Here is a 56,094-nt window from a genome sequence, read left to right on the forward strand (position 1 = left end):
TGCCCGCGTCGCCGACGACGGAGATGTCGGGTTCGGCGTCCAGCAGGTCGGTCAGGCCGCGTCGTACGACCTCGTGGTCATCCAGCAGGAAGACCCGGATCGGGTTCTGCTCGGTGAAGATGCGCGCCTCGGTCATGTCGGTCCTTTGTTCCCCGGTTGATGACGGACATGCCGGCGGTCCGTCCCGCCGATCCTCGCGCGTCCGGGGCCGGACGCACCAGGGCCGACCGGCCCCACCGCGCGCCTACGCCGAAGGCGCGCCGTCGCCCGCCGTCGAGGTGAGGCGGACACCGGTGACCAGTTCGGGGCGGATGCGGATCGCTTGGTCCATCGTCCCGGTCACCCAGGGCGTCAGCATCGTGCGGTAGCGGGCGAGGTCGGCGGGATCGGTGACCGGGAGCGCGTAACCCGTGACGACGACGCTCCAGCCGAGGTGCGTCTCGGGGTCGATGGAGTCGGCCTCGTACGCCACCACGACACCCCGGTCGTCCGCCTCGTGGGCGCGCGTGGTCAGGGCAGTGCCTTCCTGGGTGCGAATCACGATGTCACCGTTGTCCAGCAGGTGATTCACGGGCCGGATCGTCGGCAGCGCGTGCCGGGTGAAGACGATCCTGCCGAGCGACACCCCGCCCAGCAGCCGGAGCGCCTCGGCAGGGTCGAGCTCGACGGCGCGGCGTGTCGGCGCGCTCGCGGCGGGGGTCAGGCTGGTCGACATGATGGTCTTCCGTGCGGGTCGGAGGCTCACGGTGGGCGCTGTCAGCCCGGCCGGCTGCCGGGACGAAGAGGAACCCCCATCGAACGGTGCCGCGGCGGATCGCGGTAGGGCCGTTCGGCCCCATCTCACGGGTTCCCGTCTCCCTCGACGTCGCGTGACCCGCCCTCCGCTCCTCGCCGCGGGACACATGGGCCGATCGGCCCCCACCCAGGACCTGTGCGGCCCCTGCCGTCGGGCCGCCGGCGCCCCGACCCTGGCATCAGACCCCCAAACAGGAGGAGCCCCACCATGTCCCGCACCGTCATCGTCGGTTTCGACGGCTCGTCCGAGAGCCGGGCCGCTGCCGAGTGGGCAGCCCGCGAGGCGAAGCTGCGTGAGCTGCCGCTGAAGCTGGTCCACGTCTGGGAGCCCGTCCCGGAGCCCATGGCGCAGGCCCCGCTGCTCGGTGCCGAGACACAGCAGCACTGGAGCGAGCGGATCCCGCGCGAGGCGGCCGACGGTCTCAGGCTGCGGCACCCCGGGGTGGACATCACCGTCGAGCAGCGCCCCGGCCGGCCCGCGGAGGTACTTGCCGACGTCGCCGGGGGCGCCGAACTGCTGGTCCTGGGCTCCCGCGGGCTCAGTGGCGTCGGCGGCTTCCTGGTGAGCTCCGTCGGACAGGCCACCCTGGCGCACTCCGAGCGTCCCGTCGTCTTCGTCCGGGCCGGTGAACAGGCCGCCGACGAGCACGAGCCGGACCCGTCCGGCATCCCGTCCGCCGCCGGCGCATACCGACCCGTCGTCCTCGGGTTCGACCCCGTCAGCCCCGACGCGTCGGTCGTCGAGTTCGCCTTCGAGGCGGCGGTCCGCCGTGGGACCGGTCTGCGTGTCGTCCACGGCTGGGTACCGGCGCCGTACTACGCCTACGCGCTGCCCGCGGACCCGGACTTGTTCACCGTTCTGGCCAAGCAGCAGGCAGCCGCGCTGAGCGAGGCGCTTCGACCCTGGCGGGAGAGGTACCCGGCGGTCGACATCGTGGAGGAGTGCCGGACCGGCAGGGCCGCCGACGCCCTGGTCGACGCCTCCCGCGAGGCGTCCCTGGTGGTCGTCGGCCGGCGTGTCCGCCGCTCCCCGCTCGGTGCGCACATCGGCCCCGTCACCCACTCCGTACTGCACCACGCCACCGCCCCCGTCGCCGTCGTCTCGCACGGCTGACGTCCTCCGGCACGACCGACCACACAGAACGACAGGCCCGCAAGGAGAACACGATGAAAGCAGCGGTCGTACGAGCCCTCGGTGAGCCCCTCGTCATCGAGGACCGCCCCGACCCGGAGCCCGGCCCCGGCCAGGTCCGCATCCGGCTGGAGGCCTCCGGCCTGTGCCACACCGACATCCACGCCGCCCACGGCGACTGGCCGGTCAAGCCCAGCCCGCCGTTCGTCCCGGGCCACGAGGGCGTCGGCCGCGTCGAGGCGCTCGGCGACGGCGTCACCCACCTCCGGATCGGACAGCGGGTGGCCGTGCCCTGGCTCGGCCAGGCCTGCGGACGCTGCCAGTACTGCCTGTCCGGCTGGGAGACACTGTGCGAGCGGCAGGTCAACACCGGCTACGGCTGCGACGGAGGCTACGCCGAGAAGATGATCGCCTCGGCCGACTTCGCCCAGCCGGTGCCCGACGGCATCGACCCGCGCGACGCCGCACCGCTGACCTGCGCGGGCGTGACCACGTACAAGGCCCTGAAGGTCGCCGAGGTGCGACCCGCGCAACTGGTCGCGATCTCCGGGATCGGCGGACTCGGTCACCTCGCCGTGCAGTACGCCAAGATCGCCGGTGCCACCGTGGCCGCGATCGACGTCACCGACGCCAAGCTCGAACTGGCCAGGGAACTCGGCGCGGACATCCTGATCGACGCCCGCAAGGAGGACCCGGCCGAGGTCCTGCAGCGGCACGGGGGCGCGCACACCGTGCTGGCCTGCGCCGTCAACGACGCCGCGTTCGAGGCGGCGTACGGTGGACTGCGTCGCGGCGGCAAGCTCGTCATGGTCGCCCTCCCGGCCCACGGCACCGTCCGGCTGCCGATCTTCGACACCGTGCTCAAGGGCATCAGCGTCATCGGTTCCATCGTGGGAACCCGGCAGGACCTCGCCGAGGTGTTCCAGCTGCATGCGGCCGGCCGCACTCGGGTGATCTCCGTTTCCCGGGAGCTGGAGACGGTCAACGAGTCCTTCCAGGACGTCCTGCACGGCGACGTCGACGCCCGGATCGTCTTCGAGTTCCCGCAGGGAGGCTGACAGAGATGGAGCTGCCTCTGGTCGTCGGCGTCGACGGCTCCGAGCCGAGTATGCGTGCCGTGGACTGGGCGGCCGACGAGGCCGCCCTGCGCGGGGTACCGCTGCGGGTGGTGTACGCCTCGCTGTGGGAGCGGTACGAGGGCGCCGCCCTCGCCGAGGGGCTCGGCCGGACCTCGGAGCAGATCCTCGCCGACAGAATCGTCGAGGCCGCGGCCAAGCGTGCCCACCGCCGTGCGGTGGACCTGAAGATCTCCACCGAGGTGCTCGCCGAGGACCCGGTCACCGCGCTGCTGAACGAGGGCCAGTACGCCTCCGCGCTGGTGGTGGGCAGCTGCGGCCGCAGCGGGATCGCGGAGCTGCTGCTCGGCTCGGTCAGCCTCGCGGTCGCCGCCCGCGCGGGCTGCCCGGTGATCGTTCTGCGGGGCAGTCAGGACAACCGCGCGACGCCCGGGATGCGCGGACGGATCGTGCTCGGTGTCGGAGAGCCCGCCGAAGGCGCACAGAATTCGGCGGCGGTGCGCTTCGCCTTCCAGGAGGCCGAGGAACGACGGGTCGTACTGGAGGCCGTACGGGCCTGGCGCTGCCCCGCGCACGAGACCACCGACCACCCGATGCTCGCCCAGGAGCCTGCCCGGCTGCACGAGCGGCGCGCCGCCGACGAACTGGACGCGGCACTGCGCGACGTCGTGGCGGACCACCCTGCCGTCCGTCTGGAGCGGCGCACCGTCGAAGGCACCGCCCGTTCGGTGCTGCTCGGCGCCTCGACCGGAGCCGACCTGCTCGTCGTCGGAGCCCGGCGCCGCCGTGGGCACCTCGGGCTCCAGCTCGGCCGAGTCGCCCACACGGTCCTGCACCACTCCGCCTGCCCCGTCGCCGTCGTACCGCAGCCGGCGTGACCACCTGGGCGACTTCCTGTCGCCCGTAACGCCTCCACCGCTCGATGACTCGAGGAAGCCACCATGCCGAAGGCCGAACACCAGGAGAGCACCGTGCTGACCGACGACGAACTGCACACCCTGGACGCCCACTGGCGGGCCGCGAACTATCTGGCGGCGGGCCAGATCTACCTGCTGGCGAACCCACTGCTCACCGAGCCGCTGCGGCCCGAGCACATCAAGCCCCGGCTGCTCGGGCACTGGGGCACCTCGCCCGGACTCAACCTCGTCCATACCCATCTCAACCGGGTGATCAAGGCCCGCGGCCTCGACGCCCTGTGCGTGTGGGGCCCGGGCCACGGCGGCCCCTCCGTACTTGCCAACTCGTGGCTGGAGGGCAGCTACACCCAGATGTACCCGGATGTCACCCGGGACGCGGCGGGCATGGAGAGGCTGTTCCGGCAGTTCTCCTTCCCCGGCGGTGTGCCCAGCCATGTCGCCCCCGAGGTCCCGGGCTCCATCCACGAGGGAGGTGAGCTGGGCTATTCGCTGGCGCACGCGTACGGGGCCGCGTTCGACAACCCCAACCTGCTGGTGGCATGCGTGATCGGCGACGGCGAGGCGGAGACCGGGCCGCTGGCCGCGTCCTGGCACTCCAACAAGTTCCTCGACCCCGTGCACGACGGCGCGGTCCTGCCGATCCTCCACCTCAACGGCTACAAGATCGCGAACCCGACCCTGCTGTCCCGGCTCCCCGAGGCCGAACTCGACGAACTGCTGCGCGGTTACGGCCATGAGCCGATCCACGTCAGCGGGGACGACCCCCTGCAGGTGCACCGCGACATGGCCAGGGCACTCGACGACGCCCTGGACCGCATCGACCTGATGCAGAGCACGGCCCGCGAACGGGGCATCACCCAGCGCACCCACTGGCCCGTGATCGTGCTGCGCACCCCCAAGGGCTGGACCGGACCCGCCGAGGTCGACGGCGAACCCGTCGAGGGCACCTGGCGCTCCCACCAGGTACCGCTCGCCGGAGTCCGCGACAACGCCGAGCACCTGCGGCAGCTCGAGGCCTGGCTGCGCTCGTACCGGCCCGAGGAACTCTTCGACGAACGGGGCCGGCCGCGCGAGCGGGTCCTCGGCTGCGTCCCGGAGGGCACCAGTCGTCTCGGCGCCACCCCGTACGCCAACGGCGGCCTCATGATCCGCGAGCTGCCCATCCCCTCCCTCGACGCCTTCGCCGTCCCCGTCGAGAAGCCGGGCACGACCCTGCACGAGCCGACGCGGATCCTGGGCGGCCTCCTCGAAGAGATCATGAAGGCCACCTCCGCCCGCCGTGACTTCCGGCTGGTCGGCCCCGACGAGACCGCCTCCAACCGGCTGGACGCGGTGTTCAACGCCAGCGGCAAGGCATGGCAGGCACAGATGCTGCCGGTGGACGAACACCTGGACCGGCACGGCAGGGTGATGGAGATCCTCTCCGAACACCTCTGCCAGGGCTGGCTGGAGGGCTATCTCCTCACCGGCCGGCACGGACTCTTCTCCTGCTACGAGGCGTTCGTGCACATCGTCGACTCGATGGTCAACCAGCACATCAAGTGGCTGCGGACATCGAGGGAGTTGACCTGGCGCGCCCCCATCGCCTCCCTCAACTACCTGCTGACGTCGCACGTGTGGCGCCAGGACCACAACGGCTTCTCGCACCAGGACCCCGGCTTCGTCGACCACGTCCTCAACAAGTCCCCGGAAGTCGTGCGGGTCTACCTGCCGCCGGACACCAACACGCTGCTCTCGGTGGCCGACCACGCGCTGCGCAGCCGGGACTACGTGAACGTGATCGTCGCGGGCAAGCAACCCTGCTTCGACTGGCTCTCCATGGACGCCGCCCGCGTCCACTGCGCCCGCGGCGCCGGGATCTGGGACTGGGCCGGCACGGAGAACGGCGGCGAACCGGACGTCGTCCTCGCCTGTGCCGGTGACGTGCCCACCCAGGAGGTCCTCGCGGCGTCCGCGCTGCTGCGCCGCCACCTGCCCCAGCTCGCCGTCCGCGTCGTCAACGTCGTCGACATGACCAGGCTCATGCCGCGCGAGGAACACCCGCACGGCATGAGCGACTTCGAGTACGACGGGCTGTTCACCACCGACAAGCCGGTGATCTTCGCCTACCACGGCTACCCGTGGCTGATCCACCGTCTCACCTACCGCCGCACCGGCCACCCCAACCTGCACGTCCGCGGCTACAAGGAGATGGGCACCACCACGACCCCGTTCGACATGGTCGTCCGCAACGACATGGACCGCTACCGGCTGGTGATGGACGTGATCGACCGGGTACCCGGCCTCGGCGTCCGCGCCGCCGCGATCCGCCAGCAGATGGCCGACGCCCGCACCCGCCACCACGCCTGGATCCGCGAACACGGTACGGACCTGCCGGAGGTGGCGGACTGGACCTGGTCCGCCTGAAGCCCCCGTCCACAGAGGAGTTCACCGTCATGACCGTACGCGTCGGCATCAACGGCTTCGGCCGCATAGGCCGCACCTATCTGCGCGCGGCACTGGACCGCGCCGAGGCGGGCACCCAGCACGTCGAGGTGGTCGCGATCAACGACATCGCCCCGCCCGCCACCCTCGCCCACCTGCTGGAATACGACTCGACGTTCGGGCGCATCGGACGCGACGTCACCCACGACGACAGCTCCATCACCGTGGACGGCCGCCGTATCGCCGTCACCGCCGAACGCGACCCCGCCGCCCTGGCCTGGTCCGACCACGGCGCCGACATCGTCGTCGAGTCCACCGGCCGCTTCCGCGACCGCGACTCCGCCGCCCTGCACCTGAAGGCCGGCGCCCACACCGTGCTGCTCTCCGCGCCCGGCAAGAACGCGGACGCCACCATCGTGCTGGGCGTCAACGACGACACCTACGACCGCGAACGCGACCGGATCGTCTCCGCCGCCTCCTGCACCACCAACTGCGTCGCCCCCATGGTCAAGGTGCTGCACGAACGCTTCGGCATCGACCGCGGCGTGATGACCACCATCCACGGCTACACCAACGACCAGTCCCTGCTCGACGGCCCGCACAAGGACCTGCGCCGGGCCCGCTCGGCGGCCCTGAGCATCATCCCGACCAGCACCGGCGCCGCACGCGCCGTCGGCCTGGTGGTGCCGGAACTCGACGGCGCCCTCGACGGCATCGCCGTGCGCGTGCCCGTGGAGGACGGCTCGCTCACCGACCTCGCGGTCGTGCTGAACCGCGAGGCGACCCCGGAGGAGATCAACGCCGCGTTCGAGGAGGCCGCCGAGGGCCCGCTCAACGGGATCCTCCGCGTGTCCAAGGCACCCATCGTCTCCCGGGACGTCATCGGCGACCCCGCCTCCTGCGTCTTCGACCCGGCCCTCACCCAGGCCAACGGCACCCTGGTCAAGGTCTTCGGCTGGTACGACAACGAGTGGGGCTACACCAACCGGCTGTTGGACCTCACCCACCTGGTGGCAGACGACCGATGAACACGACGGCCGGCGGCGAAGCCGTGCCCCGCGCACTGCGGGGCACGGCAGCCGTGGTCTTCGACACCGACGGCGTGATCACCGACTCGGCGCGTGTGCACGCCGCCGCGTGGAAGGCGGCCTTCGACGCGTTCCTGCCGGGCGGCCGCCCCTTCGACGCACGGGACGACTACCTGCGCTACGTCGACGGCAAGTCGCGTCTCGACGGCGCACGGTCTTTCCTCGAGTCCCGGGGGCTCAGGCCGACCGCAGAAGAAATCCGGCAGGTGGCGGCCCGGAAGGAGGCACTGTTCACGGCCGGGCTCCGTGAACGCGGCATCGACGCCTACCCCGGCACCGTCCGACTGCTGCGCACCCTGCGCGCTGCCGGGGTGCCCCTGGCCGCCGCCTCCGCCTCCCGGCACGCCCGCGAACTCCTGGAACACGCGCAGGTACGGGACTTCTTCGACGCGGTCGTCGACGGCTCCGAAGCCGCCCGGCTGAGCCTGCCCGGGAAACCCGACCCGGCCCTCTTCCTGGAGGCGGCCCGCCGACTCGGCGTCCCCGCCGACCGCGCGACCGTCGTCGAGGACGCGCTGGCGGGCGTCGAGGCGGGACGGCGCGGCGGCTTCGGGCTTGTGGTCGGGGTGGACCGGGCGCGTACCCCCGGGACCCGGGCCGCCCTGCTGAAGCACGGTGCGGACCTCGTGGTCGAGGATCTCGGGGAACTGCTCGGCTGAGCCCGCTCCGCGGGGCGCTCCCTCCGGACCGGTACGCAGGCCGCCCCCGTCCGGCACACCGGAAGACCATCCCCGTCCGGCGCACCTGAGACGATCCCAGTCCGGGACCGGCACACCTGAGCGCACCGGTGTCACGTCGGTCCCCGGACCCCTCCGGTCGGTGGCCTTCTCGTCCGCAGAGGTGACGGCACCCCGCCGTCAGCAGATCCGCGGAAGCAGCTCACCCAGCGGCATGTCCACGATGCGCCGGGCGCCGACCAGGGTGTGCAGGGTCACTCGTCCCGGCTCCCCTTCCGGCAGCACCTCGCCGATCCGGACCGCGCTCGCGCCCTCCGGGACGGAGCGCAACGCGGCCAGCGCGTCGTCCGCCGCCGCGGCGGCGACGAAGGCCACCAGACAGCCCTCGTTGGCCACGACCAGCGGATCGAACCCCATGAGGTCGCACGCGGAGGCCACGGCCGTGGGGACCGGCACCGCGCTCTCGTCGATCTCGACGGCGACCGAGGAGTCGCGGGCGATCTCGTTGAGGGCGGCGGCGAGACCACCCCGGGTCGGGTCCCGCAGGACGTGCACATCCGCGCCGAGCGGGACCAACGCCGACACCAGCCGGTGCATCGGCCTGGTGTCCGAGGCGATGTCGCTCTCGAAGCCGAGCCCCTCGCGTGCGCTGAGCACGGTCATGCCGTGCAGCCCGACCGGCCCGGACAGCAGCACCGCGTCCCCGGGGCGGGCGAGCGCGGCCGACGGATGCAGCGAACCGTGCCGCTGCCCGATGCCGGTGGTGTTGATGAACAGCCGGTCGGCGGCGCCACGGCCCACGACCTTGGTGTCCCCGGTGACCACGGGCACCCCGGCGTCCTGGGCCGCCTTGCCCAACGAGGCGAGCACGGCCCGCAGTTCGGAGAGCGGCAGTCCCTCCTCGATGATCAGGGACACCGACAGCGCGAGCGGCCGGGCACCCCGCATGGCCAGGTCGTTGACCGTGCCGTGCACGGCCAGCGAGCCGATGTCACCGCCGGGGAAGAAGAGCGGACTGACCACGAAACTGTCGGTACTGACGACGAGTTCACGGTAGCCGGGCAGCAGCGCCGCGTCCTCCAGCGGGCCGGAGCCACCGTCGACGGCGGGCAGGACGAGCCGCTCGAGCAGCTCCGCGGTGAGCCGGCCACCGGCGCCGTGGCCGAGCAGCACGACCTCGTCCTCGTGGACGGGCGTGGGGCATTCGAAGGTCATGCCGTCCTCCTGCTCTCACTGGTGGTGCTGCGCTCCGTGCTGCCGGTCCTCCTGGTGCGCCCCGCCGAGTAGAAGGCGGCGCAGGTGCCCTCGGACGACACCATGGGCGCGCCGAGGGGATGGCGAGGGGTGCAGCGTGTGCCGTAGGCGGTGCAGTCGGTGGGCAGCCGGGCCCCGGTGAGGACGGCACCGGCTATGCACTCCGGGTCCTCCGCCGGCCGCAGCCCCGCCACGTCGAAGCGGTGCGCGGCATCGAACTTCCGGTAGCCTTCGGCGAGTTCGAGTCCGCTGGCGGGCAGCGCCCCGATACCGCGCCAGGCGCGGTCGGTGACGCGGAAGACCTCGCGCACCGCGTCCTGCGCTTCGGTGTTCCCGGAACGGCGCACGGCCCGCGCGTACTGGTTCTCCACCTCGTACCGGCCCGACTCCAGCTGCCGTACGGCCATCAGGATGCCCTCCAGCAGGTCGAGCGGTTCGAAGCCCGTCACCACGATCGGCACCCGGTGGCGGGCGGCGATCGGCTCGTACTCGCGCCAGCCCATCACCGCGCACACATGCCCGGCCGCCAGGAACGCCTGCACCTCGCAGTCGGGGTCGTCGAGCAACGCCGTCATGGCGGGCGGCACGAGGACATGGCTGACGATCAGGGAGAAGTTCGCCAGACCCAGGCGGGCGGCGTGCAGGACGGCCGTCGCGTTGGCGGGGGCGGTGGTCTCGAACCCCACGGCCAGGAAGACCACTTCCCGGTCCGGATGGTCGGCCGCGATGCGTACGGCGTCCATGGGGGCGTAGACGACCCGGACGTCCGCGCCCCGCGCCCGCAGTGACAGCAGGTCCGTGTCACTGCCCGGCACCCGCAGCATGTCGCCGAAGCTGGTGAGGATCACGCCCGGGCGGGACGCGATGACCATGGCCCGGTCCAGGGTCTCCAACGGGGTCACACAGACCGGACAGCCCGGCCCGTGGATCATCCGCATGCCGGCGGGCAGCAGTTCGTCGATGCCCTGGCGGACGAGGGTGTGTGTCTGACCGCCGCACACCTCCATGATCCGCCAGGGGCGCGTGACGGTGTCCCGCAGTTCGTCCAGCAGGCGCCGGGCGAGCACCGGGTCGCGATACTCGTCGAGGTACTTCATCGTCCCGTTCCCATCCACGTCAGGGGCCGGAGCGGATCCGTCATCGGTGCGAGAGGTCGAGGCGGATGTCGACGACCCCTTCGACGGCCCGTACCGCACGGGCCACGACGGGGACCAGGGTCCGCTCGGCCATGGTGCCGCCCAGCGTGACCACGCCCTCCGACACGCTGACCGTGAGCGGCCGGTCCGTCGGGAGGCGGCCGAGGACGGAGTCCCGGATCTCCTCGGCGATCTCCGCGTCGGGACGCAGGAACACCTTGAGCAGATCACCGCGGCTGACCACGCCCTGCAGCATCCCGACCGCGTCGACGACGGGCAGCCGCTTGACCCGCCGGCGGGCCATGATGCGGGCGGCCTCCGCGAGTGAGGCGTCCGCGTGGACGGTGACCGCCGGCGCGCTCATCAGCTCGCCCGCGGTCAGCGCACCCGCCTTGATCCGCTCCTCGATCGCCCCCTCGTCGTCGGCCGCGCCCCGGAACTCCTCCTTGGGCAGCAGATCGGCCTCCGAGACCACGCCGATGACGCGCCCCTCGCCCTCAAGCACCGGCAGGGCACTGACCTTCCACTGGTCGAACAGCTCGACGATCTCCTTGAAGGGGGCGTCACGTCCGACCGCGACGACGGTGTGCGTCATCACTTCGCTCACGGTGTACGGAGATTCAGGCATCGGAGCCTCCCGAGGTGCGGACGACCGTCAGGTCGAGGAAATGGGTGGAGCAGGAGATGCACGGGTCGTGGTTGCGGATCGCCCGCTCGCACAGGGTGGTCAGTTCCGCGTCGTCGGCGTCGTGTTCGGCGATGGCGTGCTGGGCGAAACGGCGCAGGTCGTCCTCGATGGCGCCCTGGTTCTGCGCGGTGGGCGGCACGAGCAGCGCGTCGGTCACGGTGCCGCTCTCATCGAGTTCGTAACGGTGGTAGAGCAGTCCGCGCGGAGCCTCGGTGGCGCCGTGGCCGATACCGGCGGCCGGCGGCACCTCGGTGTGCGGGCGGCCGGGCGGCTCGTACGCGTCGATGATCCGCAGTGCCTCGTCGACGGCGTACACGATCTCGACCGCCCGTACCAGGATGGACCGATACGGATTGCGGCACACCGCACCCTCGCGCGGGTCACCGAGCCCCGCCTCCACGGCCGCCTCCCGTGCCACCGGCGACAGCTGTCGCCCACTGATCGCGAACCGGGCCAGGGAGCCGGTGAGATGGCGGTGTCCGTCGAGACGTGAGTGCAGTGCGGTGGAGTGGGCGAGGTGCGTCTCCTGGACGCGGTGCGTGAAGTGCCGCACCGGGAAGGAGCCGAAGGTGCCGTCGGAGCGCAGAACGGAAGGGGTTCCGCTCTCGATGGCGTACGTGTGCGGAGCGGCCAGAGCGAGCAGGTCGGCGTCCACCCGGGCGTCCGGGAAGTCGAATCCGGACACCCAGCGCACGGTGTCCCAGGCGTCCTCGCTCGCCCGCCTCAACTCCTCTTGCAGCGGGCGGAGCTCGGAACGCGCCGGAACCCTGTGAAAACCGCCCACCCGCACGTTGACCGGATGCACGGCCCGTCCGCCGAGGAGTTCCAGCAGGGAGTTGCCGGCCTTCTTCAGCCTGAGTCCCCGCTCCACCTCGGCCCGGTGTGTGCGGGCCAGCTCGATCGCGCTCGCCCGGCCCAGGAAGTCCGGCGCGTGCAGCAGGTAGACATGCAGGGCCTGGCTCTCGATCCATTCGCCGCAGTACAACAGCCTGCGCAGCGACTTGATCGCCGGATCGACCGTCACCCCGCAGGCGTCCTCGATCGCCGCGCAGGCACTCATCTGGTAGGCCACCGGGCAGATCCCGCACACCCGGGCGGTGATGTCCGGCGGCTCGGTGTACGAACGGCCGCGCAGGAACGCCTCGAAGAAGCGGGGCGGTTCGTAGATGGCGAGCCGCGCCTCGGTGACCGTGCCGTCGTGGACGCGCAGACGCAGCGAGCCCTCGCCCTCGACCCGGGAGAGCGAACCGACGTGCAGGACACGGGATCCACGGTGCGTCACTTGGCCACCCCCTCTTCCGACGGGCGGGACTCCCTGCCGGCGGCGTCGAAAGCCGGTGCGTTGAAGGTGTGCAGAAAGCGGACCGTGGCCTCCTCGTCCATGCCGTCACGGCGCAGCAGCGGGATCAACGCGGGCAGGTTCACCGAACCGGACGGGCCGAAACAGCCGTAGCAGCCGCGCCCGTACGCCGGGCACAGGGCGCCGCATCCGGCGTGCGTCACCGGGCCGAGGCACGGGGTGCCGTGGGCGACGGTGACGCAGACCGTGCCGCGCCGCTTGCACTCGAAGCACACACTGTGGTCCGGCACGTCGGGCTTGCGTCCGGCGAGGAACGCTGTGATCACCTCGAGCAGCTGACGGCGGTCTATCGGGCAGCCGCGCAGTTCGAAGTCGACGTCCACGTGCGCCGACACGGGCGTGGAGGTGGCGAGTGTGTCGATGTACTCGGGGCGGGCGTAGACCGTGCGCCGGTACTCGTCGACGTCCGCGTAGTTGCGCAGGGCCTGGATGCCGCCGGCGGTCGCGCAGGCGCCGATCGTCACCAGATGGCGCGCGGCGGCCCGGATCGCGTGGACACGCTCGGCGTCCTGCGGGGTGGTCACGGATCCCTCGACGAGCGCCAGGTCGTAGGGTCCCGGCGCCACCGCGCTGGAGGCCTCCAGGAAGTGGGCGATCTCCACCCGGCCCGCCAGCGCGAGGAGTTCGTCCTCGCAGTCCAGCAGGGTCAGCTGACAGCCGTCGCAGGAGGCCAGCTTGAACACGGCGAGTGTGGGTGTCCTCGTTCCGCTGGTCGCGTCCATCTCACAACTCCCTCACCGACAGCAGGGATTCGACCTGGTCCCAGCCCACCACCGGACCGTCGCGGCACAGCAGCAGCGGCCCGAGCTGGCAGTGCCCGCAGTGCCCGGTCGCGCAGCGCATGTTGCGTTCCAGCGAGACCCGGATCCGCGCCCGGGGCACACCCCGGTGGTGGAGTTCCCGGGCGGTGGCGCGGATCATCGGCTCCGGTCCGCACACGAACGCCCAGGTGCCCGCCGGGTCGAATCGGGCCCGGCCCAGCAGCTGGGTGACGACACCGACGTCTCCGTGCCAGTGGACGTCGGGCCGGTCGACGGTCACTCCCGTGTACGCGGACCGCCAGAACTCCCACTCCTTCCGGCCGATCAGGTCGTCGGGGGTACGCGCACCGATGAGCACGTTCACCCTGCCGTACGACTCCGGCTCCGCCAGCGCACGCAGGACGAGGGGTCGCAACGGCGCCAGACCGATGCCACCCGCCACCACGAGGACGTCCCGGCCGTACGCCCGCTCGAGCTCCCAGCCGGTGCCGTACGGTCCGCGCAGACCGATCACATCGCCGACGCGCGCCGCGCACAGCCCCTCGGACACGGCCCCCACCGCGCGGACGGTGTGCGCGAGACCGCCCGTGGCCTGGATGGAACTCATCGAGACGGGGATCTCGCCGCGACCGAAGCAGTGCACCATCGCGAACTGGCCCGGTACGAAGTCGCGAAGCGCCTCGCAGACCGGTTCGAGCCGCAGTGTCACCGTGTCCGAAGTCTCCGGACTGCGGGAGACCACGCGGTGTGGCACCGGTACGGCGGTCATGACCGGCCACTCCTGTCGCTCTTGTCGTTCCGGTCGTAGGTTCCGTACAGGTCGACGAGCCGGGCGCGGGAGGCGTTGAGCCGGTGGGCCAGCACCCGGCCGACCCAGTGGCCCACCGCCCGGCCGAAGTCCGGCTCGTGCTCGCACATCAGCCGGACGGCGACCGCGTCGAACTCGTAGGCCTGCACCGGGGTCATGGTCCGGGCGCTCAGCTGCCAGACGAACGGCTCGAAGAGCCAGGACCAGCCGACGAGATCGCCGACGCCGAGCGTCTCGACCACGGGCGGACGAAACCCCGGGACATACATCTCCAGGGCGACCGTTCCGTTCCGGACGATCCAGAAGCGGTCCGCTCGTCCGCCCTCCTCGAAGATCCTCGCGTCCTGCGGGAAGCGGATCTCCCGGGCGATGCGCACCAGGCGCTCCCGGTGCTCGGCGGGCAGGGCGTGGTTCATGCGCAGGGTGATCGAGGGGTTCATCGCTCCGTCTCCGTCCATCGCTCCGTCCCGTGTGCGGCGGCCGCCGTCTCATGACCGACGGACGTCGCCTCGTGTTCGGCGTGCAGCGCGGCGACCTCCTCCGTGATGTCGATCCCGGCCGGGCACCATGTGATGCACCGTCCGCAGCCGACGCATCCGGAACCGCCGAACTGGTCGTACCAGGTGGAGAGCTTGTGGGTGAGCCACTGCCGGTAGCGGCTCCGCCCCGAGGAACGCACCGGGCCCTCGTGGAGATGGGAGAAGTCCAGATCGAAGCAGGAGTCCCAGCGCTGCCACCGCTCGCTGTGGTCACCGGTGAGGTCGGTGACCTCCTCCGTGGTGGTGCAGAAGCAGGTGGGGCAGACCATGGTGCAGTTGCCGCAGGTCAGACAGCGCTCGGCCACGTCGTCCCAGCGGTCGGCGTCGAGGCTCTCGCCGAGCAGCGCGCGCAGGTCGACCGGGGGAAGCGAGCGGCCCATACGGTCGCGGGCCGCGTCCACCGAGGTCCGTGCGGTCACCTCGGTGGCCAGGTCGGCCGAACGGTGCGGGATGCGGTCCAGCAGTCGGCGGCCCGCCTCGCTGCCCGCACGGGCGAAGAAGCGGTGGCCGTCCTCGTCGACCACCTCGGTCAGGGCGAGGTCGTAGCCGGTGTCCGCCGCCGGGCCGCCGCCCGCCGAGACGCAGAAGCAGGTCGCACCCGGTGCGGTGCACTCGGCGGCGATCAGCAGCGCGCCCCTGCGGCGCCTGCCGTAGCCGGTGTCCGCGTGGCGACCGCCGGTCAGGACGCGGTCCTGGACGGCGATGGCGCGCAGGTCGCAGGGGCGCACGCCGAGGAACGCGTACGACGGTGTCGCCGCCTCTTCCTCCGTGAAGGTCACCTCGCCGTCCGGTGCGCGGTCGGCGCTCCACAGACGTTCGCGCTGGGGGTGCAGACAGTTCTTCCAGGACTGCGGGCCCGCGCTGTGCGCGAAGGCGGCGCCGTCCTCGCAGGGAACCAGACGGTACCGGCCGGCGTCGAGCTCGACGCCCCAGCCGTAGGGGAGCTCTGCCGCGGAGGACAGCTCCGCCAGGACGATAGCGCCGTCGCGGACGGTGGGGCCGATGACGGTCCTGCCGTCGGACCTCAGGACCGTGACAAGCGCATCGAGCCCGTCGCGGTCCAGTACCGCCGTAACCTCGGCGTCGGTGACGGTCATCGCGATCCTCCTGGTCGGAGCAGCAGCGTTTGCGTCCACCTCCAGCGTCGGCCTGTCGGGTGGCCGGTGGCATGGGCCATACGGGCCCTTCGACGGGCCGGTCGGGCAACGGCAAGGGGCAGTTGGTCCCGGGCGGGGTTTCGCCCTGCCGCCCGCGTCCCCACGGGACAGAGCCCCCGCGGCCCGCAGGCTCGGAGCACGGGACCGGGCCCCGGTGACGGGCCGGTGACGGGTGGAGACAACACCGCACAGCCACCCGCACCACCCGCATCCCGACCTCAGGGCAGCCTCTCGCCCAGCTCCCCCTCCACGGCGCTCCCCATGGCTCGCAAAACCTCCAGCGTCCGCAAGGCCTCCTTCTCGTCCACCTCCGTGATCGCGAACCCCACATGCACGATCACGAACGTCCCCACCTCAGCCCTCGGCGTACAGCTGAGGCAGACCTCCCGCCGCACTCCACCGAAGTCGACCGTCCCCATCCGCAGCCCCGCGTCCTCATGGACCTCCAGCACCCGCCCCGGAATCCCCAGACACATCCCGTCTCACCTCTCCCGGGCCAGCCGCGCGGCGGCCACGGCGGCCTGCCCGTAGCTGATCCCGCCGTCTCCGACGGGCACCTGTTCGCCGACCAGTACGCGCAACCCCTGCGCCCGCAGCCGGCGCCTGATCTCAGTCAGCAGCCGCTGGTTGACGAAGCAGCCACCGCCCAGACACACCGTCCGGGGCGCGCCGTCGGCCACGGCCGCTGCGACGAGGTCGGCGGTGGCGAGGGCCAGCGTGAGGTGGAAGGCCGCCGCCAGCCGGACGACGGGCTCTCCGTCCAGTCGGCGCCGCAGCAGGTCGGACAGGGTGGGCGCGGAGTCGTACACCCACAGGCCCTGCGCCCGTACGACCCGGTGGGCGAGCGGAACGGCGTGCTCGTCGCCCGCCGCCGCCTCCAGGAGGACGGCCGCCTCGCCCTCGTACCCGACGGTGCCGGCGATTCCCAGCAGCGAGGCGACCGCGTCGAAGAGCCGTCCGGCGCTGGAGGCGCGCGGGCAGTTGATGTCCCGGGTGATCATGGCCCGTACGGTGGCTGCCTCCGCCGGGTCGAGCCGGTCCGTGAAAGGACTGGTGAGCCATGGGTACGGGCGCGGCGTGCCCAGCACCTCGCCGCCCAGGAGGTGCCCGAGGGCGGTGCGGGACGGGTGACGTACTGCCGCGTCGCCGCCCGGCAGAGGCGCGGTCGAGAACCTGCCCACGCGCCGGTAGCCGGTCAGATCCGCCAACAGGATCTCCCCGCCCCACAGGGTGCCGTCGTCCCCGAGCCCCAGACCGTCGTAGGCGACCCGAGGAACCGGCCCCGCACCCCGTGCTCGGCCGCGCAGGCGGCGACATGTGCGTGATGGTGCTGGACGGGCATGCGGCGCAGTGGCTGCCGCCGCGCCCACTGTGTCGACAGATAGCCGGGGTGCAGGTCGTGCGCCAGAACGGCGGGTTCCACCCCGGTGAGCCTCTTGAGATCGTCGTACGACTTGCGGAATGCCTCGTACGTGGCCTCGTCCGCCAGGTCGCCGGTGTGCGGCCCCAGGTGGGCGCGCCCATCGGCGGCGAGCGTGAAGGTGTGCTTGAGATGGGCGCCCGTTCCGGCGACCGGTGTGTTCTGACGGCGCACCGGGAGAGGGAGCGGGGCGGGGGCGAGGCCGCGCGCCCGGCGCACGGTGATCCGGGTCCGTCCGGTGAACTGGACGACGGAGTCGTCGTAGCGGGCCCGGATGGGCCGGTCATGGGTGAGGAAGCCGTCGGCGATCGCGGCCAGGGTGCGCCGGGCCTCGGAATCGTCGACGGCGATCGGTTCGTCGCTGACGTTGCCACTGGTGACCACGAGCGGCCGGGCCAGGTCGTCCAGGAGCAGGTGGTGCAGCCCGGTGGTGGGGAGGAAGAGGCCGACGCGGGCCAGGCCCGGATGGACCTCGGGGGCGAGACGATGGCCGGTGGGCCGGGGGTGCCGCGCGAGCAGCACCACGGGGCGCTCGGCGGACGTCAGTGCCTCCCGTTCCGCGCCGCTGATCCTCGCCGGCCCGGCCGCCGCCGCCAGGTCGCGCACCATCACGGCGAACGGTTTCGCCGGTCGCCGTTTGCGCCGCCGCAGCTCGGCCACGGCCCGCGGGTCGCCGGCGTCGCACACCAGCTGGTAGCCGCCGAGCCCCTTCAGCGCGACGATCCCGCCGTCGGCGATCGTCTTCACGGCCGCTCGCAGCGCGTCCTCGTCGCGCAGATCGTCCCAGGCGAGGGCGGGGCCGCAGACGGGGCAGGCGATGGGCTCCGCGTGGAAGCGCCGGTCGCCGGGATCGGCGTACTCGGCCGCGCAGTCCGCACACAGCGGGAAGCGCCGCATGGTCGTACGGACCCGGTCGTAGGGCAGGTCCTCGATGATCGTGGCGCGCGGGCCGCAGTCGGTGCAGTTGATGAACGGGTAACGGTGGCGCCGGTCGCCGGGATCGCGCAGCTCGCGCAGGCATGCTTCGCAGATCGCCGCGTCGGGTGGGATCTCCCGGGGTGCGCTCGCCGTGGTGCGCCCCGGTGCGCTGTTCCACACGCGGAACCCGCCACCGCGCGGTACCCGTCGCGGCGTGCCGGCCACGGCCGGGACCGTGCCCGCAGGCAGGTCGGTGCCCGCACTCGCACCCGGGAACGGGGACGAGCCCGAGCCCACGCCTGCGCCTGTGCCAGTGCCCACGCCTGCGCCTGTGCCAGTGCCCACGCCTGCGCCTGTGCCAGTGCCCACGCCTGCGCCTGTGCCAGTGCCCACGCCTGTGCCAGTGCCCACGCTTGTGCCCGTGCCCGTGCCCGCGGACGGTCCCGTGCCGGGGGCCGGGTCGCCCGGCGAGGCCGAGCCGGGGGCCGCGGGCGGGGCCGGGGCCGGGGCCGGGTACGAGGCCGGGGGACCCGTGTGCGAGGCCCCGCGCCCAGGGCTGAGATGGACCCGGCGCACCCGGGCCAGTGCCGGTGCCTCGGCCTGCAGGCGTGCCGCGAATTCCTCTATGACGGCCGGTTCTCCGCATACCTCGCCCTCGACGTGCCCGTTCACATTGGCCACCCAGCCGTCCAGGCCGAGCGTGGCGGCGGTGCGGTACACGAAGGGGCGGAACCCGACGCCCTGGACGGTCCCGTACACCTCGAAACGCCGCACGGTCCGTTCGGTCATGATGACCTCCTGGCGGCAGCGTCGCGATGGCGGACGATCTCGTCCTCGACGGATGCGGCGAGCGGCTCCACGACGGACGCGACGGCGGGGGAAAGGCCGGTGCCGAGCGCGCTGTCCGCGCCCTCGACGGCGTAGACGACCAGACGGCCCGGCAGTCGGCCCAGTACGCGGGCGAGTTCCACGGCCTCGCCGAGCCCGAGCCCATGCGTGCTGGTGGTCGTCGGCCGTTCGAGGAACTCGGCGTCCAGTGCGAGGCGGTGGACGCGGCCCGGCTCGCCGGGGTGCGCGTGGGCCGCGTCGACCACGACCACGAGAGCGGCGCCCTCCCACAGGCCGATGAGCCGCCCTGGGTCGCCGTCGCAGGTGGCGAGAACGGTGCCCGGTGGCAGCGGCCGCTGCTCGGCCCGCTCGCGCAGCCGGGCGACAACCGCACAGCCGACACCGTCGTCGCGCCGGAACTCGTTCCCGACGCCGACCACGGCGATGCGTGTGCGCGTCCTCATACAGCTCACGGTGCGCCGTGGGGCAACCGTCACAAAAGGGCCGAACGGCCTGTCCGGAGGGGCCGATCCTCCTCCTCCTCCTCCGCACCCCCACCCCGTCGCGCTCGCCCCGATGCGATCTGCGAAACGAACAACATGCTGAATTGCACAATCCATCAGTCGGGCCCTCGCCCGTTTCACTGCCCTCCTGACCACCGGCTCGGACCTGGCGGAGGTCCGGCGCGGCCCGTGTCGGGATCTGCTCGCCGGGCTGACCGTCGCGATCGTGGCGCTGCCGCTCGTGCTCGGTTTCGGTGTCTCCTCGGGGCTCGGGGCTCGGGGCTCGGGGCCGAGGCGGGCCTTGCGACCGCCGTGGTCGCCGGTGCCCTCGCCGCGGTGTTCGGCGGGTCGAATGTCCAGGTGTCGGGGCCGACCGGGGCCATGACGGTGGTGCTGGTGCCGATCGTCGCGCGGCACGGGCCGACGGGCGTGCTGACCGTCGGGCTCATGGCGGGCGTCATACTCGTCGCACTGGCCATGCTGAGGGCCGGAAAGTACATGCAGTACGTGCCGGCGCCGGTCGTCGAAGGTTTCACACTCGGCATCGCCTGTGTGATCGCGTTGCAGCAGGTTCCGAGCGCCCTCGGCGTGCCGAAGCCGGAGGGGGGACCGGGCCCTTGTGGTGACGGGCCGCGCTGGCGGAGTTCGCGCAGCCGCCGAACTGGACCGCCGTGGCACTCGCGCTGGCGGTTGCCGTGACCATGCTGCTCGGCGCCCGGTGGCGGCCGACCGTCCTGCTGGCCTCGGGGATCCTCGCGGGCCAGCGACAGGTCCTCGGCTCCGTCGGCGTACTGGAACTGCTCGGCCGCCAGGGTCGTGAGTACACGACGACGCCGGAGGCGATCCGGGGTGCGCGGGACCACCTGGAGGCCGCGGGACTGCTGCGGCCGGTACCCGCCGTCCCCGCGGGGGCGGATTCGGTCGGAAGCCCTGCCGCGGGCGAGGATGGGCCGCATGGCTGAGACACGTGGGCGGAGGAGAACGGCACGATGAGTACGCCGCTGTACCAACTGAAGGCCGAGTTCTTCAAGACACTGGGACACCCCGCCCGCATCCGTGTGCTCGAACTGCTGAGCGAGCGCGAGCATGCCGTCGCCGAAATGCTGCCCGAGGTGGGGATCGAGCCCGCGCATCTGTCGCAGCAACTCGCCGTACTGCGCCGCGCCAACCTCGTCGTCACCCGCAGGGAAGGCTCGAACGTCTACTACTCGCTGACCAGCCGAGATGTGGCCGAACTCCTGAAGGTGGCGCGGACCATCCTGTCCGGCCTGCTGGCGGGACAGGCCGAACTCCTCGCCGATCTCCAGGCGGCGCGGCCGACCGCCGAGCCGCCGCCCTGACGTGAGCGAGACCCGTCTCCTGACCGATGACGCTCGACCGCCGGGCGGACGGAGGTCCGCCGGCGGGGCCCGGGCGTCACCGATCGGCACGGATGGCGGAGATGTACCGAGTGAAGACGTCAGACCGGACCAGCAGACGCGTGCGGAGGACCGCGCCCCCGGGCTCGTCCCCGATCAGGATGATCCGGCTCCAGGCGTACATGAGGCCGGTGTCGACCCGGACGACCTCCCACGCGCTCGGAAGGCCTCCTGAAGTTACTCGGCGTCGGTCCGATCACCGCGGCTCAGATCCTGGTCAGCTGGTCGCACCCGGGCCGGTTCCGTTCCGAGGCCGCCTTCGCGTCCTTCGCCGGTGTCGCCCCGATCCCGGCTCATCCGGCCTGACCAACAAGCACCGGCTCAACAGGGGAGGAGACCGCCAACTGACCCGACCGATGCACACAATCACCCTGATCAGGACGCGGCTGGACCCCGTCACGAAGGCGTACTTCGCCCGCCGAATCAGCGAGGGCAAGAGCCCCCGCGACGCGCAGCGATGCCTGAAGCGCAACGTCTGCCGCCAGATATTCAAGATCCTCGAACGACGAAACCAGCCGAACACGGAAGAGCTGCCTCAAGCCAATTGACCAGACACAGCAGCCTCGGGGGAGACCGACCGGCCCCCCGGGGCCGCCTGCCCCGTCGGCGCCGCTGCTATGCGCAGCCCTGCTGCGGCGGTTGAGCCGGCCCGCGACTGCTGGATCATTCTTCGGCCCGGGACTTGCCGACGGGCTCGGGCCCGCCTCCTCTTGGCTGGAGACGGAGCCCGGACGCATCGCGGAATTGCCCCTGATCACCGAGCCGCCGCACTATGCCCTGCGCATACCAATGTCGCCGGTTCAGTTGTCCCGTACGGCGAGCAGCCGCATGAACACGAACCTGCCCGAGATGTAGGAGTGCGCGGACTCACGGCACACACGCTCATGGAAGAACCGGGTGTACGCGTTCTTTCGTGGCCCTTCCGGCATCTCCTTGAGCAGCTCGGACACATGCTCGGGAAGCCCCTCAAGCGCGTGGATGATTCCGGGCGTGATGTCCTCCTCCTCCAGCACACGCAGCCCCGCGTCCGTCACCTTCTTGCGCAGTTGCGGCAGTTCGCTGGTCCACCACTCGTCCGCGAACAGCAGGTGTCCACCCGGCCGCAGCACCCGCCGTGCCTCGGCGAAGAACCGGTCCACGTGCGGATAGCAGTGGGCGGACTCGATGTTCACCACCGCGTCGAAACTGGCGTCGGCGAACGGCAGTTGCTCTGCGTCGCCGTGGACGAAGCTGAGCCCGTCGTACTGGTGCACACGGCTGCAGAACGCGACGTTGGCCGGCGAGTAGTCGAGCCCCACCAGAGTGCGCGGCCGATGCGTACGGGCCACCAGTGCGGCACCGCCGCCTCGGCCGGAGCCCACTTCCAGAACGTCGGTTCCCTTCAGGGGCACCTGGGAGGCGATCAGATCGTAGAGCTGTGCGGCGTACTGCCAGACACGCTGCTCAGGCGGGAGCTGGATGTCGACGGCAGCTCCGGTCTTCCGGTGGCCCATGTTCATGAAGATGAACCAGTCGTCGGGGTACAGCGCGGTCATCAGGTCGTACTTGGCCTGGTACAGCGACTTGGCGTCGGGTACGTCGAGCCAGCGTCCCTCAAGGTCGCGGGCGCCGGACTGGCCGGGCAGTGACACCGACTGGATCACCCGCTCGGCCACGGTCCGGCAGTGCTCCGGGGCGGGCCGGGGGGCGACCGTGACGTTGCGGCCGACGTAGTCGGCGACCTGTTCCCACCGCTCGTCGGCGTCAGCGGTGGGGAACCACGTCAGGGAGTCGAGCAGGTGAAGGCCCTGTTCGAGGCTGAGGGGGGCGTAGAGCGGCTCAGGCGTTCGGACGGTCAAGGTGTACTCCTCGGGCGTGGGCGGCTTGGGTGCCGGTCGGTTGGGCGTCGATGGTCGGTGAGCAGAGGAACTGGGCCGTATGCCGGTGTGAACCAGCGCGCCGCCTCAGGGCGGCCGGCCCGTCCGTCGCCGTCAGTCAGTTCGCGTCGGCGCGGCCGGGCACGAGCGCCGTCCAGGGACGCGCGAGCATGGCGCGGCTGCACCCCGGACGGAACCGGCGAGCTGGTCGCTCGGGGAATCAGGGCCGATGGCGCGGGGTCGTGCTGACGAGCGCGCCGGACGGGACAGCGTCGTCGGGTGGCGGAGGCGGGTAGCGACGGGACGAGGTGAGCACCAGGTGCTCCCAAGGGTCAAGGCGGACACCAAGTGCCGCGAGGCCCGAGTCGTCCAGGTTCTCGGCCGCCGAACACGGGGGCGCCACCGAGGCGACGAGTTCGCCGCCTGCGGGGCTTCCGAGACTCCGTAGCCCGCTTTGGGTACACCACTTGTCGACGTGCTCCCGTTGGTCCGGGGCGAGCCGCGGCCAGAGGTTCGCGAGCAGGCGGGCCCGAACACCAGCCAGGACGTCGGTGAAATCGCGGGTCTCGGTGGGGTGGGCGCGCTCGGCGACGCGGAGTGCCCGACGCAGTCGTGCGGTGCCGTGCTCCATTGGTCCCGCGCCGGCCTCCAGGAAGATCGCGCTCTCCTGCGCGGTGTCCTGCGGGGAGTCGGAGGAGTGGACGATGTTGAGGACCGTGTTGATGGACCGTAGGTCCTTCCTGATCGACCCAGGCAGGGCGCAGGCAGGGTCGCCGCGCCCCTTGAGTTCGGCCAGGCGCCGGTGCACCTCATAGGGCGGATGGGACGTGCCGCTCTCGACCGCCAGGGCCAGCATGGGTCCGAGCGCGAAGAGTTCCTCCACCGTCCGGTACAGCTCCGGGTCCTGCGCCACCGGCGCATTGCGGCGGTGGAACGGTTCCAGGTTCGGTGGCGCGGTGGGCCACAGCCGGTGGCCGACGATACGGAATCCACCACGGCCGAGCCGGTCGACGATCTCACCCCCCAGGCCGCGTCGCAGCCCGTCGGGGGCGATCAGGAACAACGCGGTACGGCGGTAATCCAGGGCTGACAACTGAGGAACCTTTCCTGCTGTCCTGTTGTTTTCGATCGCCCCGAAGCTAACAGTGCGCCTTAATAGTGACAAGAGGTTTTGACAGGAGAGTCATATGGCTTGACTGGGCGCTGCCGGATGTGTGAACGTAATCCCGTCGACAGCGCACCCACGAAGGTTGAAAAGATTTCTCCTCGGGCGTTGTCAGGTCCATCCAGGCTTGCTTCGTATGAATAGGGAGGTACCTGGCTATGGCCGAAGCACTGCTGGCTGCCGCGGCAGGTGTCACCGTCCTCGGCGCCGCGGCGGGCACGGGCAAGACCGGTATCTCGATCGGGATCCTGCGCTCCCTCGCACGCCGAGGCGTTCCGTGTGCGCCGTTCAAGGCCGTCGCGGTGGTTGCGCCCGACGACCCGGCCCTCCCGTCGGTTCCTCCGTGGCAGCGCGGCGTACTGCACAGTTGTGCGGCGGCCCACGTTCCTGTCGAGTGGTGGAACAACCCGGTCCTCGTCGATCTGCCGCAACCGGGCGCCATCGAGGGTGACCTCTACGTCCGCGGCGAACGCATGGGACGCGTGACGGTGTCCGGTGAGGACAGTCTCAATATCGCCACCCTGCCGGACCGCCTGCGACGGGCCTGCGAAGAGGCGGTGCACGACGGCTATGACCGCTTCGCGGACAGCGGCCGGTGGCCCCTCGTCGAGGGAGCCGCCGGCGTCGGCGAACTGGAACCCCAGGACGACCTTGCCAACCAGATCGTCCCCGCTCGCGCCGGGTTGCCGGTCCTCCTGGTCACCAACCCCCGGCGTTCCGGCCACCTCGCCGCGCTGACCGGGTTGCCCTGGCTGCTCGCTCCCGCCCTCCGGGACCTGGTTCTCGGATTCGTGCTCAACCAGGTCACTTACGGGGCCCGCCTCGACGTCATGATCCAACGGCTTACCCTCGCAACCGGCCTGCGGCTGCTCGGTACGGTTGCCGATTCCCCTCTGCCCAGTGATTACGACGGATCCCCATTCATGCTGGAGACGCTCTACGAGCGACGCGCGGCGTATGTCAGGGAATCCGGGCTCCTCGACTCCCTGCCCCTGCCGACGCCGGTCGGCTCCATCCAGGACGAGGCCGTGTCATGAACGCCATCCAAACCCGTGCGCTGCGCCGCGTGTTCACCGCCGGCCGCGACAAGCGCGGCAAGAGCGGGTCGCGCACCGCACTCGACGGTGTCGACCTGTCCATCCCCCCAGGCGAGGTCCACGGACTTCTCGGGCCCAACGGCGCCGGCAAGACGACCCTGTGCAAGATCCTCTCCACCGTCCTGGTGCCCACCTCGGGCAGCGCGTCGGTCATGGGACACGACGTGGTGACCGGTCTGGCAGCTGTCCGCCCGCTCGTCGGCTGTGTCTTCGGCGGTGACCGCGGTCTGTACGGGCGGTTGTCCGGACGGAAGAACCTTGCTTACTGGGCTGCCTTGTACGGAGTGCCCCGGCGGCTGATCGACGGCCGGACCACCACACTCCTGGATCGGTTCGGGCTGGCCGGTCGCGCGGACGAACGGGTCGAGACCTACTCGCGCGGTATGAAACAGCGTCTGCATCTGGCGCGGGGTCTCGTCCACAACCCGCCGGTACTGCTGTTGGACGAGCCCACCACCGGGATGGATCCCGTATCCGCGATGGATTTCCGCCGCCTCATCGGTGAACTGCGGAACGAGGGCCGGACCGTGCTTGTCACGACACATGACATGGCGGAGGCGGAGGCCGTGTGCGACCGTGTCACCCTTGTCAACGACGGCCGGATCCTTCACTCGGCCTCCCCCCAGGAGCTGAGCGCCCTGGTCTCCCGGTACGGACGGGTCGAAGCCCGGAACGTGCCGGACACGCTCACCCAACGCGTCCGTATTCTGCCCGGCGTCACCCGGGTCGCCACCGATACCGACGGCGTCACCCGTATCGAGCTGGCGTCGGCCGACGCGGCCCCACCCGTCCTGCGGCTTCTGATCGAGCGCGGAGTGACCGACCTGGCCACCTGCCGTCCCGGTCTGGAAGAGGTGTACCTGCACCTGATCGCCGACCGCGGGATGGAAGTGGGGCGGTGAACAGATACCTCGCGGGCTTCCGCCTCCAGACAGCCTTGTTACGGAGGGCCTTCGGCGACCTCCACACGCTGCTCACCGTGCCCGTGTACACGCTGATCTTCCTGGCCATGACCGACGGTGTGCACCGCCCGGGACTGTCCACTGACGCGGTGCTGGCCCCAGCGCTGATGGGCCTGTGGTTCATGGCCGTGTTCACCGCAGGTGACCTGATCGTCTGGGACCGTCACCATGGCACCCTGGAACCCACGGTCGCCGCTCCGGGCTCACTGGCCCCGGTCATCACCGGACGTATCGGTGCCGTGACACTCCTCAGTTTCGTGGTCTACGTGGAGTCATGGGCTGTGGGGGCCGGGTACGGCCTACGGCTTACGGTGCATCATCCATTGGTCTTCCTGGCCGGCGTCGTGGCCACAGCGTTCGCCACCGCGTGCACGGCCGCGATGATCGCGACACTGCTGGTCCTCCCCCGTAACGCGCAGATCTACCAGAACTCCGTGAGTTGGCCGCTCTTTCTGCTCTCGGGCATCATCGTGCCGATCAGCGCGCTGCCGGACTGGCTGCGTCCGCTCAGTCGTCTGAGCTTCCTGTACTGGTCGGCCGGTCTGCTGCGGTCCGCCTTGGGCACGCACCCGGTCGACGACGCCCTGCTGCGACTGACTGCTGTGGTCCTGCTCGGCACGGTCGGCGCCGGAGCCGCCGCCTTCCTGCTCCGCAAGGTCCTCACCCGGCTGCGGGTGCTCGGCACACTGGGGTACTCATGAGTAGCCCGTTGGCCTGCCCGGCCCGTCCACAGGCCCTCGAAGTCCTCCGCCGCGCCGGCGCGGTCGCCCTGGCCGACCTCGCCGTCACCTATACCTGGCGTACCTGGCTCTTCGGCCGGGTGCCCCGGAAGCTCAGCCAGGTCGCCTTCTTCGCCCTGATCGGGCGTGTGGTGGGAGGCGAGGACGCCGAACGCTTCCTCGTCGTCGGCAACGCGCTGATGGCGTGCGCCGTCGAGACCACCTTGGTCGTCGCATCCTCCGCTTGGGAACGCGCGCTGGGCACCATGCCGCTGCTCGTCAGCGCCCCGGCCCCCCTCGCTTGGGCCTTCGCCGTCCGAAGCGCGCAGTGGATCATCAGCGGAACCGGCGCCTCGCTCGTGGCCCTGCTCCTCCTCGGACCTCTCTTCGGCGCGGACTGGCAGCTCGAGATGATCCCGGTGATGGTGCTGCTGGTCGTCCTGACAGCTGTCGGCACTTACTGCTTCGGGCTCGCTCTGGGGGCTTGGGTGATCGACCACCCTGCGCAGCGCAACGTCGTCTCCCTCCTGGCGAACCTGCTCATGATGACGATCTGCGGGGTGCAGGTGGCGCTCGACCACTGGCCTGCCCCGGTCCAGACGCTCGCGGCGCTACTCCCGATCACTCACGAACTCGTGGCTCTCCGCGAGCTGTTGGACGGCGCTCCCCTCTCCGCCATCCTTCCGGACGCCGCTGCCGGTGCCCTGGTCGGTGCCGCATGGCTGGCCATCGCCGTAGTCGCCTTCGGACGCGTCGGAGAGCGCGGCAGACGCGACGGAACGATCGAGTTCGGCGCCTGAGCACGCGATGTCGCCCCCACTGACTTCCGGGTGTCCTTCGACATCCGGTGGCCGGTCCGGACACACGGCCGGATCGGCGAACCCCTCGAACCCTGGTGTAGGGAGGTGTCCCATGATCCGCAACGGAATCAGCGCTCTTCGTCCGACTCTCGACAAGGTGAAGTCCGGCAAGTGATCGGCACGTTCCCGGCGTGTGTTCCGGGACGGTCAATCCCTCGAACCCTGGTGTAGGGAGGTGTCCCATGATCCGCAACGGAATCAGCGCTCTTCGCCCGACTCTCGACAAGGTGAAGTCCGGCAAGTGATCGGCACGTTCCCGGCGTGTGTTCCGGGACGGTCAATCCCTCGAACCCTGATGTAGGGAGGTGTCCCATGATCCGCAACGGAATCAGCGCTCTTCGCCCGACTCTCGACAAGGTGAAGTCCGGCAAGTGATCCGTGCTGCCGGGGAGTCCCGGGCTCCCCGGCAGCCTCATCCGCGCCCGCCCAGAGAAAGATCACCACGGAGAACCGGAGGACAGATCACATGGCTTCGCTGATTGTCGAGGAGGACGAGCGCCGGCCGACCACGACCATCGGGTTTGTCGTCGACTTCGGTTCCCGCCACGATCCGCCAGGCCGGGGCGGCACCGCCCATCTGCTCGAACACCTGCTGATATCGGCTCGGATCGATGGCGGTCCGTCGCTCTGTGAACGGGTCGCCCGACTCGGGGGCCAGGTCAACGCCACCACAGGGCTGGACCGGATGTTCTTCCAGGCCCAGGTTCTGGCCGGTGACGTCGCCGAGGTGATCGGCCTGATGGGCACCGCGCTCCTGCAGCCCCACATCGACGAGCCCGTCATGGAATCCGAGCGTCGCGCCGTGCTCCAGGAACTGGCAGCCGCCGCAGCCGACCCCATGGACCAGGTCCAGGAAGCCTTCCTGGCTGCGGTCTTTCCCGGCCACGGCCTCGGCCGTCCCGTCGGGGGGACCGCCGAGGAGATTCGCGACGCGAGTGTGGCCACTGTCATGGACGTGTACGACAGCGTCTTCCTCCGCCGCCGGATGGTTCTGGTATCCGTGGGCGGCACCTCACCGGCCGAACTCGGCAAACTCGCCGACGCGACCCCGTTGGCGGGCTTGCCGGTGACCGACACACTCACCCCGGACGACGAACCACTCGCCCCGCTGCCGCCTCCGGCGCCTCCGGCGCCCCCCGGTCAGGACAAGGACGGGTTCTCCTGGCTGGCCATCGGCGGTCGCTGCCCGGCCGCCGATGACCCCCGACGCCACGCCTACACCGTCCTCGCGCATCTGCTGGGCTCGTCCCCCGGGTCCCTGCTCTACCGTCGGCTGCGCGCGGAAGAGGGACTCGTCTACGCCTACTACGCGTGGGGCCACAGCTATCGGGAGACCGGTGCCTGGCGGGTGCTGGCCGGCGTGGAGAACCGCAACCTGCTGCGTGCCCAGACCGTGCTCCGGGAAGTGCTGGCGGGTATCGCGGCCGACGGCCCGGAACCGCGAGACCTCGCCACCGCGCGCCGCCAGGCCGCCATGGAAGTGGTACTCGATTCCGAGAAGCCCTGGGAGCACACCGTCCAACTCGGCCATCAGACACTGCTGGGCACGCGTCCGTGGGATGTCCGTTCCGGGATGCAGGCCCTGGAACAGGTCTCCTCGGAGGACGTACAGGCGGCAGCCGCCTCGATCAACGCATCGCTGGTCACCGTCGTACGTCCGGAGCCCTCATGACCGTCATCGCTCAACCGTTCACCGCCACCCCCGAATACCTGGCGGCAGCCCGCGAAGCCGGAACCCTCGTAAGGGTCGGTGACCGGGACTGCGTCATGGGCGTCAGCACGGACGACCTCACCGGGGAACTGTCCTGCCTCATCCAGTACGCGGCACCTCCGCCGGCCGGCCATGACTGGGCCGAGCAGGCGGCACGGCTGAGCGGTCATGTCGCGGCCTCCCTCCCCGACGTGACGGGAGTGTTCCTGCGCACTCCCCCCGAAGCGCAGCTTCCCGCCCCTTGGGAACGCCGCCTCACGTACGTGCACCACGACGGATCACCCGACGTCTATCGGCACGCTCCATCATCCGGGGATCCGTTCACCGTCCGGACCGCCGAGGCGGGCCACACACCTGCCGTCAACCGCTGGCTCACCGAGGCCCTGGAGATCGCCGCCCGCGAGCAAGGCCACCCGGTACGGCACGAAGCGGCCATGCAACAGGCGGCGCTCGTCCTGGAGAAGCCGGGAAGGACCTCCTTCATCGCGACCGTCGGGGACGAGCCACTCGGACATGCCACCACGCTGCCGTTCACCGACGAGGTCACGGGCATCGCCTACCTGGAACTCGTCGACGTGCTGGTCGCCGCTTCCCCAAAGGCCCCCGCGATGACGGAGGCCCTTGTCAGGACGTGCCTGGACCAGGCCGCCACCGCAGCCCTACCGCTACTCGGACACGTGGTGCATCACACAGCGGCCTCTGACCGGGATGCGCACGGCCGGCGTGTTCTGGCCTCTCTGCTGCGCAAGGGCTGGCGGACGAACCATGTCTTCTGGCACACCCCCGTCCCCAGGAGCCGGGGTTGAGTCCGAGCGGCCCCGGTCTGCACCCAACCACCCGAGGAGCATCAGCGTGTCATCCGCCGTCCTCACCCCGCCGCACATCGATCTCGCCCTCTTTCACCGCATGCTCGACACCGACGACGACATCCCGCTCGTCGAGCTGGTCGACAGGGCCGGTCATATCTCCCGCGGTCTGCGTTTCCTGGTGATGACCGTCCTACAGCGGGACGGAATCGTCGGCACCGGTTCCGCCGACGAACTACGCCGGCTCGCCGAGCGCACGACCTTCTACCGGAAGATCGCCGATGCCTGCGGTGCCCTGGGAGCGCGACCGGTCAAGGGCCCGGCGCTGGCCGACTGGTACCCCGACGACCTGCCACGCCCGATGAACGATCTCGATCTGGCCGTGCCGGACGAGGCCACGCTGTGGCGGGTCGTCGGAGCCATCGTTGAGGGCCACCGGCCGACAACCATGGACGTGACGGTATTCGGTGGCCGGCCCCGGCACTTCTTTGTGTCGCTGGCATGGCCGGGGGCCGACCCCCTCCTGGACCGTGATCTGCGGATCGAGATCAGCACCTGCGCGCTGCTCGGAGACAACGCGGCTGTGCCCTTCCGGGCCGAGCTGCCTGCTGATCCGGTGGCCGCGGCGTTGCTCGGCGTGGCCGAGGAGCGATTCCAACGGCCTCTGAACGCCAAGGACGCCGTCGACGCGATCATGGTGCTCACGCCCGGCCATACCCCGGACCTGCCGCTGCTCGTTCGTGAGTCCGCACGGTTGAGGCTTGCCCCGGAGCTGCTGGAGCTACTGGACCTCACCCGCTCCGCGACGGATCTCCTGGACCACCTGCCGCGTGAATTCCGTACCGGCCTCGAAGCAGCCGCCACCCACGAACAGGAGCGGCGTGACGAGTGGCATCGCCACAACTCGCCCGTCCCGGCCGGGCCGGAGCGCGACTTTGACGGTGAGTGGATCAGGATGGCGCTGGAGGCACCACGCTCCACCGTGTACGGGATGCAGCTCACCTCGCTGAACGAGGGCGTCCGCGCCAACCGTGATCCCCGGAGGGCCGTGGTCCACGACTTCGGCGCTGGATTCCTGTTGCTCACTCCCGCCGCCGACTTTCTCCTCGTTCCAGGCGGCAAGGTCGGACAGGACCTCTACGACGGCGCGATGACGGCACTCACCGCCCTTGGCTGAGCGGCTTGGCGACCGCGCTACCGTGTTCTTCGTCACTACCGTGCGGAGTCCGGGGAAAGCGGCTTTCATTCTGTCGGCGGCCGACCTCCGATTTCTCGGGCGGCAATACGAACGCGCTCGTGACGGTGTATATCACCTGTCACTTTATGCGATCTTGGTGATCTTTCGAGGTGTATTTGACCTTTATCTGCGGCAAGGTCGTGGTAGGGTCATGGAGACTTAAACAACCTCGCCTGGCATTTAGTCGGCATCCTGGGGTGCATTACAGTCTTCACGGAAGGCCATCGTGTGCGACGACGGTGAGAAAGTCTCACTTGCCACCCAATTTTCGTGGCTCTTGCAATTAGGTGACTTGGGCAAGCTGCTTCGATCGCCACCTCCTGGTTCTTTGGTTTGCATCGACGAGTGACCACTGTCGGTTGATAACGATGTCGAAGTGCTGCACGAAGAACTCAATGAGGGGTAAGACCGATGATCGTAACCGGGCCGAGTGGGGACCGTTCCGCTCTCAGCGAGATCTCTGCGAGGATCCTTGAGGGAGTAGCCGCCGGCATGTCCAGTCGGCAGCTGGCCTCAAGGATTGGTATGAGCCATCAGGGCGTCGACTACCACATCGGAGTATTACTACGCATACTGAGAGTTCCCAACCGCACGGCGCTGGTATCGCGCGCATACCAGCTGGGAATTCTGTCCACGGACTGCTGGCCGCCGCGGGTGACGGCGGAACATCAGCATTGCCCCTCCAGGCGCCGACGAGCGTGATCGCGGCCGGAACGGGGGTCTGCGCCACCTCCCATCGAGCGGACCGCCTCGATGGGAGGAGCCCCCGGAGCACTACAGACTGCGCACATACGGCGATCTCTTGTATCCCAGACACCGCAGGCTCTCACGGTAGGCCCACAGTGCCCGGTCTCGCTCGCCGAATGCCTCCAGGGCCTCGGCGAACTCGGCCCAGACGAGGCCCGCCTGATGATTGGCGTCCGATGCCTCAAGCTGTAGGGCGGCCCGTTCGTAGGTCTCTTTCGCCAGCTCCTCCTCACCCCTCTGACGATAGGCGGAGGCCAGGACGATGTTGGCCCGCGCCGTCTCCAGCCGGTGGTTCGGTCCGAGTGACTCGACGCCTCGCCTGGCGTTTGTGATGGCCTTCTCGGTTTCCCCCATGAGAAGGTTCGCCCGTGCCAGCGCGGAAGCGCCGTAAGCGGCGTCGACGCTTCCCTCGAAGTCCTCGAAGTACACCAGCGCGTCCTCGAGATAGCGCTTGGCCTCATCAGGCCGGGGTGGCTCGCTCCCGAGCAGAACAGTGGCGTAGGCGATCCGTAGCCGGGAAAGGGCGCGCATGTCGTTGCCCTGCGAGTACAGGGCGTAGGCACGCTGCACGAAGCTCAGGGCATCGCCGGACCGACCGGCCCTGTGGGCCACCAGACTGGCGTTCCAGTAGGCAGCACCCAATGCCCGGGATCCGTCGAGAGCCTCTGCCTGGGCGATGGTGGTCCTGGCCAGGTAATCCGCGGTGTGAAGGTCTCCGCGCTCGCAGTAGAGGCCTACAAGGGTGGAGGCGAGTTCGATCGCCTCCACCGATGCGGCCAGACTCAGCCCGCCGAGTTCCGCCATGCCGTGCTCGGCCAGCTCGATTCCCCGGGCGAGATCTCCCAGCTCTCGGCAAACCCGGCAGAGGGCGACGAGGACGGACAGTCGGGGAAGCCGCTTCCCCGACTGTCCAGGCGGTGTCCGGTGCAGTCTTTCGTAAAGCTTGACCGCCTCCTCAAGACGGCCCAGGCTCTCCACGGCCCGGGCCTTGCCCCATTCGGCCGCCTGCTCGATGTCGGAGAGGTCGTCCGCCTTCGCCTGCTCCGCGATGGCTGTGAAGCGTTCCAGCGCTGCCTCGGGCGCGCCAGTGTTGAGTGACAGCTCCGCGTAGTGCAGCTCCAGCTCGAAGTCCATCGGTTCCGGACGCTCGACGCACTCCAGGAGATATTCGGGATGACAGTTCAGCCGCTGGGCGAGACGCCGCAGCACGTCCGGCGAGGGCACACGCTTGCCGGCCTCGATCAGTGAGACATAGCTGACCGAGAGACCCTCTCCGGCCAGGGCACCCTGCGGCAGCCCCAGATCCCGGCGAAGTCGTCGAATGCGTGTTCCGACGGATTCCACTTTACCATCTCCCCCAGATTGCGACATTCGATTATATACCCCACATCTTCACGTGTCAATTGCCCCATGTAAATCGAGTCAATTGTCTCATGCGAATCGAGCTGTTGGGTGGCACAACCGAAACGCGGGTTGATTTGCCCAGTTTAATCCCGCGGATCCCCGCTCTGGCCGGTGAGGCGCCGCTCGGTCGACCGCCGCCACCCGCGCGCGTACATCCACGGAGGGTCGTCTTCGAGAATGGGAATCCCTCTAGTCTTTTCTCTCATGGTTGACTTGAGGTTTCAAAGACTTTAGTGTCGCGAGTGCAAACTTACATCACAGGAGGTGCGATATGGGCATCGGCTTCAAAATGGTCAGATTACTGGTGGTGGTCGCGGTCCTTTCCGTGCTCTACTCTGTTCCTCCCCGCGAAGAATACGGGCCGCCGGTACCAAATGATTTCCCGGCCTGTTGTTGAGGCAACTGACTTTCCGTGCAGGTCCGTACATCGCCAACTGTCCGAGTTTTCCCAGAACGAGTTTCGGGGTTCCTTGACATTATGCGCTGGTTACATCTGCATATTCCCACGCTGCGTGACGATCCGGCGGACGCCGACGCGGTCAGCCACCGCCTGCTGGCACGAGCCGGTTACATCCGACAGTTGATGGCCGGCCACTACACCCTCCTGCCCCTCGCCGTCCGAGTTCGGTCCAAGGTTATGGCGATCATCCGTGAGGAGATGTTGCGGATCGGTGCTCAGGAGTTCCTGCTGCCTGCTGTGCACCCGGCGGAGATCTGGCAGCAGACCGGCCGCTGGACCTCCATGGGCGACGAGATGTTCAGGCTGCGCGACCGCCGCGGAGCCGACCTGGCGCTCGGCATGACACACGAGGAGATCTTCACGACCCTCGCCGTGGAACTGAGGTCCTACCGCCAACTGCCGCAGACCTGGTACCAGTTCCAGACGAAGTTCAGGGACGAGCCGCGGCCCAAGTCAGGGCTGATCCGGGTCCGGGAGTTCACCATGAAGGACTCCTACAGCTTCGACCTCGACGCGGCGGGCCTCGATCGCTCCTTCGAACTGCACCGTGAGGCGTACGTCAGGATCTTCCGGCGCCTCGGAGTGCGGGCGATCCCGGTTCGGGCATCCAGTGGCACCATGGGCGGCCGCGAGTCCGTCGAGTTCATGTGCCCCAGTCCGGCGGGCGAGGACCTCATCGTGCACTGCGCGGCAGGGGACTACGCGGCCAACGTCGAGAAGGCGACCTCCCAGCCGGTTCCCGTGGCGGATGGGCCAGGACTGCCGGCACCCGAACGTTTCGCCACCCCGGGCGCCCGCAGCATCGACGATGTCGTCCGGGAGTTCGGGATCCCGGCCGAGAGGCAGCTGAAGACCTTGGTGCACGTGGTGGACGGTCAGATCACGCTGGCCGTGCTGCGGGGCGACCAGGCGCTGATACCTCAGAAGCTGCAGGACGCTCTCGGTGCCACGCTGGTCCGCCCCGCGACACCCGAGGAGATCCGGGAGGCTCTGGGTGCCGGCTTGGGAAGCCTGGGCCCGGTCGGTGTCACGGGTGTGCCGGTGCTCCTCGACGAGACACTGCGAGGTCGGCGGGACATGGTCACCGGCGCCAACACCGACGATGTCCATCTGCGGGGCGTGGACGTGGAACGGGACGTAGCCGACGCCGTCTGGGCCGACCTGCGCGAGGTCACGGCGGGCGAGGCGTGTCCGGAGTGCGGCCGGCCCCTGGGCCTGGAACGAACCGTCGAGGTCGGGCACATCTTCAAGCTCGGCACTAGGTACAGCGAAGTTTTCGGGGCTGCGGTTGCGGGAGCGGACAGCTCACCGGTCCAGCTCGCCATGGGCAGCTACGGCATCGGCGTTGAGCGGGCCATGGCCGCGGCCGTCGAATGCGGCCACGACGAGAAAGGGATCGTCTGGCCCGTCGCCATCGCGCCCTTCGAGGTCGCCGTGGTGGTCGCACAGAGCACCGATGAGCAGGTCGGCGCGATCGCCGAAGAACTGTACGAGCAGTTGCTGCGAGCCGGTCTGGACTGTGTGATCGACGACCGGAAGGAGCGCCCCGGGGTGAAATTCCGCGACGTGGAGTTGGTCGGCATCCCCTACTGGGTCACGGTCGGCAGCCGTGGCCTGGCGAACGGAGTGGTGGAGGTCAACGACAGGGCGACGGCGCAGTGTACGGAGGTTCCCCTCGGCGATGTCGTCGAGCACCTGGCCTCCGCCGTGCTCGCCGCCCGGACCTGAGCGGTCGGCTGGAGCGGGCCGTCACCGGCGGGCCGGGACACCCCGTGCGGGGTGCCCCGGGCGGGCGGGGGTGGGGGGGGGGGGCGGGCGCGGGGGGGGGGGCGCCCCCCCGGGGGGGGGGGCCCCCCCCCCCCGCCGGTGGGCGGTCACCTGTCGACCGCAGACCCCGAGTGCACCGCTGTGAGTGCGGACAGTATGGCGTCGCGCAGTATCTTCACCTCGTTGCCGACACAGATCAGTTCGAATCCCTCCCCTGCGTACTGCCGAGCGAGGTCGAGCGAGTAGGCGAAGATCCCGGCCTGTTTGCCGTGCGTCCTGGCGGCCGTCAGTACGGCGGCCCTGGCCTTGTCCATCACCGGCCCCGTCACGACCCCCGGCTGGCCGTAGCCGCAGGCGAGGTCTCCCATCCCCATGAACAGCGCGTCCACCCCCGGTACGGCCGCGATCGCTTCCACGTTGTCGACCGCTTCGGGGGACTCGATCTGCACTATGCACCGGACGACACGGTTGGCCTGCTCCAGATATCCCTGGACATCGGCGAAGTACCCGGACGCCCGGACCGGGTTGATGCCTCGGGCGCCTTCGGGCGGGAAGCGGCAGGCGGTGGAGGCGGCCTTTGCCGCCTGCACTGTGTTCACCTTGGGCACCATGACTCCCGTAGCACCGAGGTCGAGGGCATGCTCGATCAGGTGATGGTCGAGGTGCGGAACGCGCACCACGGCCGCACAGCCGGAGCCGGTGAGGGCCTGCATCATGCCCAGCGCGTCTTGGCCGTGCATGGGGGACGCCTCCATGTCGAGCACCACCCAGTCCAGCGGGACCGTGCCGCACAGCTCGGCCAGCATGGTGTTTCCGGTGAGCAGGAAGATGCCGTACGCCGGAGCGCTTGCGCGGACCCCTGGAGACGTGAGCCTGTTCTCACGGGACAGTAGGGGATGGGTGGTTGATCGCGTCATGATTCTCTCCTGCCGATAGGGGGGACGGTGTCGAGCGGGCCAGCTCTCGTATCCGCTGCCACAGTTGCGCCGGTACGGTCAGCTCGCCGCCGACGGGCTGTTGGCGAGGGCGTGCTCGTCCGGGCAGCCGAGGGGGAGCGTCGCCGGGCGCGGCGGGGCGGGCACCCAGATGCCGTTCCAGCGCGGCCACGGCCTCGGCAATCGCCTGTTCCGACTGCCCGAGAGAAGTTACGGGGAAGGCGACGAACAGTCCGCCGTTGCCCTCGTCCTGGGGGGCTGCAGCGTGCCCGGAGCCGGCGACGATGCCCGCCAGGACCTCGACCAGAGCGGCGAGGGCATGACCCTTGTGCGCCGCGACGCCGCCCAGTGGCAGCAGAGCGGCGCCCGGCGGATCGCGGTAGAGCAGGCCGGGGTCGGTGACGGTTGTGCGGTCCGGGCCCACCAGCAGTCCGGCAGGGACCTTTCGCCCGGCGAGCAGGGCGGCGCGGATGGTTCCCTCGGACGCCGCACTGGTGCTGATGTCGACCACCAGAGGTGGCCCCGGTGGTGCGGGGCACGCCAGAACGATCGGGTTGGTGGCCCAGAAGCCGGTCGTTCCCCCGGACGGAACGACCTTCCGGCCCGCGCCGCAGAAGTTGACGAAGCCGAGAAGTACCAAGCCGTGTCGGGCCACTTCCTGGGCCAGTGAGCCGAGTCTGCCGAGGTGGCCGGCGGCCCGCAGTCCGGCCACGACCGGTGTGCCCGCGGTGGCTCGGGCCAGTTCGGCCACGAGGCTGCGCCGCACGACCGTGCCCGGTGCCCGTCTGCCGTCGATGAGCACGGAGGCGGGCCCTGTACGGTGCACCACGGGCTCCGCACGGGGGTCGGTTTCCCCCGCGTCCAACGAGGCGACGTACTCGGGGACCCGTAGCAGTCCATGGGACGGCTGTCCGGCCAGTTCGGCGGCGACCAACTCCCTGGCCGTCTCCATCGCGGTCGTCTCCGACATGCCATGGGCGACGAGCGCGGCCCGGGCGAGCCCGGCTGCCTCGACGGCAGCCACCGCGACACCGGTCGGCCCGGTGGCCGGAGGGCGCCACGGCGAGGGGCGGGGTGAGCTTCCCGGGCCGAGTCGCACCGTGCACGCGGGCAGCCCGGCGGCCTCGGCTTCGGCGATACGGTCCACTACCGTGTCGAGGGGTGTCCCGCTGGTGTCGATCTGCTGCACTCCGGGGACCGTCGGCACCTCGGCGTCCAGGTATGCCCAGCTGAGTCGGCCATCCGCCTCCTGCACTTTGGTGTCCGAGCGGATCCGTGCGGCCAACTCGCCTGCGGTGGCCCGTAAACCGTAGAACACCCAGTGCAGTCCCTGGTCGGTCAGCAGGTCGGCCAGCGGATCCAGGGCACGGCCGGGCAGGAGGACCCCGCTGATCACCACGATGCGCGCTCCCCATTCCCGGTAGGAGGCAAGGCAGGCGCGCAGGTTGCGGGAGATCAGTGAGTACGTCCGCTCATCGGCCCGCCACGGGTAGACGTCGGCCATGGAGTCGGTGTCGATGAAGGCCGCCGGGCAGCGGTATCTGCGCACGAGGCGTCGCCCGGCCTCGGTCTTGCCCACTCCGGGGGCGCCGGTGATGACGACCACCCGCGTCGGCCGATCCGTGCATGCTGACGTCATCGTGTCACCGCCGCGGAGATATGTAGGCGACGGTGTCGGTGGGGCGGCCCGATATCACGCACGGCGCGATTTCGGATGCGCGGCGCAGCCCGAGCACCTCTCCCAGCCCCCAGGCGGCCACCTCGGTGACGGCCTCCTCGGAAGGCTCCAAGGGCGCCACGGCCACCTCACGTTCGGCGAGCACGTCCCGCACGGTGCGGGCGTCGGCCCGCCGGCACTGGCGCTCGACGAAGCTCCGGGACCGGCGTAGATACCCGGTGCCGACCTCGTCCAGTGCGGGTGGCAGCACGTCGGCCAGTTGCTCGACGTCCGCCGGAAGCAGCACGGCCTCCTCCCGGGTGTCGGCCCGCACGATGACGGCCCGCGTCCGGTCGTCCGCGCGGCGCCGAGGCTGGAGGTACACGCGCAGCGGAACACCCTGGAGCTGCCAGCGGGCGTGCAGGCGCCCCACCGTACGGCGGTCGATGCCCGCGTGGAGCCGGCATCGGACGCCCTTGTCCCGCAGGACGGCGCACAGTCGGCGCGCGGCCGCCTCTTCCTCGTGGCCCGTGTCGGGAAGGGTGATCGCCACCTGAACCGGCGCCAGATCGGGGTGGACCAGCAGGCTGCCTTCCGAGTCGAGCCCCAGCATCAGGTGCATCAACACCAGCCGCCGGGTGAGCGCACCGGTCACGTGGTGGGTGAACTCACGCTCCCTGCCGTCGCGGTGAGCGACTCCGTAGATCCGGGAGAACTGCTGGCCCTGCCGGTAGACGCTGCCGACCTGGATGGTGGAACCGTGCGGCAGCGGAACATCCCCGCCGACGGTGACCTCCGCGACAGCGCCGTTGTTGGTCCACGGTGGACGCGTCGACCACAAGACAGGAACGTGCAGCGCGTGGCAGACCTCGCGGGCCATCGTGACCGCGTCGCGAAAACCGTCCGTCGCCCCGGCGTGATCGGCGAAGCACGCTTGGAACTCGAACACGTCCAGCGCCTCGATCGCACGGAAGACACTGCGCCCGGCGCGAGCCGGGCGGAAGTACCGAGCGCGGCGGTAGGCGCGGATCGGCAGGTCGCGTCGGCTGCGGACGGTCCGGGCCCAGTGGGTGTAAACCGCGCTCTCGCCGGTCGGGCTGAGCACCATGCGCTTGCGTCCAGAGGCCCAGTCGTCGTCGCCGCCCGCGTACAGCAGCTGACCTTCCAAAGGCATGATCTGCCGGGTCGGCTCCAGTGTCTCCGCCGGCACCAGCATGGGGTAGTCGTATTCCTCGTAGCCGTGCTCCTCGTAGATCTGAGTGAGGATGCTCTGGAAGCGCCGGACGAGTGCGACTCCGTACGGCAGGGTGACCGTTGCCCCGGGCAGCGCGATGGTGGTCGTGTCGACAACACCGGCCGAGCGCAGCCAGGTGGCAAAGCTGCCCATGTCGAACGGGCCGGTGTCGGCCGGCTTCGCAATGTCGGTGAGCGCCTGGACCTTGTCGCCGTTCCGCGGTGGTTGCCAGGGGAGAGTCGGCGCGGACGGGGGCGGCGGTTGAGGAGGAGCCCCGTCGTCGAAGGGCAGCAGCGAGGCCGGGTCAAGCTTGTGCACGGCCCGCCTCCGCCGATGGGATGCCGGTGTCGAGTTCCGAGACACAGAGCCGGAACTTGCCCGTCGATGATTCCGGCATGTGATCCAGGGACTCGTAGTCCATGGCGAACCGGTAGCCGGTGTGGTGGTGGATGCGCTCGGTGAGGGTTTCGGTGGTCTGCCTGCTGAGACCGTCGGGGGCGTACATCTTCACCCGCAGTCGGTGCGGCTCGCGCTGCACCACCTGGAACCAGTGGATTTCGGGGAAGCGCATGAACAGGTAGGAGAAGAGGTAGGAGTCGACCCGGTCTCCGGCCGGGGTGACGACAAGATCCTGCAGCCGTCCCGCGACCGGCGTCATACCCGGGTACGGCAGGGATCCGGCGGGCCCGGGCCCCAGTGAGGCCGCCAGGTCGCTCGTCTCGTAGCGGATCAGGGGCATCGACCGGTTGTTGAGAGTCGTGAGCACGACCCGGCCGGTCTGGCCGGGCGCGCAGGGGTTGCCCTCGTCGTCCAGGAACTCGACGTATACGTTCTCCGTCTGTATCAGCATCGGTCCGCCGCCGGGATGTTCATGGGACACGATGTTTGTCTCCCGCATGCCGTACTTGTCGTAGACCGCGCAGCCCAGTACGCGCTCCATGGTCTGGCGCAGCGCTGGAGGGAGCGGTTCCGAGGTGCCCTGCACGGCGCGCAGTCCGGGAATCTGCGTCCCTCGCCGTTCGGCCTCCTTGGCGATCAGGTGCATGGCGTTGGAGTACGTGCTGACCAGGGCGGGCCGGAACTGCACCAGCTTGTCGAGCACGCTGCCGACCAGTTCCCGCGAGAGGCGGAAGGTGTTGAACTCCCGGCGGTTGGTGGAGAGGTTCTCCATCCGGTCGGTGATCTGTTTGAACGACCAGTAGATCTCCGAACCCCACAGCAGGACGAACGGATCGCCCAGCCGCCAGTCGGCGCACCACTCGTAGGTGCGCAGCTGGTGGGCGCGCATCCACATCCGGAAGTCGGCGTCCTGCTGGAACTGCGCTCGGCGGCCGGTCGATCCACTGGAGTAGTTGGTCTGCAGGGTGGCCCGGTCTGCTTCGCTGGACAGCAGTCGGTCCTGTTCCCTGATCAGGATGTCCCGGGTGAGCAGCGGCAGCTGACTCAGCTGCTCGGGCGAGTCCAGCCGCCGCAGGCCGCGCTCGTCCATCACCCGCCGGTAGTAGGGCACGGTTCGATAGGCGTGGCTGACCACCGAGCGGAGCTTGTCGAACTGGAGTTCCTGCATGCGTTCGAAGGACTGCTCCTGGTTCGCGCGGAGCAACTCAAGGCGGTCCCGGACGGAGGCCCTGCCGCGCAGACGCTGTTCGAACCAGTAGAGGGACTGGGCGGTTCTCCGTGGAACGTGCATGGCTTGCACCCTTTCGACGTTCAGCGATGGTGAAGGTGCCGGTAGCGGTCGAGCTGCAGCGGTTCCGGTGCCGCTTCCGGCGTGAGGGTCCGGGCGTGGTTCCTCAGCCAGCGCTCTCGGCGCTCGACGAAGCGCTCCTCCAGGTCGGCACCGAACCAGGCCGCGAGGACGGCGGAGTGGCTGAACGACGCCCGGGGGTCCTCGATGTCGAAGTTGTCGTCCCAGTCGTAGAAGAGCACGTCCCTGCCGCTGCTCAGCGCGCCGGTGATCTCATCGACGACGGAGTCCGGGACGAGCCGGTCCAGGACGTGGAGGTAGGCCGGCAGGTAGATGAGATACCGCGCGGACACCAGGTCAAGGGTTCGGTTGCCATATCGCAGAGTCGACGCCTCGTAGGAAAAGGCTTCGCGACGCTCGTGCTCGGGTGGGCGCTTGCTCGGCAGCCCGCGCAGCATGCCGAGGGCGACCTGACCGTCCACGATCTTGAGTGACTGCCAGATTGCTTCGACTGAGCAGGCGTACCTGTCCAGGCCCGGTACCGGGATCCGCCAGGATTGTTCGTAGTGGAAGGGGTTCATGGCGCGGAAACGGCGCGACGACGCGGGCGCGGCCTCGCTGGTGTCGACCATGAGGCAGTTGCCGGAGTCCCGCTCCCCGTTTCCTCGCCGTGTGCCGGCACTGCGGCTGACGGCGTGGCAGCGACCTCTCGGGTTGCCGTTCCCCGGGTTCACGACAGACCTGACAGGGCGGCGGACCGGTCGGCCCTTTCCACGAGGCGCGCGATGACATCCTCCGGAACGCAACCGCGGGCTCCGGGGTCCAGCTCCAGCCAGGGAGCTGAGAGCCCGTCCGAGGACGCTTCGACCAGCTCGCCGAATCGCTGGGGGGCGCGTGCGCACTCCTCCATCAGGTCGTCGAGCCCACAGCGTGCGATCGCGTAGGATTCCTCGCCACCGGAAGCAGGCGTCACCACGCAGCGCACCCGGCCGTCGCGAAGGTACGCCTGGAACCGGGGCGTGTTGTGCACCAGTTGCCACTGCGGTCGCTGTTCGCGGTAGGCGTTGCCGCGTTGCCAGTCGACGATCCGGATGCCGGCGGCGTCGGCGGCCTGACGCAGCGCGGCAGGAATGTCGGAGAACGGCACGACCACGGCGAAGGCGCCCAGTTGGGCGTAGGTGTGCAGTTCGTCGGCCCGCGGCAGATCGGTGAGATAGACGACGTACGGGACGGTGGGTGCCTCGGCAGGGAATGCCGCGGCCAGTCTGGCCGCCAGGTCCCAGGTGCCGTCTTCCCGGACCTCGGCCAGTGCGGTCCCAGCTGTGCCACTGCCCGGGACGGCCGCGCAGGCGCGGGTGTGCCCTGGCGTGTCGGCCACTGCGGTCTGCAGTGGTATGAGCCAGTCCGCGTGCGTTTCGAAGGACCAGCGGTAGCCGAGATCCTCCTTCTCCAGCATGAGGGTGCTCATGTTGTGGATGTCGAGGGGAGCCTCCAGCGGCACGTTGACCACCGAGAAACCGGCCTCACGCAGCAGATGGTCCCGGCGCGGGTTGTTGCTGAGCAACTGGACTGAGGAAACGCCCAGGTGGCGCAGGATCATTACGACGGGCTCGTACGAGCGGGCGTCCACCGGTGCGTTCAGACGCCGGTACACCTCCGCGGTGTCCAGGTTCTCCCGCTGACGCATGGCGTAGATGGCGAAGTGGGCGGCGATGCCGAGGCCACGGGCGTCCTGGTCGACGCCGTAGAGCAGCAGTCCACGTCCCTGCCGGGCGAAACTGTCCATGGCCGCCTGCAGTTGGAACCCGCAGTCGCACTGCGCGGATCGCAGGACGTGTCCGAAGACACAGGCGGATTCGATCCGCAGCGGAACGGGTTCACCGTTGTCCAGATCACCGGTGTACGCCGCTATCCAGCGTCCGCCGGCGAATTGGAAGTGCCACAGGTCGAAGTGCGTGACGCGCCCGTCCCACCGTAACGGCAGCCGGGCAGGCCCGTCGGGGGCCGGAAGGGGAGGGATGTCCATCATGAACTCATCTCGGTCAGCTCTTGGTCGCGTACGAGCACCATGCGGGTGTGGGAGTCGATGGGGTGGTGCGGGACGCCGAACGCCAGGAAGTCGAGCTGCTCGTCGTCCAGCGGTCCCTGGACCCCGTGGGGGTACTCGGCCGGCACGTATATGGAGTCTCCGGGCACGAGGACGTGGTCCTCGCCGTCGATGTGCAGGCCGCCGCGACCGCCCAGCACGTACAACAGGTGGGCGCCTTCGTGGACATGGAGGGGGAACGAGGTGCCGGGGAGCATGGTGATCCGGTCGATCCCGATGGAGAGATCGGAGAGGATCCTGGCCTGGGCGCCGCCGACTCCCGTGATGTTCTCCAGGCGTACTCCGGCGTCGTCGTACATGGTCCGCCGGACGCCATCCAGGAGATTCTGGATGTGATCATCCGGGGAGAATCGCTGTTTCATGGGAAAGCTCCTTGTCCGGGCGGACACGACGGGTCCGCTGACCGTGGGGGGACAGGTCGGTGTGCCATCACTCGGCGCGGCAGGGCGATCCGGTGGCCGAGGACGCGACAATGCGACGCATTTCGCGGAAAGGGAGGCTGCGTCAGAAATCACAGCTCCACAAAACTCTGTTGATTTGACTTTATGTAGTGTCACTATCCTTTGTCAATAAACTCGGGAAATTCAGTCACTCGCGTCGGCCGGAAGGCTGCGGAACAGCCGTCCCTGTCTCCGCCGGTTTCTCGCTGCCCCAGCCTTCCGCCAACGCGCCGCCGAGTGCCGACCTGACCGCATCCACCAGTCCCCGCCGGCCCAGTTCATCCAGCAACGGACCGGTCATGTCCCCCTGCCAGTGCCGGACAAGGGCCTCGTCGCGGGGAGAGAGCGGTGACGACGCCCGCCCATCTGGCTGGTCCGCGAACAGCAGCCCCAGGCGGTCCGCCTCGCGCGCGGAGAGAACCTCGTGGAGGGCGGCGTGCCACGCGTCGGGCTCGTGTGCGGCGACGTACTCGTGCAGAGCCGCCGGTTCGGTGCCCAGGCGGGCGTGCGCTTCGCGTGCCGCCCGTTGCTGGCGCACGACCCGCAGCAGTTTCTCCCAGTAGTAGGTGCTCTCGAAGTCGAAGCCGGTGCCCGTACCGCCGTCCGCGCCGACCCCGTCAACCGCATGCGGCGGTGTGCCGTCGTGCAGCACCTGCCGGATGCGGGTGAGCATGGCGAGGGCGTCGTCGCGCTTCACATCCGGGCGGTTGGCACGGACGTAGTCCCGCAGGGCCTCCAACTCGTCCGCAGTCACGTGGAGATCACGGCCGGCCTTCAGCACCTGGCCCCAGGAGCGCTCCGGGTAGAAGGCGCGTTTCGCGGCCGCCGTCAGCAGATCGCAGGTGCCGGAGGTGATGAGGCCCGCGTCGCGCGCGGCGCCGAGGCCCGCCCGGATGTTCACCATGGCCTCGGACAGGGGCCGGTACCCCTCGTCCGCCGGAGCGTGGACCAGCGTGACCTCGTCGTCGTCCTCGTATTCGAGGGCGCGGTAGCCCTCGAACACCCGGCCCACCCCTTCCATCCCGAAGGTGTGCAACTCGGCGGCGCGCAGGGCCCCCATGCTGGACGCCCCGAAGACGCGGACGCCCTTGGACAGGGCGTACAGGATCTCCTTGTGCCATACCGTCGGCACCTGCTCGAACAGCCCGTCCACGATGCCGATGACAGCGGGTGGTTCCCGGTCGAGCACCAGCTCGGTCACGTCTCCACAGGTCACGGGGGGTAGATAGACGGCATCCAGGACTTCTCGGGCTCGCTCGACCGGCAGGCTCGGCCCTAGGAACACATAAACGCTCACAGCCCGGCCTCCTGCTTCCGGCGCGCCCGTTCCCGAGCCCGGCGGCCGGGGGTGTAACCGATGAACAGTGAGTAGTGCTCAAGCCCGGGGACGACTACCTTGACAGTGGGAATGCGTAGTTCGGGCCGGGTCAGGTCGACGACGGTCACGCAGTCGATCCCGATGCCCCGCAGGCGGTCGAGTATGTCGGTGAGGTCGTCGTTGAGTACGGGATTGTCGATGCCGACCGACGGGTCGAAGACCCGGGTTCCGGGACGGGAGAAGAACACCTGTCGGGTCATCGCCAGGGTGCGCGCGCTGTTCTGCGCGTCGTACATGGTGCGGAAGTTCTCGTCGCGACTGGCCGCGATAACAGTGATCCGGCTCTGTGCTGCCTCGGTCAGCGCGCGGGACAGGGCGACCGCCGGTGAGGTGTGGGCTCCATAGCCCCAGCACGCGCCGAACGAGCGCCACCCGGGCCGTTCGGCGCGCTCCACCACACAGCACTGGAAGACCGGTATGCCGGTGTCGCCGGTGACGTCCCATACGGCGACCTCCAGTCCGGCGTCCTCGAAAGCCGCGATGAGGCCCTTGCAAGCCGGGTCGTTCACGGTGGTCGTGTCCACCTTGGTGGCGTCGGCGTCCGCCTTGCTGCGCAGCCCGGTCCACCACAGCGTCAGGGCGTCGCGTTCCACGAGTTCACAAATTCCGTGGATCGTCGCCTCGACGAGGTTGTTGCCGGACGCCAGTCCGTTGGAACCCACCTTGAAGGTGGTGTCGGCGTAGTCCAGTCCCACCTTGTTGAGCCGCACGTTCTCGTGCGGTAGCCACATCGGTGAGCACTGGAGCAGGTCATAGCCTTCCACCCAGTACATCGGGAGGTCGTCGCGCAAGGCCGCCCGGGCGGGCGTTTCACGTGAGCCCTCGCCCGCCGTGTCGAGGCCGCCACGCAGCGGCAGTTGGTGGATGTCGAGCACCGGGAACCGCCGCCTGAGGTTTCGGTACGAGTCGTGCCGCAGCGGGCCGTCGAAGAACTCGGCGTGCCAGTACTCGATCGACTCCATGAGCGCGGAAGCCTTCGCCGCGTCGTGGTCGACGCCCTTGCCCTGAGAGACCGACAGGGAGCGGGAGTTGGGCCGGATCGCGTTGTAGACCGGTATCCCGATCCAGTCGAGACCCGTCATATTGGCCAGCCTGGTGATGCCGAAGCGATCCATCATCGCGCCGTAGTCGGCCAGGGTCTCCGACGGCGGGCGGGAGCGATGCGTACCGTCGCGGTGCTCCTTGGGATACCTCGTGCTCAATGCCTTCATTGCCACCTCTCGATCGGTTCTGAACCGGGAACGCGGGCTCATGGGACGGGGCCGCCGGAAGACTCGCTGACGGCTTGCTGCTGAATGGGGAACTGGAAGGTGGAGTAGTCCCCGGCTGTTACGAGCGCGACGGCCAAGCGGCGCAGCCCTGGGTAAGTGCCGTTTGGCAGTGACACGTCGAGCGTTGTCACACCGGGTGCCAGCCGGTGAGGCACGCCGGCGTTCTCCTCGTGACCGCCGACCGGCTGCAGGCAGGTCACGAACCAGCCGCCCGCGGGCAGCGGAGCGGGGAAGGTCAGCCGGATACCCGGGCCGGCGGTGCGGTCGGCCGTGGGAGGCCCGAATCCGTGGGGCAGGCTGTAGGCGGGGCCGCACCTTTCGCACACGTAGAGGCGCCGCGGCGCCGTGGTCCAGCGGGGTACCAGCTCCAAACTCAGCAGCCGACGGCCACAGTCGTGGCGTCGGCCGGTGTCGGTCTCCGGGCTGTAGCCGATGGCGCCGGTCAGGTAGTCGTGGACGTCTGGGCCCCGACGGGCGAGGATGACACGGAAGAAGGCCGTCAGAGCACGCCCCGTGTCCTCCTGCCCGGTCGGCGGGAGGCCGTTCTCAAGCCGTCGGCGCTCCCCGTCCAGCAGGGCGGCCAGCCTGCTTCCCAACTGGGCCGGACAGTCGTCGGCGGCGACCGCGGCCCTGACCATGACGGCTTGGAGCAGGAGTTCGCCCGCGCGTGCGAGCGTCTCGTCCGGGCAGAGGTAGCCGATGCGTGCGTCCCCCTCACTCACCGCTCGCCTCACCGGTGCCGAAAGCCCGCAGGACGGAGAAGTGTCCTTCCACGGCGTGCACCAGGAACACCCGGCACGCACCGGGAGGAACCTGGGCACAGCCTCGGGAGGCCGGCACCGTCACGCGTCCCGGAGTCCGGCCGGCGAACACCAGGGTGCAGGCCCCCGTCAGGCCATCGTGTTCCCATCGCACCAGGGCACGGTGAGCTTCGTGCCGGACGTGCCGCGGCACCCGCGCCGACGCATCCGGAACGTCGGCGAGCAGCCCGTCGACGGTGCACCGGCGTACCAGCCGACGGTAGTCGCGATACAGAGGACTGCGGTGTTCCCGCGTCACGACCGGACGGGCACACTGAGGGCAGGGCGCGGACTGTCGGCTCCCGGCCGGTACGCACAGGTGCGCCCACGCGGGTTCGTCGGGCCCGACGCCCGTCGCGTCGGCCGTCCGGGCTGCGACCCAGTCGGCCAGTGATCGGGCCAACCGCCGGTCGGACACCGGCAGAACGGACTGCGTCCGGATCGCTCGCACGCCTGCTTCGGCCAGGAGCCGCGCCGCGCCGACGTCACCGTTGTGGGCCGCCATGTCGGAGGCGAAGAGCAGGCGGGGCGCGGGCTCCAGGGGGCGGGGACCGCTGATCGGGGAGTCCGCCGATGACGGGTGCGGGCCGGCCCGTTCGGGGCCGGAGCCGGGAGGGGGCGCCGGGGGAGTCCTCGCTCCGGGCCTCCGCCTGCCCGCTCTCCTCGGCACCGGATCGTGGTCCTGGGCGAGGTGGGGGTCGGATGTCGCCGTCAGGGTCAGGTCTGGGTCGCCGACGCACAGATAGGACGGCGGTCCGCCCGCGGACAGGGCGTTGACCCGAAGGGCGACCTCTCCCAGGGAGGCGCCGTTGCGCAGGAGGGTTGCCACGGCCACGCCCAGTTGCGGGGTTCCATGGTTGATACGGGTGGAGGCGACCAGGCCGACGGTGTCGCGGCCCGTCAGCAGGCGCCGTGAGAACTGGAACCGCGGATCGAGCAAGCCGCCATGCGGCTGGTAGGCGGAGCAGGAGAGCATCACCATCAGGCGGGTACGTACCGCGGACGCGCCGTGGAAGGCCACAAATCCTGTCTTGTGGTCGAGCCTGCAGTGCCCTCCCCCCTGGCAGGGCAGGAACTTCTCCCCTTGCCGTCCGGGAGCGGGCCGGGAGGGGTCGGCCTGGAGGCACAGTACGTGGCTGCCGACCCGGAAGTCGGCACCGTTGCCGTGGCTGTGCAGTACCACCGCTTCCACGCCCGTACGCAGCAGCTCCAGGAACTGCCCCGCCTGTGCCGAGCCATAGGCATCGGGCAGCCCGCCGGGAGGACCGGAACGGAAATCGCAGTACAGCGCGGTGCGGTGGGCGAACGGCCGGTGCAGTCGGCGGAGGGCCCAGGCTCGTGCCACCAGAAACGCTGCCTCCGTACGATCCATCGGCAGGGGAAGGACACCCACGGGCAGGTTCATGTTCCGGCCGTGCTCGAACAGCATCCCGGCGGTGCCGAAGTCGAAGTCCTCCTCGGGCAGAACGACGAAACCGGAACCGCTTTCCGCAGCGGCGATCGCGGCCCGAGGCCACTCTCTGCCACCGGACACGGCCAGGAACGGTCGCCCCAGCGCGTCGGCGTAACTCCGCGCGAGGTCGCCCCCCGTGCCCCACCCGATGACCAACCCGCCGCTATGAACACCCTGGTCGTGCGCCTCCCGGCTCCTGTTCGTGACCGGTGCCGCGACGGCGGCCGGCAGGCCGAGCATCGTGAGTCGGTGCACGAGCACCGTGGCCGAGACGTCGTCGGGAGGGGTGAGGACCGAGGGGTTCCCGCTGACTGCCACCCCTGACCGTGTGGGGCCGATGACTGTCGAGAGCCCTGCTCCACCAGAGTCCACTGGGACCGCCGAAGGGAAGTTGACTGACTTCACAATATTTTTTGTATCACAGTCACATTCTCTTGTCACTATTCAAGTCCGTAGGTTAGATTCCTCGCCAGGGCGCCAGGGAGGCGACCGCCAGGGCGCGAAATGGAGGATCTGTCGATGACTTCAGCAGGCAGTGGAGAGGAAAGCTTCGAGCCTGGCCCGAGGAAGCTGGACGTGGAGGGGGACGACGTGGGCGGGGACATCGCTCCCGCTACGGATTTAGATGATGCCCAGACTTATTTCGAGGAGTTGGCCATGGTCAAGGACAGCATTCTCGAAGGCGTTATCACCTACTGGTGATCGTCCGAGGCCCGGTCGCCGGGCCGCCCAGACAGCAGGTCCCCGGCCCGGAGACTCCGACCGGATCAGCAGGAAGGACACATGCCCGTGCAACCGCAGGTGCTGGAACCGAGCGAGATCGACAAGTTTCGGTCCCAGGGGTTCCTGGGACCCCTCGCGCTCATGCCACCTCAGGAGATGACCCGGCTCCGCGGGGATCTTGAAAAGGTCCTCGCCTCCCCGGGGCTGGCACCGTCACCTCCGCCGGAGGAATCCGAGGGCCGGCTCTCCTCGCTCGTCGCCGACCGAGGTGGTGCCGGCCCGGTGCCATATGTGGAATGCCGACACCTTGACTCACCCGTCGTGCACCAGTTGTGCACACATCCGAGGCTGCTGTCGGTGGCGCGTTCCCTGTACGGGCCGGATCTGCTGCTGTGGCGTTCCACCTTCATCGCCAAGGCGTCCGGTGGGCCCGAGTTCCGGTGGCACCAGGACTGGGGCGGTGTGCACGCGCCGGACGAGGCGTACGGGCTGGAGCCGCCGCTGCTCTTCACCTTCTGGATAGCCATTACCGAGGTGACGGAGGACAACGGGTGTCTGCGCTTCCTGCCCGGCACACGCGCCGTGCTGCCCACTGTGCCTTCCGGGCCCGGTAAGCGCGCCACCCTCTTGGTGGACGAAAAGGCTGTGGACGATTCGGCCGCGGTCTCGGTGCCGCTTCAGCCAGGGGAGTTCGTGGTGTTCACTGACCGGGCCCTGCACTCCTCGCCTCCGAACGCCTCGCAGGCCGAGCGACTCGGCCTGGCGGTTCGCTTCACACTGCCGGCGGTAAAGGTCAGGCCGCACTTCCCCCAGCACGCGTGCATGCTGGCTTCAGGCGAAGACCGGACGCTGTTCAATACCCTCGCGTCCCCGCCGGTCTAGACAAGCCTGGCCTGGTCACCTCCCCGCGCGGCCGCGGTCGCGCCGCTGTGCGGGACGACCCTGACAAAGGCCATGCCGCCTCGCCTCTTTGGTCATGCCCCTGGTCACAGCCGGCCCCTGCGGCCCGCTACTGGGGCCGTCGACAGCCGACCGAAGGCCGACGGACCTGATACCGGTTTTCAGCCCATGTGAGCGGTGGATCACCTTGGACCCCGTCATCTCTTCCCCACCCGAAGTAACCCCGCCGCGCTTCCGGCGTCTGATGGCGAGCTTCCCCAGTGGCGTATCGATCATCACGGCGGTGGACGACGCCCGCACTCCCCGGGGCATGACATGCTCCGCGCTGTGCAGTGTCACCGTCGCTCCACCGACTCTGCTGGTCGGAATGCGAGCCGCAAGCTCGACTCTCCGGGCCGTCATGCAGAGCGGGGTCTTCGCGGTCAACCTGCTCCACGCCCGGGGGCGCAAGACCGCAGAGTTGTTCGCCTCGGGGACTCCCGAGCGTTTCCGTCTGACCGCCTGGCGCTTTCCTGAGGGCCATGGCGGCCCTCAGCTCACCGAGGCCGCCCACACAGTGGCTGACTGCCGAGTCACCCACACCGTGAGTGTCGGAGAGCAACGCGTTGTCTTCGGTGAGGTCTTCTGCATCACTGAGCTGGCCGAACCCGAGCCGCTGCTCTACGGTTTGCGACGGTACGGCTCCTGGCCAGGAACGTAGGACGCCTCCTGACAAAGGTGATCATCAATAAGAAGCAAGGAGTCCGCGTCCACGGACGCCGCGAAGCCGGATGTCCCGTACCGTCCTCGTCCGCGCAGCGGATGGAGCCCGGGCGCAGGGTGCCGGTACCCGGTGCCACTTCACCCCAGCGCGGACTCCACCAAGGAGGCCGCGGCCCTCATGCCGGCCTCGTTCGGGTGGTACGTCGCCCGTCCGGAGGCCGGCTTGTACTTCTCCACCTACGGGTCGGCCGCGCATGCGTCGTGGCCGTGGCCGGCCGTGGCGAGGCGGACCAGGGTCGCCCCGGTGTCGTTCGCCGCGGTGATGGTCGCCTGCGCCAGGCGTTGGGCGACGCCGCGCTCGAACGTCCGCTGATCGGCGGTGAGCGGTACACCGGTGCAACCACCGGTGTCGGGCAGGAGAGTGGAGTAGCTCACCAGGAGGACCCGCGCCTGCGGGGCCTTGGCGTGGACTGCGTTCACAACGTTGCCGATCCGTTGGCCCACCTCGTCGAGGGCGGGGTTGACCGCGGCCCGGTCCACGGTGCCGCAGTTCGTGCCGCCGCTGTTCTGGCAGGAGTAAGTGACCATGCTGCCCGGACAGTTGACGTCGTTGCCGCCGATGGTGATCGTGACCAGGTCGGTCGCGCCGGCCACCGCGTTGATCTGCGGCGGTCGCGAAACCTGGCCGGTGGTGAGGATGTTCGCCGTCGTGGCGCCGCTGCAGGTAATTCGGCTTCGGTGCCGTCGGTGGCCGCCACGACATCATGCGGCTGCTCAACCGCACGATCAAGCCGCACTTCGACCACTCGGGAACCTTCAACGACAACCGCTTCTCGTTGGCCGCGGCGTCGGCGATGCTCAGCCGGGTACTCACCGCGGAATGCCTCGACGAGCTGCTGCAGTGAGGCGAGCGGCTTCGTAAGCAGGCCGATGAACTGCTGCGTGGCCAGGGCTTCCAGGCCACCGGATGGGGCTCGCTCATCAGCATCCACCCCGTCGACCGCGAAGTCCGCTGCGCCGCCGACCTCGCGGGAGCCAACCGGCGCCGGGTCCAGTTCCTGTTCCACGAACTACTCGAGCGCGGTGTGTACATCGGGAGGTCAGGGTTCGTGACCCTGTCACTGGCCCAGGACGAGCAGACCGACGAGACCTTCTTGAACGCCCTTGAGGGCGGCCTGCAGGCGGCAGCCGCAAACGAGGTCTGACGACCGCGACCGCCACGGCCCACGACAACAACGGATGGAACTCATGACGACTGTCGACATGCTCGACTCGATCACCTTCGAAGCCGGATTTCCGGCGATGGCCCGCCGGCAAGGGGAAGCGCCCGGCACGGTGGATCTGCCGGCGAACCTGACGCCGGAGCAGCGGACGGCCACCCGCGAACTGCTCGACACGACCGGGTCGGTGCTCTTCCGCGGCTTCGGCGTGCGTACGGTCGACGACTTCGAGCGCGTTGCCCAGGGCCTGCTCGGCGAGCTCGCCCCCTACCGAGGCGGCGACTCGCCCCGGCAGGCGGGGAAGGGCTTCGTCTTCAACGCCGCGGGACCCAGCCCGTCCCGACTGCTCCGCGCGCACAACGAACTCTCCTACGCGCCCTGGCACCCCACGACGCTCTGCTTCGCCTGCGGCCGCCCGGCGGACGAAGGCGGCGCGACCACCATCATCGACGGGCACCGGGTGTACCAGTCGTTGCCCGCCGAGATCCGCGATGCGTTCCGGACCAAGGGCGTGACCTACATCCAGCACCTGCCGGACAACAGCGGTGACCCAAGCGGAATCAAGTCCTGGCCCGAGACCTTCGAGACCGACTCCCGCGAAAAGGTCATGGAGTGGTGCCAGAGCAGTTACACCTCGGCCGAATGGACGGACCTCGGCCTGCTCACCACGAACCGCACGCCGGGCACGCTGGCGGTGGGTTCGGACCACCGGGAGGCATGGTTCAATCAGGCGCACATCTGGCGCAAGGACGAAAGCGTCACCCCGGACGTGACCACCATGGACCGCCGGCGGACCCGGTTCGGCTACGGCGCCTTCTTCGGCGACGGCACGGAGATTCCCGCCGACTGCATCGACGTGGTCGGCCAGACACTGATCGACTGCACCGTGCCGGTCAACTGGGAAGCCGGCGACGTCCTGCTGGTCGACAACCGTGCCGTGATGCACGGCCGGTTGCCCTTCTCCGGCCAGCGCGAGGTCTTCGTGGCGTTCGCCTGATGAGCCCAACGAAACACCACAGCATGCTCTCCGGGAACGGTTGTCACCGTCGCCCCCGTCAGGATCCGGCCCTCCACGGTCGTCACCGTCGCCCCCGTCAGGATCCGACCCTCCTCGGGTTCCGCCACTTGTGGGTGGCGCAATCCGCGAGCCAGTTCGGCACCTACGTCAGCCGCGTCGTCCTGCCCCTGGTAGCGGCGACGACGCTGACGGCAACGCCGTTCGAACTGGGAGCCCTGTACGCCATCCAGAACGTGGCCTTTCTGGTCATCGGCCTCCCAGCCGGGGTATGGGTGGACCGGATGCGGCCGCGCACGGTGATGGTCACCGCCGACATCGTGCGCGCCGCACTGCTCGCGAGCATCCCGCTGGCATGGTGGGCGGGAGCACTGACCATGACCCACCTGCTGGCCGTCGGTCTCCTGCTCGGCTTCGCCTCGGTGATGTTCGACGTCGCCTACCTCTCCTTCCTGCCGGCTCTTGTGAGACCAGAAGACCTCATGGCGGGCAACTCGAGGCTGGAAACCAGCCGCTCGGTGTCCCAGGTGGCGGGACGGGCCGCCGGAGGCGGTCTGGCCGGGCTGCTGTCCGCCGTGAACGCGGTCGGGATTCAGGTGCTCTGCTACATCATCTCCGCAGTGAGCCTGAGCCGGATCCGTCAGGACGTGGACCCGGTACGACACGAACGCCGACCCATGCTGCCGGAGATCGCGGCGGGGCTGCGCTATGTGTTCACTGATCCGTTGATGCGGGCGATGACGTGCTGCTCGGCGACCTTCAGCCTCTGCTACGCCATCGCGTCCCCGCTGCTCGTGGTGATGCTGGTGGACGAGCTGAAGCAGCCGGAGTGGGCCGTCGGGGCGCTGATGGCGACCGGCGGAATCGGCGCTCTCGCCGGAGCGATGACCTCCCGGGTCGTCGCCCAACGGCTGGGCACGGCCCGGGTGATCTGGCTCGCCCTGGTGACTTGCATGCCGTTCGGCTTGCTGATGCCGCTCAGCTCCTCTGGGTGGGGTGTGCTGCTGTTCGCCATCCCGTGGTGCGTTCTGAACTACGGGCTGATCCTCTACAACGTGGCGCAGATCAGCTTCCGGCAGCAAGGGTGCCCGCCGGAGATGATGGCCCGGATGAACGCCACCGTGCGGTTCCTCATCTGGGGCGTACTCCCGCTCGGCGGAATAGCCGGCGGCACCCTGGGCGACTGGGCGGGCGTCCGCACGGGGCTGGCCGTCGCCGCCGCCGGGATGCTGCTCTCGGCCCTGTGGGTCCTGGCCTCGCCCCTGCGCACCATGCGGGAACTCCCGGCCGTCCCCGCGACCACGTGATCCGCACCTCCGCACACCGCCGCCTCCCTCCGGGGCAGGCAGAGAGGTCAGGGCAGTGGACCTGATGAACCCACCCCACACGGGGACGGATCTTTGGGAGTTCTCTTCCGTCCGCATGGCGGCGAGGGGCACCTGGACCAAGGACGCGGCCGGACGCGTCGTGATCTCCGCCTACGACGTCCTCGGCCGGGCTGCCGGCACCTGGAGCGCTCCGCCCTCGGCCGACCTGACCTCCACCACTGCCGATTCCTCTTCCGGTGTCCTTGCCTCATGACGCATGTCAACATCCCCGGTAGTACGCCGACATGGGCCGCATGGGCCGCGGACGGGCCCTTGTGGCCCATGCCGCGGCCCATGCGGTGGTACGAGGGTGGATGCAAGCCCGGAGGCGAGCGTGCGGGGGCGGATCCTCCCTCACAGGGACCGTCGCCCGGCTCCTTGGTCGGAATCAGGGGGGAAGGGGAGCTCGCCTCTCGGGCGGAGTACCGACCTGGGGATCGGTGCCGGCCGCTTCGGCGGTCTCCCGGGCGGGGCGGGGAATCGGGCGCCCCCGCCGGTGTCCACCGGGCCGTGACGCGGCCCGACGATGTCGGAGCGTCCGAGCGTCCAATATCAGCGGTTCACCATCAGGGGCACCGTGTCCATGGTCACCGGCCTGCCGTCCTTCGGCGAAATGAAGTACGCGGTCAGCATGCCCGGTCCGGTGCGGGTGGCCTTGTAGGGGAAGACCACGTCGAAGGTCCCCCGGGTACCACTGCCGGATGTGGCCATGACCAGGACGTCCGCGGCGGTACGGCCCCTGATGTCCGTGATCTTCAGACGGAACTCCGCCTCGAACGTGTTGGCGCTGCCCCACACGCGCACGGGATTGCGCACGGTCTCCCCGATGAGGGGGGAGTCCACCAGGACGCCCGGTGCCAGGTCCTCGAAGTCGTCACGCCCCACGGGCCCGTCGAGGACGACGCCCTCGCCGCCGAAGTACTTCACCGGTTTGCCGTCGAGCTCGAACCGGACGGCCTGGATGCCCGGGAACCGGGTCACGGTGAACACGACCTGCGCGAGGCGTGCCCGCATGGAGAGGCTGCCGCCCCCGTCGTCGTAGCGGCCGTCGAGGTCCACGGTCGCGACACGGTCATGGACAGCGATCGAGTGCAGCCTGGTGCCGGACGGGATGGCGGTGGTGCGGCGGTGCCCGCGCTCGTAGCGATCCGGTCCGGCGAGCAGGGCGCGGACGGCTCCGGTGGCCGTCGCCGGCGCGGTCACCGTGCGCGGGGCGGGGGAGATGTGCTCGCCGTGCAGGAAGTACACGGCCGTGCGGATCGTCTTCCGCGTCCCTGGCGTCGTCGAACCGCCGGTCGAGGAGTCAGGAGCCGACGGTCGCGGGGCGGAGGAAGCAGGCGGCGCGGGCGTTCCCGAGGCGCCGCCCGTTGTCGCCGATGTGCCGGGTGACGTCACCGCTCCGCTCGGGGAGCGCGAGGTTGTGCCGGTGCCGTCCGGCGCACCCGGACCGCTGCTCGTACCGCACGCCGTGGCCGTGAGCAGAAGGAGCGTCAGCGCCCCGGTGAGTGCCCCGTG

At 69.8% G+C, this 56,094-nt stretch carries 53 protein-coding genes and 4 pseudogenes; 26 read left to right on the plus strand and 31 right to left on the minus strand.

All coding sequences use genetic code 11. The features are described from left to right. Both EF387_RS24860 and EF387_RS24865 read right to left on the minus strand, forming a co-directional pair. A pseudogene (locus tag EF387_RS24860) lies at positions 1 to 136 on the minus strand (DNA-binding response regulator); the annotation flags it as partial. A gap of 108 nt (positions 137 to 244) precedes the next feature. After that, the gene (locus EF387_RS24865; RefSeq protein ID WP_128378845.1) at positions 245 to 715 is read right to left on the minus strand and encodes a pyridoxamine 5'-phosphate oxidase family protein; all 471 of its coding nucleotides are present in this window, start codon (positions 713 to 715) and stop codon (positions 245 to 247) included. Positions 716 to 1,003: 288 nt separating this feature from the next. Between EF387_RS24865 and EF387_RS24870 the strand changes: the two genes are divergently transcribed. From EF387_RS24870 to EF387_RS24895, 6 genes are all read left to right on the plus strand, one after another. After that, a complete protein-coding gene (locus EF387_RS24870) occupies positions 1,004 to 1,909 on the plus strand; it encodes a universal stress protein (RefSeq protein ID WP_128378846.1) in 906 nt (301 codons plus the stop codon). 53 nt (positions 1,910 to 1,962) lie between these two features. After that, complete coding sequence (gene adhP, locus EF387_RS24875; protein WP_128378847.1) at positions 1,963 to 2,985, plus strand: alcohol dehydrogenase AdhP; 1,023 nt, start codon at positions 1,963 to 1,965, stop codon at positions 2,983 to 2,985. A gap of 5 nt (positions 2,986 to 2,990) precedes the next feature. Continuing rightward, positions 2,991 to 3,881: a universal stress protein gene (locus tag EF387_RS24880; protein ID WP_128378848.1), complete on the plus strand. Its 891-nt coding sequence runs from the start codon at positions 2,991 to 2,993 to the stop codon at positions 3,879 to 3,881. Between the two features lie 63 nt (positions 3,882 to 3,944). Continuing rightward, positions 3,945 to 6,326, plus strand: coding sequence for a phosphoketolase family protein (locus EF387_RS24885; protein ID WP_128378849.1), 2,382 nt, complete (start codon positions 3,945 to 3,947; stop codon positions 6,324 to 6,326). Positions 6,327 to 6,355: 29 nt separating this feature from the next. Next, entirely contained in the window at positions 6,356 to 7,372 is a 1,017-nt protein-coding gene (gene gap / locus EF387_RS24890; protein WP_128378850.1) for a type I glyceraldehyde-3-phosphate dehydrogenase, read from the plus strand. Continuing rightward, positions 7,369 to 8,091, plus strand: a complete 723-nt coding sequence (locus EF387_RS24895; protein WP_128378851.1) for an HAD family hydrolase — start codon at positions 7,369 to 7,371, stop codon at positions 8,089 to 8,091. The genes gap and EF387_RS24895 overlap by 4 nt, the downstream gene beginning before the upstream one ends. A gap of 198 nt (positions 8,092 to 8,289) precedes the next feature. Here EF387_RS24895 and hypE read toward each other — a convergent pair whose 3' ends face one another. The 12 genes and pseudogenes from hypE to EF387_RS24960 all read right to left on the minus strand — a co-directional run bounded on the left by hypE (position 8,290) and on the right by EF387_RS24960 (position 19,442). After that, positions 8,290 to 9,324 carry a hydrogenase expression/formation protein HypE gene (gene hypE, locus EF387_RS24900; RefSeq protein WP_128378852.1) on the minus strand — a complete coding sequence of 345 codons (1,035 nt, stop codon included), beginning with the start codon at positions 9,322 to 9,324 and terminating at the stop codon, positions 8,290 to 8,292. Next, entirely contained in the window at positions 9,321 to 10,460 is a 1,140-nt protein-coding gene (gene hypD, locus EF387_RS24905; RefSeq protein WP_128378853.1) for a hydrogenase formation protein HypD, read from the minus strand. Before hypD ends, hypE begins: the two co-directional genes overlap by 4 nt. Before the next feature lie 40 nt (positions 10,461 to 10,500). Further along, complete coding sequence (locus EF387_RS24910) at positions 10,501 to 11,127, minus strand: CBS domain-containing protein (protein WP_128378854.1); 627 nt, start codon at positions 11,125 to 11,127, stop codon at positions 10,501 to 10,503. Then, complete coding sequence (locus EF387_RS24915) at positions 11,120 to 12,469, minus strand: Ni/Fe hydrogenase subunit alpha (RefSeq protein ID WP_128378855.1); 1,350 nt, start codon at positions 12,467 to 12,469, stop codon at positions 11,120 to 11,122. The genes EF387_RS24910 and EF387_RS24915 overlap by 8 nt, the downstream gene beginning before the upstream one ends. Then, a complete protein-coding gene (locus EF387_RS24920) occupies positions 12,466 to 13,269 on the minus strand; it encodes an NADH-quinone oxidoreductase subunit B family protein (protein ID WP_128378856.1) in 804 nt (267 codons plus the stop codon). The genes EF387_RS24915 and EF387_RS24920 overlap by 4 nt, the downstream gene beginning before the upstream one ends. A 1-nt stretch (position 13,270) precedes the next feature. Continuing rightward, the gene (locus EF387_RS24925) at positions 13,271 to 14,077 is read right to left on the minus strand and encodes an FAD/NAD(P)-binding protein (protein WP_128378857.1); all 807 of its coding nucleotides are present in this window, start codon (positions 14,075 to 14,077) and stop codon (positions 13,271 to 13,273) included. Next, positions 14,074 to 14,556, minus strand: a complete 483-nt coding sequence (locus EF387_RS24930) for a Crp/Fnr family transcriptional regulator (protein WP_128378858.1) — start codon at positions 14,554 to 14,556, stop codon at positions 14,074 to 14,076. The genes EF387_RS24925 and EF387_RS24930 overlap by 4 nt, the downstream gene beginning before the upstream one ends. Beyond that, on the minus strand, positions 14,553 to 15,752 hold the full coding sequence (locus tag EF387_RS24935; protein WP_128378859.1) for a 4Fe-4S dicluster domain-containing protein: 1,200 nt from the start codon (positions 15,750 to 15,752) through the stop codon (positions 14,553 to 14,555). Before EF387_RS24935 ends, EF387_RS24930 begins: the two co-directional genes overlap by 4 nt. A gap of 278 nt (positions 15,753 to 16,030) precedes the next feature. Continuing rightward, positions 16,031 to 16,288: a HypC/HybG/HupF family hydrogenase formation chaperone gene (locus EF387_RS24940; RefSeq protein WP_128378860.1), complete on the minus strand. Its 258-nt coding sequence runs from the start codon at positions 16,286 to 16,288 to the stop codon at positions 16,031 to 16,033. Between the two features lie 6 nt (positions 16,289 to 16,294). Beyond that, a pseudogene (hypF, locus tag EF387_RS50095) lies at positions 16,295 to 18,345 on the minus strand (carbamoyltransferase HypF); the annotation flags it as partial. Positions 18,346 to 18,717: 372 nt separating this feature from the next. Then, a pseudogene (locus tag EF387_RS50100) lies at positions 18,718 to 18,939 on the minus strand (acylphosphatase); the annotation flags it as partial. Beyond that, positions 18,936 to 19,442 carry a hydrogenase maturation protease gene (locus EF387_RS24960; RefSeq protein WP_128378861.1) on the minus strand — a complete coding sequence of 169 codons (507 nt, stop codon included), beginning with the start codon at positions 19,440 to 19,442 and terminating at the stop codon, positions 18,936 to 18,938. The gene EF387_RS24960 and the pseudogene EF387_RS50100, both read right to left, overlap by 4 nt. 142 nt (positions 19,443 to 19,584) lie before the next feature. On the opposite strand from EF387_RS24960, the pseudogene EF387_RS24965 reads away from it, so the two are divergent. The 4 genes and pseudogenes from EF387_RS24965 to EF387_RS48540 form a co-directional block, all read left to right on the plus strand. After that, positions 19,585 to 20,215: pseudogene (locus EF387_RS24965) on the plus strand (SulP family inorganic anion transporter); the annotation flags it as partial. Between the two features lie 255 nt (positions 20,216 to 20,470). Then, positions 20,471 to 20,821, plus strand: a complete 351-nt coding sequence (locus EF387_RS24970; protein WP_128378862.1) for an ArsR/SmtB family transcription factor — start codon at positions 20,471 to 20,473, stop codon at positions 20,819 to 20,821. A gap of 291 nt (positions 20,822 to 21,112) precedes the next feature. Then, entirely contained in the window at positions 21,113 to 21,205 is a 93-nt protein-coding gene (locus EF387_RS48535) for a hypothetical protein (protein WP_238431698.1), read from the plus strand. A gap of 50 nt (positions 21,206 to 21,255) precedes the next feature. Beyond that, positions 21,256 to 21,447 (plus strand): hypothetical protein, encoded by a 192-nt coding sequence (locus EF387_RS48540; RefSeq protein ID WP_238431674.1) that lies wholly within the window; start codon positions 21,256 to 21,258, stop codon positions 21,445 to 21,447. 252 nt (positions 21,448 to 21,699) lie between these two features. On the opposite strand, the gene EF387_RS24980 is transcribed toward EF387_RS48540, so the two are convergent. After that, a complete protein-coding gene (locus EF387_RS24980; RefSeq protein WP_128378863.1) occupies positions 21,700 to 22,737 on the minus strand; it encodes a class I SAM-dependent methyltransferase in 1,038 nt (345 codons plus the stop codon). A 238-nt stretch (positions 22,738 to 22,975) separates the two neighbouring features. Beyond that, positions 22,976 to 23,848: a nucleoside-diphosphate kinase gene (locus EF387_RS24985; RefSeq protein ID WP_162467202.1), complete on the minus strand. Its 873-nt coding sequence runs from the start codon at positions 23,846 to 23,848 to the stop codon at positions 22,976 to 22,978. Between the two features lie 230 nt (positions 23,849 to 24,078). On the opposite strand from EF387_RS24985, the gene EF387_RS24990 reads away from it, so the two are divergent. The 8 genes from EF387_RS24990 (at position 24,079) to EF387_RS25025 (ending at position 32,014) form a co-directional block, all read left to right on the plus strand. After that, entirely contained in the window at positions 24,079 to 24,957 is an 879-nt protein-coding gene (locus EF387_RS24990) for a P-loop NTPase family protein (RefSeq protein ID WP_128378865.1), read from the plus strand. Beyond that, on the plus strand, positions 24,954 to 25,919 hold the full coding sequence (locus tag EF387_RS24995; RefSeq protein WP_128378866.1) for an ABC transporter ATP-binding protein: 966 nt from the start codon (positions 24,954 to 24,956) through the stop codon (positions 25,917 to 25,919). The genes EF387_RS24990 and EF387_RS24995 overlap by 4 nt, the downstream gene beginning before the upstream one ends. Then, positions 25,916 to 26,680, plus strand: coding sequence for an ABC transporter permease (locus EF387_RS25000; RefSeq protein ID WP_162467203.1), 765 nt, complete (start codon positions 25,916 to 25,918; stop codon positions 26,678 to 26,680). The genes EF387_RS24995 and EF387_RS25000 overlap by 4 nt, the downstream gene beginning before the upstream one ends. Beyond that, positions 26,677 to 27,498 (plus strand): ABC transporter permease, encoded by an 822-nt coding sequence (locus tag EF387_RS25005; RefSeq protein WP_128378868.1) that lies wholly within the window; start codon positions 26,677 to 26,679, stop codon positions 27,496 to 27,498. Before EF387_RS25000 ends, EF387_RS25005 begins: the two co-directional genes overlap by 4 nt. A gap of 526 nt (positions 27,499 to 28,024) precedes the next feature. Next, entirely contained in the window at positions 28,025 to 29,230 is a 1,206-nt protein-coding gene (locus tag EF387_RS25010) for a M16 family metallopeptidase (protein ID WP_128378869.1), read from the plus strand. Beyond that, positions 29,227 to 30,075 carry a hypothetical protein gene (locus tag EF387_RS25015; RefSeq protein ID WP_128378870.1) on the plus strand — a complete coding sequence of 283 codons (849 nt, stop codon included), beginning with the start codon at positions 29,227 to 29,229 and terminating at the stop codon, positions 30,073 to 30,075. Before EF387_RS25010 ends, EF387_RS25015 begins: the two co-directional genes overlap by 4 nt. A 46-nt stretch (positions 30,076 to 30,121) precedes the next feature. After that, positions 30,122 to 31,252, plus strand: coding sequence for a hypothetical protein (locus tag EF387_RS25020; RefSeq protein ID WP_128378871.1), 1,131 nt, complete (start codon positions 30,122 to 30,124; stop codon positions 31,250 to 31,252). A 471-nt stretch (positions 31,253 to 31,723) separates the two neighbouring features. Continuing rightward, on the plus strand, positions 31,724 to 32,014 hold the full coding sequence (locus tag EF387_RS25025) for a LuxR C-terminal-related transcriptional regulator (RefSeq protein WP_128378872.1): 291 nt from the start codon (positions 31,724 to 31,726) through the stop codon (positions 32,012 to 32,014). Between the two features lie 72 nt (positions 32,015 to 32,086). On the opposite strand, the gene EF387_RS25030 is transcribed toward EF387_RS25025, so the two are convergent. Continuing rightward, a complete protein-coding gene (locus tag EF387_RS25030) occupies positions 32,087 to 33,403 on the minus strand; it encodes a helix-turn-helix domain-containing protein (protein ID WP_162467204.1) in 1,317 nt (438 codons plus the stop codon). Between the two features lie 538 nt (positions 33,404 to 33,941). Between EF387_RS25030 and EF387_RS25035 the strand changes: the two genes are divergently transcribed. After that, on the plus strand, positions 33,942 to 35,651 hold the full coding sequence (locus tag EF387_RS25035; protein WP_128378874.1) for a proline--tRNA ligase: 1,710 nt from the start codon (positions 33,942 to 33,944) through the stop codon (positions 35,649 to 35,651). A 146-nt stretch (positions 35,652 to 35,797) separates the two neighbouring features. Here EF387_RS25035 and EF387_RS25040 read toward each other — a convergent pair whose 3' ends face one another. The 11 genes from EF387_RS25040 to EF387_RS25090 all read right to left on the minus strand — a co-directional run bounded on the left by EF387_RS25040 (position 35,798) and on the right by EF387_RS25090 (position 48,970). Next, positions 35,798 to 36,607: an HpcH/HpaI aldolase family protein gene (locus EF387_RS25040; RefSeq protein ID WP_128378875.1), complete on the minus strand. Its 810-nt coding sequence runs from the start codon at positions 36,605 to 36,607 to the stop codon at positions 35,798 to 35,800. Further along, positions 36,570 to 38,264, minus strand: a complete 1,695-nt coding sequence (locus EF387_RS25045) for an Ldh family oxidoreductase (RefSeq protein ID WP_128378876.1) — start codon at positions 38,262 to 38,264, stop codon at positions 36,570 to 36,572. The genes EF387_RS25040 and EF387_RS25045 overlap by 38 nt, the downstream gene beginning before the upstream one ends. Positions 38,265 to 38,268: 4 nt before the next feature. Further along, on the minus strand, positions 38,269 to 39,834 hold the full coding sequence (locus tag EF387_RS25050) for a His/Gly/Thr/Pro-type tRNA ligase C-terminal domain-containing protein (RefSeq protein WP_128378877.1): 1,566 nt from the start codon (positions 39,832 to 39,834) through the stop codon (positions 38,269 to 38,271). After that, positions 39,821 to 41,206 (minus strand): phenylacetate--CoA ligase family protein, encoded by a 1,386-nt coding sequence (locus EF387_RS25055; RefSeq protein ID WP_128378878.1) that lies wholly within the window; start codon positions 41,204 to 41,206, stop codon positions 39,821 to 39,823. The genes EF387_RS25050 and EF387_RS25055 overlap by 14 nt, the downstream gene beginning before the upstream one ends. 20 nt (positions 41,207 to 41,226) lie before the next feature. Further along, entirely contained in the window at positions 41,227 to 41,835 is a 609-nt protein-coding gene (locus EF387_RS25060) for a DUF6939 family protein (protein ID WP_128378879.1), read from the minus strand. Between the two features lie 98 nt (positions 41,836 to 41,933). After that, positions 41,934 to 43,232 carry a GTP cyclohydrolase II gene (locus EF387_RS25065; RefSeq protein WP_128378880.1) on the minus strand — a complete coding sequence of 433 codons (1,299 nt, stop codon included), beginning with the start codon at positions 43,230 to 43,232 and terminating at the stop codon, positions 41,934 to 41,936. Next, the gene (locus EF387_RS25070) at positions 43,229 to 43,672 is read right to left on the minus strand and encodes a cupin domain-containing protein (protein WP_128378881.1); all 444 of its coding nucleotides are present in this window, start codon (positions 43,670 to 43,672) and stop codon (positions 43,229 to 43,231) included. The genes EF387_RS25065 and EF387_RS25070 overlap by 4 nt, the downstream gene beginning before the upstream one ends. Before the next feature lie 226 nt (positions 43,673 to 43,898). Further along, positions 43,899 to 44,951, minus strand: a complete 1,053-nt coding sequence (locus EF387_RS47545) for a TfuA-like protein (RefSeq protein ID WP_202918363.1) — start codon at positions 44,949 to 44,951, stop codon at positions 43,899 to 43,901. Positions 44,952 to 45,043: 92 nt separating this feature from the next. Then, positions 45,044 to 46,330, minus strand: a complete 1,287-nt coding sequence (locus EF387_RS25080) for a YcaO-like family protein (protein WP_162467205.1) — start codon at positions 46,328 to 46,330, stop codon at positions 45,044 to 45,046. A gap of 47 nt (positions 46,331 to 46,377) precedes the next feature. Beyond that, entirely contained in the window at positions 46,378 to 47,121 is a 744-nt protein-coding gene (locus tag EF387_RS25085; protein ID WP_128378883.1) for a hypothetical protein, read from the minus strand. Next, positions 47,114 to 48,970: a hypothetical protein gene (locus tag EF387_RS25090; protein WP_128378884.1), complete on the minus strand. Its 1,857-nt coding sequence runs from the start codon at positions 48,968 to 48,970 to the stop codon at positions 47,114 to 47,116. The genes EF387_RS25085 and EF387_RS25090 overlap by 8 nt, the downstream gene beginning before the upstream one ends. Before the next feature lie 201 nt (positions 48,971 to 49,171). Between EF387_RS25090 and EF387_RS25095 the strand changes: the two genes are divergently transcribed. From EF387_RS25095 to EF387_RS25105, 3 genes are all read left to right on the plus strand, one after another. Next, complete coding sequence (locus tag EF387_RS25095) at positions 49,172 to 49,354, plus strand: hypothetical protein (protein ID WP_128378885.1); 183 nt, start codon at positions 49,172 to 49,174, stop codon at positions 49,352 to 49,354. A gap of 81 nt (positions 49,355 to 49,435) precedes the next feature. After that, entirely contained in the window at positions 49,436 to 50,257 is an 822-nt protein-coding gene (locus EF387_RS25100) for a phytanoyl-CoA dioxygenase family protein (RefSeq protein WP_128378886.1), read from the plus strand. Positions 50,258 to 50,519: 262 nt separating this feature from the next. Then, on the plus strand, positions 50,520 to 50,975 hold the full coding sequence (locus EF387_RS25105) for a flavin reductase family protein (protein ID WP_128378887.1): 456 nt from the start codon (positions 50,520 to 50,522) through the stop codon (positions 50,973 to 50,975). Positions 50,976 to 51,214: 239 nt separating this feature from the next. On the opposite strand, the gene EF387_RS25110 is transcribed toward EF387_RS25105, so the two are convergent. Beyond that, positions 51,215 to 51,706, minus strand: coding sequence for an SGNH/GDSL hydrolase family protein (locus EF387_RS25110; protein ID WP_338058128.1), 492 nt, complete (start codon positions 51,704 to 51,706; stop codon positions 51,215 to 51,217). Between the two features lie 35 nt (positions 51,707 to 51,741). Between EF387_RS25110 and EF387_RS46760 the strand changes: the two genes are divergently transcribed. From EF387_RS46760 to EF387_RS25125, 4 genes are all read left to right on the plus strand, one after another. Continuing rightward, a complete protein-coding gene (locus tag EF387_RS46760; RefSeq protein ID WP_155589785.1) occupies positions 51,742 to 51,882 on the plus strand; it encodes a hypothetical protein in 141 nt (46 codons plus the stop codon). Positions 51,883 to 52,225: 343 nt separating this feature from the next. After that, positions 52,226 to 53,194, plus strand: a complete 969-nt coding sequence (locus EF387_RS25115) for a TauD/TfdA family dioxygenase (protein WP_162467206.1) — start codon at positions 52,226 to 52,228, stop codon at positions 53,192 to 53,194. Positions 53,195 to 53,217: 23 nt separating this feature from the next. After that, a complete protein-coding gene (locus tag EF387_RS25120; protein ID WP_274388957.1) occupies positions 53,218 to 54,519 on the plus strand; it encodes an MFS transporter in 1,302 nt (433 codons plus the stop codon). Positions 54,520 to 54,583: 64 nt separating this feature from the next. Continuing rightward, a complete protein-coding gene (locus tag EF387_RS25125; RefSeq protein ID WP_128378890.1) occupies positions 54,584 to 54,793 on the plus strand; it encodes a hypothetical protein in 210 nt (69 codons plus the stop codon). Between the two features lie 338 nt (positions 54,794 to 55,131). Here EF387_RS25125 and EF387_RS25130 read toward each other — a convergent pair whose 3' ends face one another. Next, on the minus strand, positions 55,132 to 55,827 hold the full coding sequence (locus EF387_RS25130) for a GerMN domain-containing protein (RefSeq protein ID WP_238431675.1): 696 nt from the start codon (positions 55,825 to 55,827) through the stop codon (positions 55,132 to 55,134). A 55-nt stretch (positions 55,828 to 55,882) separates the two neighbouring features. Beyond that, positions 55,883 to 56,044: a hypothetical protein gene (locus EF387_RS48545; protein WP_238431676.1), complete on the minus strand. Its 162-nt coding sequence runs from the start codon at positions 56,042 to 56,044 to the stop codon at positions 55,883 to 55,885. Positions 56,045 to 56,094 lie beyond the last annotated feature (50 nt).

The organism is Streptomyces cavernae (assembly GCF_004023625.1).
Taxonomy (GTDB): domain Bacteria; phylum Actinomycetota; class Actinomycetes; order Streptomycetales; family Streptomycetaceae; genus Streptomyces; species Streptomyces cavernae.

Excerpts from the sequence above, each read along its gene's own strand:
- hypE (WP_128378852.1), bottom strand. The coding sequence starts at position 9,324 with ATGACCTTCGAATGCCCCACGCCCGTCCACGAGGACGAGGTCGTGCTG.
- EF387_RS25025 (WP_128378872.1), top strand. The coding sequence starts at position 31,724 with ATGATCGTAACCGGGCCGAGTGGGGACCGTTCCGCTCTCAGCGAGATC.
- EF387_RS24870 (WP_128378846.1), top strand. The coding sequence starts at position 1,004 with ATGTCCCGCACCGTCATCGTCGGTTTCGACGGCTCGTCCGAGAGCCGG.
- EF387_RS24930 (WP_128378858.1), bottom strand. The coding sequence starts at position 14,556 with ATGAACCCCTCGATCACCCTGCGCATGAACCACGCCCTGCCCGCCGAG.
- hypD (WP_128378853.1), bottom strand. The coding sequence starts at position 10,460 with ATGAAGTACCTCGACGAGTATCGCGACCCGGTGCTCGCCCGGCGCCTG.
- EF387_RS25105 (WP_128378887.1), top strand. The coding sequence starts at position 50,520 with ATGGCGAGCTTCCCCAGTGGCGTATCGATCATCACGGCGGTGGACGAC.
- adhP (WP_128378847.1), top strand. The coding sequence starts at position 1,963 with ATGAAAGCAGCGGTCGTACGAGCCCTCGGTGAGCCCCTCGTCATCGAG.
- EF387_RS25115 (WP_162467206.1), top strand. The coding sequence starts at position 52,226 with ATGACGACTGTCGACATGCTCGACTCGATCACCTTCGAAGCCGGATTT.
- EF387_RS25070 (WP_128378881.1), bottom strand. The coding sequence starts at position 43,672 with ATGAAACAGCGATTCTCCCCGGATGATCACATCCAGAATCTCCTGGAT.
- EF387_RS46760 (WP_155589785.1), top strand. The coding sequence starts at position 51,742 with ATGCGGCTGCTCAACCGCACGATCAAGCCGCACTTCGACCACTCGGGA.
- EF387_RS24920 (WP_128378856.1), bottom strand. The coding sequence starts at position 13,269 with ATGGACGCGACCAGCGGAACGAGGACACCCACACTCGCCGTGTTCAAG.
- EF387_RS25095 (WP_128378885.1), top strand. The coding sequence starts at position 49,172 with ATGACTTCAGCAGGCAGTGGAGAGGAAAGCTTCGAGCCTGGCCCGAGG.
- gap (WP_128378850.1), top strand. The coding sequence starts at position 6,356 with ATGACCGTACGCGTCGGCATCAACGGCTTCGGCCGCATAGGCCGCACC.
- EF387_RS24995 (WP_128378866.1), top strand. The coding sequence starts at position 24,954 with ATGAACGCCATCCAAACCCGTGCGCTGCGCCGCGTGTTCACCGCCGGC.
- EF387_RS25040 (WP_128378875.1), bottom strand. The coding sequence starts at position 36,607 with ATGACGCGATCAACCACCCATCCCCTACTGTCCCGTGAGAACAGGCTC.
- EF387_RS24960 (WP_128378861.1), bottom strand. The coding sequence starts at position 19,442 with ATGAGGACGCGCACACGCATCGCCGTGGTCGGCGTCGGGAACGAGTTC.
- EF387_RS25125 (WP_128378890.1), top strand. The coding sequence starts at position 54,584 with ATGAACCCACCCCACACGGGGACGGATCTTTGGGAGTTCTCTTCCGTC.
- EF387_RS25120 (WP_274388957.1), top strand. The coding sequence starts at position 53,218 with ATGCTCTCCGGGAACGGTTGTCACCGTCGCCCCCGTCAGGATCCGGCC.
- EF387_RS24895 (WP_128378851.1), top strand. The coding sequence starts at position 7,369 with ATGAACACGACGGCCGGCGGCGAAGCCGTGCCCCGCGCACTGCGGGGC.
- EF387_RS24910 (WP_128378854.1), bottom strand. The coding sequence starts at position 11,127 with ATGCCTGAATCTCCGTACACCGTGAGCGAAGTGATGACGCACACCGTC.
- EF387_RS25010 (WP_128378869.1), top strand. The coding sequence starts at position 28,025 with ATGGCTTCGCTGATTGTCGAGGAGGACGAGCGCCGGCCGACCACGACC.
- EF387_RS25045 (WP_128378876.1), bottom strand. The coding sequence starts at position 38,264 with ATGACGTCAGCATGCACGGATCGGCCGACGCGGGTGGTCGTCATCACC.
- EF387_RS25015 (WP_128378870.1), top strand. The coding sequence starts at position 29,227 with ATGACCGTCATCGCTCAACCGTTCACCGCCACCCCCGAATACCTGGCG.
- EF387_RS25060 (WP_128378879.1), bottom strand. The coding sequence starts at position 41,835 with ATGGTCGACACCAGCGAGGCCGCGCCCGCGTCGTCGCGCCGTTTCCGC.
- EF387_RS25005 (WP_128378868.1), top strand. The coding sequence starts at position 26,677 with ATGAGTAGCCCGTTGGCCTGCCCGGCCCGTCCACAGGCCCTCGAAGTC.
- EF387_RS24935 (WP_128378859.1), bottom strand. The coding sequence starts at position 15,752 with ATGACCGTCACCGACGCCGAGGTTACGGCGGTACTGGACCGCGACGGG.
- EF387_RS24880 (WP_128378848.1), top strand. The coding sequence starts at position 2,991 with ATGGAGCTGCCTCTGGTCGTCGGCGTCGACGGCTCCGAGCCGAGTATG.
- EF387_RS24990 (WP_128378865.1), top strand. The coding sequence starts at position 24,079 with ATGGCCGAAGCACTGCTGGCTGCCGCGGCAGGTGTCACCGTCCTCGGC.
- EF387_RS24940 (WP_128378860.1), bottom strand. The coding sequence starts at position 16,288 with ATGTGTCTGGGGATTCCGGGGCGGGTGCTGGAGGTCCATGAGGACGCG.
- EF387_RS48540 (WP_238431674.1), top strand. The coding sequence starts at position 21,256 with ATGCACACAATCACCCTGATCAGGACGCGGCTGGACCCCGTCACGAAG.
- EF387_RS25035 (WP_128378874.1), top strand. The coding sequence starts at position 33,942 with ATGCGCTGGTTACATCTGCATATTCCCACGCTGCGTGACGATCCGGCG.
- EF387_RS24865 (WP_128378845.1), bottom strand. The coding sequence starts at position 715 with ATGTCGACCAGCCTGACCCCCGCCGCGAGCGCGCCGACACGCCGCGCC.
- EF387_RS24970 (WP_128378862.1), top strand. The coding sequence starts at position 20,471 with ATGAGTACGCCGCTGTACCAACTGAAGGCCGAGTTCTTCAAGACACTG.
- EF387_RS24925 (WP_128378857.1), bottom strand. The coding sequence starts at position 14,077 with ATGACCGCCGTACCGGTGCCACACCGCGTGGTCTCCCGCAGTCCGGAG.
- EF387_RS24885 (WP_128378849.1), top strand. The coding sequence starts at position 3,945 with ATGCCGAAGGCCGAACACCAGGAGAGCACCGTGCTGACCGACGACGAA.
- EF387_RS25100 (WP_128378886.1), top strand. The coding sequence starts at position 49,436 with ATGCCCGTGCAACCGCAGGTGCTGGAACCGAGCGAGATCGACAAGTTT.
- EF387_RS25065 (WP_128378880.1), bottom strand. The coding sequence starts at position 43,232 with ATGATGGACATCCCTCCCCTTCCGGCCCCCGACGGGCCTGCCCGGCTG.
- EF387_RS25055 (WP_128378878.1), bottom strand. The coding sequence starts at position 41,206 with ATGCACGTTCCACGGAGAACCGCCCAGTCCCTCTACTGGTTCGAACAG.